Source organism: Pseudomonas cichorii (assembly GCF_018343775.1).
In the GTDB taxonomy this organism is placed as follows: Bacteria; Pseudomonadota; Gammaproteobacteria; order Pseudomonadales; family Pseudomonadaceae; genus Aquipseudomonas; species Aquipseudomonas cichorii.
Map to the genome: position 1 here is coordinate 1603660 of NZ_CP074349.1, position 57671 is coordinate 1661330.

Annotated in this window: 50 protein-coding genes and 2 pseudogenes (2 of these 52 only partly in view); 31 read left to right on the forward strand and 21 right to left on the reverse strand. The window is 56.3% G+C overall.

What is annotated here, in order from left to right:
- Window positions 1–306 carry the beginning of a XylR family transcriptional regulator gene (locus KGD89_RS07215; protein ID WP_025259125.1) on the reverse strand. It extends 873 nt beyond the left edge of the window, so only the first 306 of its 1179 coding nucleotides appear in the window; the start codon lies at window positions 304–306; the stop codon falls past the left edge of the window.
- Window positions 307–477: 171 nt separating this feature from the next.
- Here KGD89_RS07215 and xylA point away from each other — a divergent pair, with 171 nt between their 5' ends.
- From xylA to KGD89_RS07235, 4 genes are all read left to right on the forward strand, one after another.
- Complete coding sequence (gene xylA / locus KGD89_RS07220; protein ID WP_025259126.1) at window positions 478–1794, forward strand: xylose isomerase; 1317 nt, start codon at window positions 478–480, stop codon at window positions 1792–1794.
- A 149-nt stretch (window positions 1795–1943) separates the two neighbouring features.
- Window positions 1944–2945 carry a D-xylose ABC transporter substrate-binding protein gene (xylF, locus tag KGD89_RS07225; RefSeq protein ID WP_025259127.1) on the forward strand — a complete coding sequence of 334 codons (1002 nt, stop codon included), beginning with the start codon at window positions 1944–1946 and terminating at the stop codon, window positions 2943–2945.
- A gap of 65 nt (window positions 2946–3010) precedes the next feature.
- The gene (xylG, locus tag KGD89_RS07230; RefSeq protein WP_025259128.1) at window positions 3011–4567 is read left to right on the forward strand and encodes a D-xylose ABC transporter ATP-binding protein; all 1557 of its coding nucleotides are present in this window, start codon (window positions 3011–3013) and stop codon (window positions 4565–4567) included.
- The gene (locus KGD89_RS07235) at window positions 4568–5704 is read left to right on the forward strand and encodes a sugar ABC transporter permease (RefSeq protein ID WP_025259129.1); all 1137 of its coding nucleotides are present in this window, start codon (window positions 4568–4570) and stop codon (window positions 5702–5704) included.
- A 59-nt stretch (window positions 5705–5763) separates the two neighbouring features.
- On the opposite strand, the gene KGD89_RS07240 is transcribed toward KGD89_RS07235, so the two are convergent.
- Together KGD89_RS07240 and KGD89_RS07245 are read right to left on the reverse strand one after the other, a co-directional pair.
- Complete coding sequence (locus KGD89_RS07240; RefSeq protein ID WP_025259130.1) at window positions 5764–6867, reverse strand: hypothetical protein; 1104 nt, start codon at window positions 6865–6867, stop codon at window positions 5764–5766.
- Window positions 6864–7235 carry a hypothetical protein gene (locus tag KGD89_RS07245; RefSeq protein ID WP_025259131.1) on the reverse strand — a complete coding sequence of 124 codons (372 nt, stop codon included), beginning with the start codon at window positions 7233–7235 and terminating at the stop codon, window positions 6864–6866. The genes KGD89_RS07240 and KGD89_RS07245 overlap by 4 nt, the downstream gene beginning before the upstream one ends.
- Window positions 7236–7489: 254 nt before the next feature.
- Here KGD89_RS07245 and KGD89_RS07250 point away from each other — a divergent pair, with 254 nt between their 5' ends.
- Together KGD89_RS07250 and KGD89_RS07255 are read left to right on the forward strand one after the other, a co-directional pair.
- Window positions 7490–8194 (forward strand): tRNA (adenine(22)-N(1))-methyltransferase, encoded by a 705-nt coding sequence (locus tag KGD89_RS07250; RefSeq protein ID WP_025259132.1) that lies wholly within the window; start codon window positions 7490–7492, stop codon window positions 8192–8194.
- Window positions 8195–8736: 542 nt separating this feature from the next.
- Complete coding sequence (locus KGD89_RS07255; RefSeq protein ID WP_081741915.1) at window positions 8737–9231, forward strand: demethoxyubiquinone hydroxylase family protein; 495 nt, start codon at window positions 8737–8739, stop codon at window positions 9229–9231.
- 36 nt (window positions 9232–9267) lie between these two features.
- On the opposite strand, the gene KGD89_RS07260 is transcribed toward KGD89_RS07255, so the two are convergent.
- Window positions 9268–10173 (reverse strand): aromatic alcohol reductase, encoded by a 906-nt coding sequence (locus KGD89_RS07260; protein WP_025259134.1) that lies wholly within the window; start codon window positions 10171–10173, stop codon window positions 9268–9270.
- Between the two features lie 93 nt (window positions 10174–10266).
- On the opposite strand from KGD89_RS07260, the gene KGD89_RS07265 reads away from it, so the two are divergent.
- Window positions 10267–10680: a winged helix-turn-helix transcriptional regulator gene (locus KGD89_RS07265; RefSeq protein ID WP_025259135.1), complete on the forward strand. Its 414-nt coding sequence runs from the start codon at window positions 10267–10269 to the stop codon at window positions 10678–10680.
- A gap of 184 nt (window positions 10681–10864) precedes the next feature.
- Window positions 10865–11803, forward strand: a complete 939-nt coding sequence (locus KGD89_RS07270; protein WP_025259136.1) for a hypothetical protein — start codon at window positions 10865–10867, stop codon at window positions 11801–11803.
- A 128-nt stretch (window positions 11804–11931) separates the two neighbouring features.
- Here the strand turns inward: KGD89_RS07270 and KGD89_RS07275 are convergent, their stop codons facing one another.
- Both KGD89_RS07275 and KGD89_RS07280 read right to left on the reverse strand, forming a co-directional pair.
- Window positions 11932–12405 carry a hypothetical protein gene (locus KGD89_RS07275; protein ID WP_025259137.1) on the reverse strand — a complete coding sequence of 158 codons (474 nt, stop codon included), beginning with the start codon at window positions 12403–12405 and terminating at the stop codon, window positions 11932–11934.
- Window positions 12392–13777, reverse strand: coding sequence for a DUF3696 domain-containing protein (locus KGD89_RS07280; RefSeq protein WP_025259138.1), 1386 nt, complete (start codon window positions 13775–13777; stop codon window positions 12392–12394). The genes KGD89_RS07275 and KGD89_RS07280 overlap by 14 nt, the downstream gene beginning before the upstream one ends.
- Before the next feature lie 503 nt (window positions 13778–14280).
- On the opposite strand from KGD89_RS07280, the gene KGD89_RS07285 reads away from it, so the two are divergent.
- Window positions 14281–15252, forward strand: coding sequence for a hypothetical protein (locus KGD89_RS07285; RefSeq protein ID WP_025259139.1), 972 nt, complete (start codon window positions 14281–14283; stop codon window positions 15250–15252).
- A gap of 82 nt (window positions 15253–15334) precedes the next feature.
- Here the strand turns inward: KGD89_RS07285 and KGD89_RS07290 are convergent, their stop codons facing one another.
- Window positions 15335–16249: a LysR family transcriptional regulator gene (locus KGD89_RS07290; RefSeq protein ID WP_025259140.1), complete on the reverse strand. Its 915-nt coding sequence runs from the start codon at window positions 16247–16249 to the stop codon at window positions 15335–15337.
- A 162-nt stretch (window positions 16250–16411) separates the two neighbouring features.
- Between KGD89_RS07290 and KGD89_RS07295 the strand changes: the two genes are divergently transcribed.
- Window positions 16412–17422 carry a zinc-dependent alcohol dehydrogenase family protein gene (locus KGD89_RS07295; protein ID WP_025259141.1) on the forward strand — a complete coding sequence of 337 codons (1011 nt, stop codon included), beginning with the start codon at window positions 16412–16414 and terminating at the stop codon, window positions 17420–17422.
- Window positions 17423–17504: 82 nt separating this feature from the next.
- Here KGD89_RS07295 and KGD89_RS07300 read toward each other — a convergent pair whose 3' ends face one another.
- Both KGD89_RS07300 and KGD89_RS07305 read right to left on the reverse strand, forming a co-directional pair.
- Entirely contained in the window at window positions 17505–18092 is a 588-nt protein-coding gene (locus KGD89_RS07300) for a hypothetical protein (protein WP_025259142.1), read from the reverse strand.
- A gap of 24 nt (window positions 18093–18116) precedes the next feature.
- A complete protein-coding gene (locus tag KGD89_RS07305) occupies window positions 18117–18404 on the reverse strand; it encodes a hypothetical protein (RefSeq protein ID WP_025259143.1) in 288 nt (95 codons plus the stop codon).
- 413 nt (window positions 18405–18817) lie between these two features.
- Here KGD89_RS07305 and KGD89_RS07310 point away from each other — a divergent pair, with 413 nt between their 5' ends.
- Window positions 18818–20188 (forward strand): GntT/GntP/DsdX family permease, encoded by a 1371-nt coding sequence (locus KGD89_RS07310; protein ID WP_025259144.1) that lies wholly within the window; start codon window positions 18818–18820, stop codon window positions 20186–20188.
- Here the strand turns inward: KGD89_RS07310 and KGD89_RS07315 are convergent.
- Both KGD89_RS07315 and KGD89_RS07320 read right to left on the reverse strand, forming a co-directional pair.
- Window positions 20168–20683 (reverse strand): nuclear transport factor 2 family protein, encoded by a 516-nt coding sequence (locus tag KGD89_RS07315; protein ID WP_025259145.1) that lies wholly within the window; start codon window positions 20681–20683, stop codon window positions 20168–20170. The two genes, KGD89_RS07310 and KGD89_RS07315, sit on opposite strands and share 21 nt — an antisense overlap.
- A gap of 1 nt (window position 20684) precedes the next feature.
- The gene (locus tag KGD89_RS07320) at window positions 20685–21764 is read right to left on the reverse strand and encodes an aldo/keto reductase (RefSeq protein ID WP_025259146.1); all 1080 of its coding nucleotides are present in this window, start codon (window positions 21762–21764) and stop codon (window positions 20685–20687) included.
- A 145-nt stretch (window positions 21765–21909) separates the two neighbouring features.
- On the opposite strand from KGD89_RS07320, the gene KGD89_RS07325 reads away from it, so the two are divergent.
- The 3 genes from KGD89_RS07325 to KGD89_RS07335 all read left to right on the forward strand — a co-directional run bounded on the left by KGD89_RS07325 (window position 21910) and on the right by KGD89_RS07335 (window position 26303).
- A complete protein-coding gene (locus KGD89_RS07325) occupies window positions 21910–22830 on the forward strand; it encodes an AraC family transcriptional regulator (RefSeq protein ID WP_025259147.1) in 921 nt (306 codons plus the stop codon).
- A 78-nt stretch (window positions 22831–22908) separates the two neighbouring features.
- Window positions 22909–23958 carry a hypothetical protein gene (locus KGD89_RS07330; protein ID WP_025259148.1) on the forward strand — a complete coding sequence of 350 codons (1050 nt, stop codon included), beginning with the start codon at window positions 22909–22911 and terminating at the stop codon, window positions 23956–23958.
- A 152-nt stretch (window positions 23959–24110) separates the two neighbouring features.
- Window positions 24111–26303 (forward strand): OsmC domain/YcaO domain-containing protein, encoded by a 2193-nt coding sequence (locus KGD89_RS07335; protein ID WP_025259149.1) that lies wholly within the window; start codon window positions 24111–24113, stop codon window positions 26301–26303.
- Between the two features lie 80 nt (window positions 26304–26383).
- Here the strand turns inward: KGD89_RS07335 and KGD89_RS07340 are convergent, their stop codons facing one another.
- Window positions 26384–26710, reverse strand: a complete 327-nt coding sequence (locus KGD89_RS07340) for a winged helix-turn-helix transcriptional regulator (RefSeq protein ID WP_200985792.1) — start codon at window positions 26708–26710, stop codon at window positions 26384–26386.
- A 141-nt stretch (window positions 26711–26851) separates the two neighbouring features.
- Between KGD89_RS07340 and KGD89_RS07345 the strand changes: the two genes are divergently transcribed.
- On the forward strand, window positions 26852–27262 hold the full coding sequence (locus tag KGD89_RS07345; protein WP_025259151.1) for a DoxX family protein: 411 nt from the start codon (window positions 26852–26854) through the stop codon (window positions 27260–27262).
- A gap of 18 nt (window positions 27263–27280) precedes the next feature.
- Here the strand turns inward: KGD89_RS07345 and KGD89_RS07350 are convergent, their stop codons facing one another.
- On the reverse strand, window positions 27281–27562 hold the full coding sequence (locus tag KGD89_RS07350; RefSeq protein ID WP_038399770.1) for a hypothetical protein: 282 nt from the start codon (window positions 27560–27562) through the stop codon (window positions 27281–27283).
- Between the two features lie 120 nt (window positions 27563–27682).
- Here KGD89_RS07350 and KGD89_RS07355 point away from each other — a divergent pair, with 120 nt between their 5' ends.
- Window positions 27683–28381: an IclR family transcriptional regulator gene (locus KGD89_RS07355; RefSeq protein ID WP_025259153.1), complete on the forward strand. Its 699-nt coding sequence runs from the start codon at window positions 27683–27685 to the stop codon at window positions 28379–28381.
- Between the two features lie 251 nt (window positions 28382–28632).
- Here KGD89_RS07355 and KGD89_RS07360 read toward each other — a convergent pair whose 3' ends face one another.
- Both KGD89_RS07360 and KGD89_RS07365 read right to left on the reverse strand, forming a co-directional pair.
- Window positions 28633–29964: an MFS transporter gene (locus KGD89_RS07360; RefSeq protein WP_025259154.1), complete on the reverse strand. Its 1332-nt coding sequence runs from the start codon at window positions 29962–29964 to the stop codon at window positions 28633–28635.
- A gap of 78 nt (window positions 29965–30042) precedes the next feature.
- Window positions 30043–31020 carry a hydroxyacid dehydrogenase gene (locus tag KGD89_RS07365; RefSeq protein ID WP_025259155.1) on the reverse strand — a complete coding sequence of 326 codons (978 nt, stop codon included), beginning with the start codon at window positions 31018–31020 and terminating at the stop codon, window positions 30043–30045.
- Window positions 31021–31250: 230 nt separating this feature from the next.
- Between KGD89_RS07365 and KGD89_RS07370 the strand changes: the two genes are divergently transcribed.
- The gene (locus tag KGD89_RS07370; RefSeq protein ID WP_025259156.1) at window positions 31251–31928 is read left to right on the forward strand and encodes an RraA family protein; all 678 of its coding nucleotides are present in this window, start codon (window positions 31251–31253) and stop codon (window positions 31926–31928) included.
- A 152-nt stretch (window positions 31929–32080) separates the two neighbouring features.
- On the opposite strand, the gene KGD89_RS07375 is transcribed toward KGD89_RS07370, so the two are convergent.
- A complete protein-coding gene (locus KGD89_RS07375) occupies window positions 32081–33052 on the reverse strand; it encodes a carbon-nitrogen hydrolase family protein (RefSeq protein ID WP_025259157.1) in 972 nt (323 codons plus the stop codon).
- A 720-nt stretch (window positions 33053–33772) separates the two neighbouring features.
- On the opposite strand from KGD89_RS07375, the gene KGD89_RS07380 reads away from it, so the two are divergent.
- Window positions 33773–34312, forward strand: coding sequence for a BRO-N domain-containing protein (locus tag KGD89_RS07380; RefSeq protein WP_025259158.1), 540 nt, complete (start codon window positions 33773–33775; stop codon window positions 34310–34312).
- Between the two features lie 71 nt (window positions 34313–34383).
- Here KGD89_RS07380 and KGD89_RS07385 read toward each other — a convergent pair whose 3' ends face one another.
- The 3 genes from KGD89_RS07385 to KGD89_RS07395 all read right to left on the reverse strand — a co-directional run bounded on the left by KGD89_RS07385 (window position 34384) and on the right by KGD89_RS07395 (window position 37342).
- Window positions 34384–35226 carry a hypothetical protein gene (locus tag KGD89_RS07385; protein WP_025259159.1) on the reverse strand — a complete coding sequence of 281 codons (843 nt, stop codon included), beginning with the start codon at window positions 35224–35226 and terminating at the stop codon, window positions 34384–34386.
- Window positions 35227–35428: 202 nt separating this feature from the next.
- A complete protein-coding gene (locus tag KGD89_RS07390; RefSeq protein ID WP_025259160.1) occupies window positions 35429–36430 on the reverse strand; it encodes an alpha/beta hydrolase in 1002 nt (333 codons plus the stop codon).
- A gap of 33 nt (window positions 36431–36463) precedes the next feature.
- A complete protein-coding gene (locus KGD89_RS07395; protein ID WP_025259161.1) occupies window positions 36464–37342 on the reverse strand; it encodes an MBL fold metallo-hydrolase in 879 nt (292 codons plus the stop codon).
- A 68-nt stretch (window positions 37343–37410) separates the two neighbouring features.
- Between KGD89_RS07395 and KGD89_RS07400 the strand changes: the two genes are divergently transcribed.
- On the forward strand, window positions 37411–37980 hold the full coding sequence (locus KGD89_RS07400; protein ID WP_025259162.1) for a TetR/AcrR family transcriptional regulator: 570 nt from the start codon (window positions 37411–37413) through the stop codon (window positions 37978–37980).
- Window positions 37981–38007: 27 nt separating this feature from the next.
- Window positions 38008–38466, forward strand: coding sequence for an SRPBCC family protein (locus KGD89_RS07405; RefSeq protein WP_025259163.1), 459 nt, complete (start codon window positions 38008–38010; stop codon window positions 38464–38466).
- Between the two features lie 72 nt (window positions 38467–38538).
- On the opposite strand, the gene KGD89_RS07410 is transcribed toward KGD89_RS07405, so the two are convergent.
- On the reverse strand, window positions 38539–38907 hold the full coding sequence (locus tag KGD89_RS07410) for a PH domain-containing protein (RefSeq protein ID WP_025259164.1): 369 nt from the start codon (window positions 38905–38907) through the stop codon (window positions 38539–38541).
- 267 nt (window positions 38908–39174) lie between these two features.
- On the opposite strand from KGD89_RS07410, the pseudogene KGD89_RS26345 reads away from it, so the two are divergent.
- The 11 genes and pseudogenes from KGD89_RS26345 to KGD89_RS26220 all read left to right on the forward strand — a co-directional run.
- Window positions 39175–39822 (forward strand): annotated as a pseudogene (locus tag KGD89_RS26345) (methyl-accepting chemotaxis protein); the annotation flags it as partial.
- Window positions 39823–40131: 309 nt separating this feature from the next.
- A pseudogene (locus KGD89_RS26350) lies at window positions 40132–40728 on the forward strand (methyl-accepting chemotaxis protein); the annotation flags it as partial.
- 60 nt (window positions 40729–40788) lie between these two features.
- A complete protein-coding gene (locus tag KGD89_RS07420) occupies window positions 40789–42609 on the forward strand; it encodes an alpha/beta fold hydrolase (protein ID WP_143008696.1) in 1821 nt (606 codons plus the stop codon).
- 39 nt (window positions 42610–42648) lie between these two features.
- Window positions 42649–43188: a hypothetical protein gene (locus KGD89_RS07425; protein WP_236249347.1), complete on the forward strand. Its 540-nt coding sequence runs from the start codon at window positions 42649–42651 to the stop codon at window positions 43186–43188.
- A 432-nt stretch (window positions 43189–43620) separates the two neighbouring features.
- On the forward strand, window positions 43621–44145 hold the full coding sequence (locus tag KGD89_RS07430; RefSeq protein ID WP_025259168.1) for a hypothetical protein: 525 nt from the start codon (window positions 43621–43623) through the stop codon (window positions 44143–44145).
- A 154-nt stretch (window positions 44146–44299) separates the two neighbouring features.
- Window positions 44300–44584, forward strand: a complete 285-nt coding sequence (locus KGD89_RS07435) for a DUF5629 family protein (RefSeq protein ID WP_025259169.1) — start codon at window positions 44300–44302, stop codon at window positions 44582–44584.
- A 93-nt stretch (window positions 44585–44677) separates the two neighbouring features.
- A complete protein-coding gene (locus tag KGD89_RS07440) occupies window positions 44678–45850 on the forward strand; it encodes a lactonase family protein (protein ID WP_025259170.1) in 1173 nt (390 codons plus the stop codon).
- A gap of 184 nt (window positions 45851–46034) precedes the next feature.
- The gene (locus KGD89_RS07445; protein WP_025259171.1) at window positions 46035–46217 is read left to right on the forward strand and encodes a hypothetical protein; all 183 of its coding nucleotides are present in this window, start codon (window positions 46035–46037) and stop codon (window positions 46215–46217) included.
- A gap of 140 nt (window positions 46218–46357) precedes the next feature.
- Window positions 46358–46675 (forward strand): hypothetical protein, encoded by a 318-nt coding sequence (locus tag KGD89_RS07450; RefSeq protein WP_143008695.1) that lies wholly within the window; start codon window positions 46358–46360, stop codon window positions 46673–46675.
- A gap of 128 nt (window positions 46676–46803) precedes the next feature.
- A complete protein-coding gene (locus KGD89_RS07455) occupies window positions 46804–47502 on the forward strand; it encodes a hypothetical protein (RefSeq protein ID WP_025259173.1) in 699 nt (232 codons plus the stop codon).
- A 28-nt stretch (window positions 47503–47530) separates the two neighbouring features.
- The gene (locus KGD89_RS26220; protein ID WP_025259174.1) at window positions 47531–56782 is read left to right on the forward strand and encodes a calcium-binding protein; all 9252 of its coding nucleotides are present in this window, start codon (window positions 47531–47533) and stop codon (window positions 56780–56782) included.
- Window positions 56783–56872: 90 nt separating this feature from the next.
- On the opposite strand, the gene KGD89_RS07490 is transcribed toward KGD89_RS26220, so the two are convergent.
- A protein-coding gene (locus KGD89_RS07490; protein ID WP_025259175.1) for an AAA family ATPase crosses the window boundary here: on the reverse strand, window positions 56873–57671 show its 3' portion. 2846 nt of this gene lie beyond the right edge of the window; only the last 799 of its 3645 coding nucleotides appear in the window; its start codon lies off the right edge, out of view — the gene reads right to left on this strand; its stop codon occupies window positions 56873–56875.

Below are 57671 nucleotides of genomic sequence, written 5' to 3' on the forward strand. Positions count from 1 at the left end.
GACGTAGGGGATGTCTTGGGGATAGGCGCGTTCATCCTGATACGAACCGCCCACAGCCACCACTGGCAACTTGATCCCGGCCAGGGCTTCGCCAATCAGCGGGTCGTCGAAGTCGGCAATGATCCCGTCACCCTGCCAGCGCTCGATGCCTTTCAACCGGCACAGGAAGTCTTCCTCAAGAAACAGGTCCCAGGAGGCGCGGGTGCTGCTCAGGTAATTGCCGATGCCGCTGATGATGCCGCGGTCGTAGATCTTGCTGCCGTTGAACAACAGTGCAACGCGGTGAACGGGCGGTACGGTTTTCATTGTTATTGTCCCGGGTCTGCCAACACCAAGGTGGTCGTCACAGCCTAGGCGCGTCGAAGGTGAATCTCAATACTCAAAATCGCACCCTGCGTTGGTGACTTTCATAATTTTCAGACGCAGGGCCGTTGCTAGTATCGATACACCGACAAGAACAACAAAAGGACACGACCCATGCCGTTCTTCCCCGACATCGACAGGATTCGCTACGAAGGCCCGGCCAGCGATTCTCCTCTAGCCTTCCGCCACTACGACGCCAATAAAGTCATCCTCGGCAAACCCATGCGCGAGCACTTGCGCATGGCTGTCTGCTACTGGCACACCTTCGTCTGGCCGGGATCCGATGTGTTCGGTGCCGGTACGTTCAAGCGTCCGTGGCAGCGTGCGGGCGACCCTCTAGAAGTGGCCATTGGCAAGGCGGAGGCGGCTTTTGAGTTTTTCACCAAACTCGGGATCGACTATTACTGCTTTCACGATACGGATGTGGCGCCGGAAGGCCGTTCATTGAAAGAATATCGCAACCACTTTGCGCAGATGGTCGATCATCTGGAGCGGCATCAGGAGCAGAGCGGTATCAAGCTGTTGTGGGGCACCGCCAACTGTTTCAGCAACCCGCGCTTTGCCGCAGGCGCCGCCAGCAACCCGGACCCGGAAGTGTTCGCCTGTGCCGCCGCTCAGGTGTTCAGCGCCATGAACGCCACCCAGCGCCTCAAAGGCTCCAACTACGTGCTGTGGGGCGGGCGCGAGGGTTATGAAACCCTGCTCAACACCGACCTAAAGCGCGAACGTGAACAGATGGGCCGCTTCATGCAGATGGTGGTCGAGCACAAGCACAAGATCGGTTTCAAGGGCGATCTGTTGATCGAGCCCAAGCCCCAGGAGCCCACCAAGCACCAGTACGATTACGACAGCGCCACGGTCTTCGGCTTCTTGCAGCAGTTCGGTCTGGAGAACGAAATCAAGGTCAATATCGAAGCCAACCACGCGACCCTGGCGGGCCACAGCTTTCATCACGAGATAGCCACGGCCGCTTCGCTGGGGATCTTCGGCAGCATCGATGCCAACCGTGGCGACCCGCAGAATGGCTGGGACACCGACCAGTTTCCCAACAGCGTCGAAGAGATGACCCTGGCCACCTACGAAATTCTCAAGGCCGGCGGGTTCAAGAATGGCGGGTTCAACTTCGACTCCAAGGTGCGCCGCCAGAGCCTCGATGAAGTGGACCTGTTTCACGGTCATGTCGCCGCGATGGATGTTCTTGCTCTGTCACTGGAGCGCGCAGCGGTCATGCTGCAGAACGACCGGCTTCAGCAATTCAAGGATCAACGCTATGCAGGCTGGCAGCAGCCGTTGGGGCAGAAGGTGCTGGCAGGTGGCTTCAGCCTTGAGTCGCTGGCCGAACATGCCTTTGCCCAGGAGTTGAATCCGCAGGCCGTGAGCGGCAGACAGGAAATGCTCGAAAACGTCGTCAACCGGTTCATCTATAGCTGACGGTCTGGCCCGTTCGTCGGGCCAATGACGTTGTTACATTCACACGACAAATCTGTACTGGCCCGGCTTCACGACGCTCTACAGTTGTACCAGCACGATACTCATCGTCAGGCAGTGTCTTTCAAACAACAATAAAAGGACGCACCACCATGAATAAAGTCAAACGCACGCTACTGGCCAGTGCTCTGGCCCTGCTGTCCATCCCGGCCATGGCCGATTCTGCCAACCCGAAAATCGGTTTCTCCATCGATGACCTGCGCCTGGAACGTTGGTCACGGGACCGGGATTACTTCGTGGCGGCGGCAGAAAAGCTCAACGCCAAGGTTTTTGTCCAGTCGGCCGATGCCAACGAGCAGAAGCAGATTTCCCAGATTGAAAACCTGATCTCCCGTGGCGTCGATGTGATCGTCATCGTGCCGTTCAACGCCACCGTGCTGACCAACGCTGTGGCCGAAGCCAAGAAGGCCGGGATCAAGGTGGTGTCCTATGACCGCCTGATTCTCAACGCCGACATCGATGCCTATATTTCCTTCGATAACGAAAAGGTCGGCGAGATGCAGGCCAACGGTGTGCTGCAAGCCGCGCCCAAGGGCAATTACTTTCTGCTCGGTGGCGCGCCCACCGACAATAACGCCAAGATTCTGCGCGAAGGCCAGATGAAAGTGCTGCAACCGGCCATCGACAAGGGCGATATCAAGATCGTCGGCCAACAGTGGGTAAAGGAGTGGAACCCCACCGAAGCGCTGAGCATTGTCGAAAATGCCCTGACTCGTAACGACAACAAGATCGATGGCATCGTCGCTTCCAACGACGCCACCGCTGGCGGTGCGATTCAGGCTCTGGCTGCGCAAAAACTGGCCGGCAAGGTGCCGATTTCGGGGCAGGATGCAGACCTGGCAGCGGTCAAGCGAGTGATCAATGGCACTCAGACCATGACCGTTTACAAACCGCTGAAGCTGATCGCTTCCGAGGCCGCCAAGCTGTCGGTGCAACTGGCGCGCAACGAGAAACCCACCTACAGCTCGCAGTACGACAATGGCAGCAAGAAGGTCGACACCATCCTGCTCACGCCCACCCCGTTGACCAAGGACAACATCGACCTGCTGGAGAAGGACGGCTTCTACACCAAGGCACAGATTGCCGGGCAGTGATCTGACCGGTCTGAGTAAAACCCCCGGCCCTGCCGGGGAGTGGACCCTTTGCGTGAGCCCTCGCCATGTCCGACTACCTGCTGCAAATGAACGGCATCGTCAAAACCTTTGGCGGTGTCAAAGCCCTCAATGGCATCGACATCAGGATCAGGCCGGGGGAGTGCGTCGGATTGTGCGGCGAGAACGGCGCCGGTAAATCCACGCTGATGAAAGTGCTGTCGGCGGTTTACCCCCATGGCACCTGGGACGGTGAAATTCTCTGGGACGGCCAGCCGCTCAAGGCGCAGTCGATCAGCGAAACCGAAGCCGCCGGCATCGTCATCATTCATCAGGAACTGACCCTGGTTCCCGACCTGTCGGTGACCGAAAACATTTTCATGGGCCATGAGCTGACGTTGTTTGGCGGGCGCATGAATTACCCGGCCATGACCCACCGCGCTGAAGCCTTGATGCGTGAGCTGAAAGTGCCGGACATGAATGTCTCGCTACCGGTTTCCCAGTACGGCGGTGGCTACCAGCAACTGGTGGAAATCGCCAAGGCGCTGAACAAGCAGGCGCGCCTGCTGATCCTCGATGAGCCATCCTCGGCCCTGACCCGTTCGGAAATCGAGGTGCTGCTGGACATCATCCGCGACCTCAAGGCCAAGGGCGTTGCGTGTGTCTACATCTCCCACAAACTCGATGAAGTGGCTGCCGTCTGCGACACCATTTCGGTGATCCGGGACGGCAAACACATTGCCACGACCCACATGGCGGACATGGACATTCCCAGGATCATCACCCAGATGGTCGGGCGGGAAATGAGCAACCTGTACCCTACCGAGCCCCATAGCATTGGTGACGTGATTTTCGAGGCGCGCCACATCACTTGCTATGACGTCGATACCCCCAAGCGCAAGCGGGTCGACGACATTTCATTCGTTCTCAGGCGCGGTGAAATTCTCGGTATCGCCGGGCTGGTTGGTGCCGGTCGCACGGAGCTGGTTTCGGCGCTGTTCGGCGCGTATCCCGGTCGTCATGAAGGCGAAGTCTGGCTGGAAGGCCAGCGAGTCGACACCGGCACGCCGCTCAAGTCCATTCGTGCCGGTTTGTGCATGGTCCCCGAAGATCGCAAGCGCCAAGGCATCATTCCGGATCTGGGTGTCGGCCAGAACATCACCCTGGCGGTACTGGAGAACTACTCCAGGCTGACCCGTATCGATGCTGAAGCCGAGCTGCATGGCATCGATCAGGAAATCGCGCGCATGCACCTCAAGACCGCGAGCCCGTTCCTGCCGATCACCAGCCTCTCTGGCGGCAACCAGCAAAAAGCCGTGCTGGCAAAGATGCTGCTGACCAAACCCCGGGTCCTGATTCTTGATGAGCCTACCCGTGGCGTGGACGTTGGCGCCAAGTATGAAATCTACAAGTTGATGGGCGCACTGGCGGCCGAAGGCGTGTCGATCATCATGGTGTCCTCGGAGCTGGCCGAAGTGCTCGGCGTCTCGGACCGGGTGCTGGTGATCGGCGAAGGTCAGTTGCGCGGTGACTTCATCAATCACGAACTCACTCAGGAGCAAGTGCTTGCCGCCGCGCTCAGCCAGGCTGCTGGCCATAACAATAATGATCGGAAGTCCGCCTAGATGAACCAGGTCAAACAGCTTTTCACCCGCTACAAAATGCTCGCACTGGTCATCGCCGTGGCGATTATCTGGCTGTTCTTCAGTTGGCAGACCGAGGGCGGCTTCCTGACCCCGCGCAACCTCTCCAACCTGTTGCGCCAGATGTCCATCACCGGGATTCTGGCCTGCGGCATGGTGTTGGTCATCATCAGTGGCGAGATCGATCTGTCGGTTGGTTCATTGCTGGGCCTGCTCGGGGGCCTGGCGGCGATTCTCGATGTGATCTATCACGTACCGCTGCTGGCGAACCTGAGCATTGTCGTCCTGTGCGGGCTGATGATCGGCATCGCCAACGGTTACATGACCGCTTACCTGCGCATCCCGTCATTCATTGTCGGGCTGGGCGGCATGCTGGCGTTTCGCGGTATCTTGCTGGGGATTACCGGCGGCACCACCATCGCCCCGGTATCGTCTGAGCTTGTTTACGTGGGACAGGGCTATCTGCCGCATTCGGTCGGTACAGGCCTGGGCGTTGTGCTGTTTGCGCTGACGCTGTTCCTGACCTGGAAGCAGCGTCGCAATCGCGCTCTCCATGGGCTGGCGGCGCATTCGCTGGTGCGCGACATCCTGCGCGTGGTGTTGATCGGCGCGGTGCTGGCCGGTTTTGTCCATACCCTCAACAGCTACGACGGTATCCCCGTGCCGGTGCTGTTGTTGCTGATTCTGCTAGGTGTGTTCAGCTACGTGACCAGCCAGACTGTCTTCGGACGCCGTGTCTATTCAGTGGGCAGCAATATGGAGGCCACGCGGCTGTCGGGTATCAATGTGCAGGCCGTAAAGCTGTGGATCTTCGGCATCATGGGCGTGATGTGTGCGCTCGCCGGTATGGTCAACACCGCACGCCTGGCCGCAGGCTCGCCCTCGGCCGGCAGCATGGGCGAACTCGACGCCATTGCCGCCTGCTTCATCGGCGGCACCTCCATGCGCGGCGGCTCCGGCACGGTTTATGGCGCTTTGCTCGGAGCACTGGTCATCACCAGCCTGGACAACGGCATGTCCATGCTCGACGTGGACAGCTACTGGCAGATGATCGTCAAGGGCAGCATTCTGGTGCTGGCTGTGTGGGTCGATGTGAGCACCCGGAGCGGGCGACGCTGATCTGTGAAAACGAATGACAACGCCTTGCCCCACGCTGGCGGCAAGGCGATCACTCTTCCTCAGTTCGCCTTCACGCTATATGACGGTCCCCACACCGACTTGCCGCTGGTTTCACGCGCCTTGATAGTGATCGGTCGATAGGTCAGCCCTTTGAGGACTTCAGCCATTTTCGGCAAACCCCAGTCCGCCGGGTTCTGACTTTTCCTGACTTCCTCGACCTCGCCCAGCAGTTGCACCAGGGTCAGTTGCTTCAGCTCACAGCGCATCTGTTCCTGATCGGCCTGCTTGCAACTGTTTTCCCGCAGTTCGGCGGCAGGTGGTTCGGCAAAGAAGCCATCGATCAGGATCACTTCACCCGAGGCAATATCGAAGCTCGCGAACTCCTTGTTGATCTTGGCCGTCACGCTGCGGGCTTCAATGGTTCGCTGCTTTATGCTTTCCGTCCAGCCTGCTGGCGAGGTCTGTCGTTTGACGTCGTAGGAGTTTTTCCCCCAGCTTGTGCATTCGTTATTGACCACGCGTACGGAGGTGCAGTAATCCTCCTGCACGGTTTCGTTGCGGTAGCTGGCGTCTTCCCATTTCTTGCCCCGCTCGAACTCATCGAATGTTATCGACTTGAGCATGGCGTAACCCAGTGACGAGGGCTGAATGTTGCGTCCGCCAGGGGCCTCGAATGCGGCTGTGCGGGGGAGGTTGTAGCTCACGCCACTGATGCTGTAATGGCCGGGATCGACCAGGTAGATCTTGTAGAGTGTTCTGCCGAATACCAACTGGAAGTAGGAGTTTTCTCCATTGTTTTCATCGGGTTTGTTACTGGTGTCGTAACCGACCTTGATACTGGAGGACGGGCGAGAGGTGTTGGTCCATTCGGTGACTCCCGAGCGCAGTCGCAAGAACCTGGCGATGTCATCGTTGTTCCCGAAGTCTGTCTTGAGGCTGTCCAGACTGGCGCTCGGCACGACCAGAATGGCTTTGCCTGAGGTCTTGAACCGGGCAAACATCTCGTCATGAGCCTTTCGTGCTTCCAGCATCGAGGCTGGCTGCGAAACCGGCTGGGCCGACATGGCGTTTAACCCTTGAGCGGGCGGCGCTATCGGCACGCAACCGCTCAGTGCCAGGCTGCCCAGCGTCAGCGTGAACAGCGCGCTAACGGAGCCTTTCATGATCCGCAGCGCCCGGCTGCTTTCAGCAGCGCATTGCAGTTGGCTGGGGCTGCAGTGTCAGACGGTGTCTGTTTGCCGGAACCTTCCACCGGACCCGAGCAAAGCGTGTCGGAATCCAGAGCCACGAGGGTGGTGTAATAGCAGTTATAAACACCTTTGCTGCTTTGTGCCTTGAACTTCACCGAGTCCAGTTCGCCGCGCTTGTCGAAAATCCTGACTTTCTCTGGCGTGGTGTTGAGTGTCACGGCCGCTTTTTCCTGCAAACTCGTATCACTGACGGTTTTGGATGCCACGATCCCGCAACCCTGAAGCAACGATACCGTCGCGCCGGCCATGAGTAGTTGAATAACAGTTTTATTCAGGGTCATTTTTCGTATCCACGTGATGTACAGGTAGGTAGTGCAGGGCCTGATAAGCGGCAACACTGTTCAACAAGACATTCTCCACGCGGGCTCGATAAAGCCTATAGCTCAGGCAGTCTATTGAAACCTCTTCAGGGGTGTGCTAGTCCGGTCTGTCTTTGCGTTATTGGCCAAACATTTGAAATCCCCGTCATTACTCGACAGAATCGCGCCCCGATCGGCCAAAGGTGCCGAACGTTTGTGGTGAAAAGGGGCGGCAGTTGAACGAACAGACATTGTCCATGCGCCTGGAGCGTGTCGCCGCGCATGTACCTGCAGGTGCGCGTCTGGCCGATATCGGTTCGGATCACGCTTACCTGCCAGTGGCCTTGATGCGCCGTGGTGCCATTGTTGCGGCGGTGGCGGGCGAGGTGGCGTTGACGCCGTTTCATGCGGCGCAACGTACCGTGCGCGAGAACGACCTGGAGCAATCGATTACCGTGCGCCAGGCCAATGGGCTGGCGGCGATCAGGCCGGAAGACGGAATCACTGCGATCAGCCTGTGCGGCATGGGCGGCGAGACGATTCGCGACATCCTCGACAGCGGCAAGGCGTATCTGAGCGGTCAGGAACGTCTGATCCTGCAACCCAACGGTGGCGAGCAACCGCTGCGCCAATGGCTGATGGAAAATGGCTACCGTATCCTCTGCGAGGAAGTGCTGCGGGAAAACCGCTTCGACTACGAAATCATCGTCGCCGACCGCTCCGGGCCGGTGATGTACAGCGCTGAGGAACTGTTTTTCGGCCCGTTGCAGATGCAGGCCCGCAGCCCGGCTTTTCTGCTCAAATGGCAGCGTTTGTTGCTCAAGAAACAGAAGACCTTGACCAGTTTCGCCCAGGCGCGACAGGCCGTGCCTGAAGAGAAGATGCAGGAAATCACCCGCCAGATCCGCTGGATCACCGAGATGCTGGGTGCTCAGCGCTGATAACGCAACGCATCAACCACTACGCTAAAGGCCGATTACTGAGCCGCACGGGCAGCGAACGACTTTTCCACATCGGCACCTGGGCACTGGCCTTCTTCCCCCAACGGGCAGGCTCGGCATCCTCATTGGTGGGCGCGATGCACTACGGCAGCGGCATCTTCAGCGCGGCACTTGTCGGTTGGTTATCCGATGGGACACCGAAAGGCATGGCCTTGGTGATGAGCGTGGCGGGGGGGGCAGTCTGGTGACGGCTTTGGTTTCTGTGGGGCGAGGGCGAGAGGCGGGAATCTGAACGCTGCGCTTGTTTATCTGTCCGACGTGACAGCACGATGCCTGCCGAAGAGCAAGTACATGCTCTAATGCCGATCAGTCAAGGTGTACATATCACTTGTGGGAGGGGCCTTGGCCGCGACGACTTGCTTACAGGCAACACATTTTCAGCGTTTCAACGTACTGTCGCGGCCAAGGCCTCTTCCATGACAAGGCATCTCAGCGTGAACCCCCCAGACTACATGGCTAATGGAAGTGACCTCGGTAACCGCATGATGAAGGTTGACCATGCAGGCGAGCACGGTGCGATCTGTATCTACAGCGGCCAGCTGTTCATGGCCCGGCTTTTCGCGCCGGGCATGGTGGATGAGCTCAAGGAATTTCTCTCCCACGAACGCCGCCACCGGACGGTCTTTCAGGCTGAACTGCAACGCCGCAACTACCCCCGCTGCCGCAGTTACTGGCTGTGTGGCCTCGGTGGCCTGGCGTTGGGCCTGATCACCGGCCTCTGCGGTCGCAAAGCCATTCTCGCAACGACCGTCGCGGTTGAAAGTGTGGTGCTCAAACACCTGGCCCATCAACTGCATGAGCTACGCGATATCGACCCGCACGCAGTCGCGGCCATTGCCTCGATCGTGGAAGAAGAGCAACACCATCATGACCACTCAGCTGCGCAGATCGATGTTCGCGATCCCTGGTTCAGGGCTCTGACACCGGTTGTGACGGCATGGACTGAGGCGGTGATCTGGATGGGGATGCGGTCTTGATCAGTTAAAGAGTGGGTCGCAGTTCACGCCACCTGCTCAGAGCAAATGTTGTTCAATCCATTGCGCGACAGTGATGGTGTCGATCTGCCGTTCGGCGTTGTAACTGTGCGCCTTGGGCCAAGCGACGCCTTTGCCTTGCGCGAACACCGCCCGGTACTTGCGCAGCGAGTCGTCGGGTGCGGCAGCCAGATCTGCCATGAGTGCAGGCACTGTCCACTCCACACGTTCAACCGTACGGTCGAGTAACCGATCGACAGTGTCCGCCAATTGCCGGTAGGTGAGGGTGTCGCCCGTCGTGAAAACCACTTCATTGACCAGCGCCGGCTCAAAGAGGATGGAGGCGGTCAGGCGGCCGATGTCTTCGGGCGTGGTGACCGTCACGGCTGTTTCCCAGCTACCCAGAGCGCGCACGATGTTCTGGTTGAGGTCGACCACGCCGAATGCAGGTTCAAACAGGAAGCTGGTGAACATGCCCGTGGAAATGATCAGCCATTGCACACGCGACTGGCCGCGTAGCATCTGGCGCACGTCCAGTTGCTCGTCAAACAGAGTTTGAGGGCTGCCGTAGCCGATCACGTCGTAATCCACACCGAATTGCCACGGCACATAACGCTTCACATTGGACTGCAACACGGCGCGGGTCAGTTTGAGTTGCGTCCCGGCACCGCCTGCAAAACCCAGGCAACTGACCACCGTGTCGAAGCCGCTGAACAGCGCGGCGAGGCTTTCCTCGGAGTCGCTTGCGGCATCGGCAGACACCACCTCGATGCCCAGAGCGCTCAGCTCTTCAAGGGTTTGGCGTTTATCGAAAGCCGATGGCCGCAGCATGACCGTGACGCGAGCAGCCGGCCGCGCTGCCAGTTCGCGAAGCACCGCCATACCCAGTTCGCCCGCGCCCAGGACCAGAATAGTGTCGGTTGTTGCAGTGTCGTGTGAGTGCATCAGTAATTCCCGGTGAGTGATCAGCGATGTTTTATCCTGTCACCCTTGACGAATATTCAGAAGAAGGCACACGAGTGATACCGCATGAACGCAATGAGTGAAGATGAGGTCATCCGCCTGTCCCAAGCCACCTGCGACGCGCTCAGCGCCGAAGATGACGGACTCAAACGCGAAGTCCTGACCCACGCGGGCAATCGCTGGTCACTGGGGATCGTCCATACGCTGGGCGTGGAAGGCAAACTGCGCCACGCAGAAATCGGCCGCCGCCTGCAAGGCATCACCCAGCGCATGCTGACCCGCAGCTTGCGACAACTTGAACGAGACGGCTTGATCTCGCGTTGCGATTACGGCGAAGTGCCGCCGCGTGTTGATTATGAACTGACTCCGCTGGGGCGAAGTTTTCTGGTGCATATGGTGCCGTTGTGGACGTGGTTGCTGGAGAATGCGGAGGAGTTTCGGGCGGCTCGGGGGCGGTTTGATGGGGGGAGGGGCCAGGAATTACTTTAGGCCCAAGGCAGTCCTTCGTAGAGGACTGCTAACGGCCAGGAGTAGACTCTCAGCAAGCGCTGCTCCTGGCCAGAAGCGACTCATCCATCCACCTCTAATGCGACATACACTGTTGCTGCTGTCCTAGCCCAGATCGCCACCTTGTGGTTGTACGGCCTCACTAACATAAATGGACTTTCAGAGAATGAAAAAAATCGAGATCACACAGGATGATCTAGACCAGGGCACCGAAAAATTCCATTTATACATGCTTTATGTAAAACATCGGATAGCCGGACTAGCGGACCCCAGAATGGCGGTATTCACCGCTATAGATACCATCCAAAAAGATGGCTATAGAATAATTTTCGGCTCGCACCCAGATAATGCCGGTAAAAATGTTAGTAATTGGATTGACGAGCATTATGGAGACAGAAGTCATATTTCCTATTGCTTTCCTTCCATAGCTTGTGAGATTGACGGCAGCGCGTATTTACTGAGAATGCCCTTGCTGCGCGTAGATGAAATACCGTTGACCCAAGCAGTAATTGATATCACAGAAAGTAGTGCTTCTTCAATTTCTTCGAAAAGGCATTCGCTTCTGGAGCAAGAATATACTGACTTTTATAACGCTCTATACAATATTAGTGTTTTCAATCCTGCGAGCATTATTCACATGAACGCTGCGGCCAACTATATTCTTCACAGCAAGGCTACTTACGCCCTTGCTCGGTGGGAAAGTCTTTCATTTGTGGAAAAAACCATGAAAGAGGTCTTGCGTGCATTCGACATCAAAATGAGCGGGGCAGATGGCCACGACATTCAAGGTGCATTACACACTGAATGGAAAAATGCCGGCCTACCCGCATTGCCGGAAGCACTACTATCGGATGTTATGTGCACGACTGCGATGAGGTATCAAGAAACACCTCAACCGTTCGCGGCCACATTAAAAGCGCATCATTCCTCAGTACGGCTAGGAGCAATAATCTCAAAGCAAAAGCAAGCCATGCCACACATAGAAAACGAATTTAAATTTAAAATAAAAGATATGTCTTTAGATCCCTGCTTACATATTGCTCGTTTGGTCAAAGCCATTGACCCATTGGCTGGAAACTCTCCAAAGGTTCGCCTTATACGTTGAACTGTCCTCTTCGGCCAGAAGCGGACTTTTGTTACCGGCTGAAATCGCCCCTAAGCTGCCGGTCTTCGGGCGACTTGGCTCCAGACTGTGTAAAAGAACGAATTGATTCTGGTGATTTCATGCTAAAGCTAAATTCTGCACCCATGTGCAGGACAAAGTTGTTCTACAGCAACCCCCATTGCCTCGATATCTTTTATGTTTTCGTGCCAGTCAGTGTCAAGTGCGTTAAAAACTTTGGCCCCGGATTTTCTAGCCACAGCTAAAAACTTCCTATCGGACGGATCCATTGAATTTGGTGGTAATTCATCGAAGCCTGATCTTTCCATGCCATTCGGTGTAATAGAAACTCTCAAAACTCTATCTGGATAATATTGATGATCATGTAAGTATTTAAAAAATTCGTCTCCAACGTCCGGTTGCCCCTTGTAGCTCAGATGCTTAGCATATTCGTCAAGCATCAGCCCTATATCGTCGATTGCAACAATACTTTGTTTAGATACCACGTCGCTCAAAAAAACTACGCAGGCAAGCTGGCACTCGAGGCTGGCGTGGGTGCCTCTGCCGTTCGCCGCAATAGCCACATTGGTTTCAACGACTTTCATTGCTCACCATCGCGATTTTTCTTTTTAAAGCAGCTTTTCTGGTTGCCGAAATTTCTGCCATTTCATCACCAAAGAAACTGTCAGGCCAGTTTTTAATGTCGCCAAATTCAGTTAATTCCAACTCGGAAAGTACTGATTCGCCCTTTGCCTGGTCACAAAAGAATAATTTTATATCTTCAGTGCGTGCACTTTCCTCCGCAATTCGCCGTTGCAAACGTCTTAGAAGGTGCTCGCTGTGGCTCTCGATGATAACTTGTACATCGCGAGTTTTAGAAACGGTGAGTATCAGATCTGCCAGCCCACTCTGCACTGAGGGGTGGAGATGAATTTCAGGTTGTTCCATAAAGACTGTGCTTCCTTCTGGCACATAATATAGGAGTACCAGTGCGGGAAGAACTTGAGATACCCCAAAGCCTACATCGGTGAGCAATGCAGGCGTACTATCCTTATCTTTTTTTACATAGGCTCTGTAGAGATTAGAGCCCTCGCCAATTTCTGAAATCTCAAAGCTATCAATTAATCCAAGTTCTTTTAGCCAATATGCAATCATCTCCTGGAAGCTTTTATATCTGGTTTTTCCTCCTAGGTTTCTCTTTTCATTACGCAAGGTAGCCGACAGTACAGCAGCCACTGTCAGTTCGCCTTTTTTTCCTACATCAACCGGGCTCGTCCCAGCCCATGAGTAATCACGCTTTGGCGGCTCACGCAAAGGCCCCAAATAAAACATTTTATCCATTTGAGCTTCGTATTCAGATTCGAATAGGCTCAAAAAATCGGAGTTTTGAAAGTATGTTTTTGCTTGGTCAGGGAAGAGGTGGGTTTTAATCGGGCCTGGAAGAGCCCATGCTCTTGCCTTCACCCTCTTGAATTTGAAGCTTTCCTGATCACTATCATCTTCTGCCAAGAGGACGAATTCAGTTGATCCAGCTTTTTTGGGAGCTGTTAAAAAACTATATTTACCAAAACGATACTCTAGATGCTCGCAAGTCATCTGCTTGTTTTTATACTTGACCTCACTCCATATTCCCAAGGTGTCATCAAATGCGAGTATGTCCGTTCTTTTGCCTAAAGGGTCATTTATGACCCTTTTCCTTGGAAGATCCCATTCAACGTACCAATCTATTACTGCGTTAGTTTCATGCTGGTAAACAACATCTTGAAAGCCACCCAGGTTCACATACTGATCTGGACCGCCGAAGTCGAGAACTACCCCTCTGTCAGTAGCGTTTTTTGTTTGCTTCAACAAAAGCATAAATTGAATCAAGCTGCTCTTGCCGGAACTGTTAGTTCCAAATAACCCGGTCACCTTTCCAAACTTTAGGTCAATTTTCTTCCAAGATTTAAAGTTGTGTAGCCTTAAGTGTCTCAGCATGTGTTCTTCTCCGATCGCTCGACTGCTAATGCAAACCCTATCGCAGCAGCGTCATTGCAGGATGCGACTAGTAGTCCTGAGATAATGCCTGAAGCACAGCGAGGTGAGGAAGCAGAAAACAGGAATAGCTGAATTTTCACGCAGTGCCGCGCACGCACTGTGGATTAGCAATCGAGTAGTGGACCAAAGAAAGCCGGAAATCCCTCCGTACTGCAACAACCACCCATACCGAGATCCTAGACTCCGGTCTGCCGGCGCTCATCCATCGTTGAGACGGTTTACGGCGACTGAGGCGGATATCCCCTCCCTAGGCAAATAAACAAAGCTGCTCTTAACTGGGCGGCTGAGCGGCTGCAATTGGCCGAGAACTGCCGGTCTCGAACAACTGCTCCTGGCCGGAAGCAATATCTCAAAACAAACCCACCCCACCCTATACCTAACCAAGTATATTTCCCCGGCAGCTAAGCCTCTGTGTCCGTCGCCACCACCCTCAAGGAACGAATATGAAACTAAGGATCGCAGCAGCACTGTTTGCCGTTGCAACCTCTTCCTCCGCAGAAGATTTGAAGGAATTCAAATTCTCTACGCCGCTACCCGTTGTGCAAAACGACACCCCGGCTACCTGCGCCTTCAAGGATTTCAAGGCTCCTGACGCCATGGTGGTGTATGCGGCGGGAGCTTATTCGGGGCGTGAGTTGCCGTTTCAGATTGATCAAAGCGGCCATCAGGCCACTCAGTTCGATATTGCGGTCAACAGCCCTGAGCAACCGGTCGCGTTGATACTCGGGGCGTATGAACCGACGGTGTGGAACATTGGCTGGAGCCAGGGCACAAAGATCGTGGCGGTGTATGTCTCGGGGTATCACCGCCAAGGCGTGGCTGGTCTGGATGCCAAGGTGCCTGTGCTCAACAGCAGTTACGAAAACAAAGGCCCTTGCGGTTACCTCTATGTGGGCAAAGAGCAAAATACGGCGCTTAACCCATTGTCGCGTCAGTTGTTCGGCCAGCCGGTGAAGCTCGTTTATCCCGCCGATAAGTCGGGCAATATTCTGATCGGCCAGCCACTCAGCTCGGACGCCAGGCTCGTCACCTCGACGACAGTAACCCCCGAAAGCTTTCAAGAAAAGGGCGCGCCTCTTGCCGGTCAGCCGGGCCTTGAAGAGGCGGTTGCCAATGGCTTGCTCCGCGCAGCCACGAATGAGGACGCCTTGGCATGGGTGAATGCCAAAGTTGCCAGCACGCCTGAGCGCGATGTGCCGCCAGTGGCGGGTGTCGGAAAGCCTCGCCCGAGCGCGCCAGCCTTGTTCAACGCTTATGTTGTCCTTAAACCCTTTACCTACCCGGCCGGCTTGTACGGCGCACATGCCGCAACATTTTTCATTCCCAAAGGCGTGCCGGTGCCGAAAGGGCAGTCTGGCCATTCAGCCGTATATGACTTCAATTCAATGCGTTGTATCGGAGCCGTGTGCCAGTAGAGCTGCGCTGTGAATACCTACACATTCGCTGCTGCGTACCAGCCTCGTCAGCCAGGCATTTAATACGTATTTCAAGCAACTGCTAATTTTCCAGCCAGCGGCCATAGACGATCGGGAATTGCTCGCGGACCCAATCGACAAAGACATGGATCTGCGGTGCCAAGTGAGATCGGCTCGGGTACAGCACTGACACGGGCCGAGGATGCGGGCGATAAGGGCGTAGCACCTCGACCAATGAGCCGTTGGCAAGAAAGCGGTCGAGGGTAATGCCGGGTGCTTGAAGAATCCCAAAGCCAGCAACCCCGCACTCTACATAGGCGTTGGATTCGTTGACGGTAATACCGTGGCGGCTTACATAGGTTTGCTCGCTACCGGCATGCAAAAATTGCCAGGGCAGCGGGCGCTGATTATGACCAGAGAGAAAGGTAACTCCCCGATGTGCATCCAGATCATCAAGGGTCTTGGGCTCGCCATGCTGCTCAAGGTATCTGGGGGCCGCGCAGGTAATCATCGTCGCCAGGCCAATCCGTCGCGCCACCAGGCTTGAGCTGGGTAACTCGCCAATGCGCAATACACAGTCCACTCCCTCTGCAACCAAATCCACGGTTCTGTCTGTGACACCGAGTGCCAGTTCGATTGCTGGATAAAGGGTTGTGAAATTCAGCAGGCTCTCTATTAGCCCAGGCTGGGAAAAGGCTGTGGGGATATCGACCCGTAGTCGGCCACGCAAGATTGAGCCAGGCAGTGCAAACATCGCTGTGGCTTCTGCAACATCGCCGAGAATGTCTTTCACCCGCTCGTAGAACCGCTCCCCTTCGGAAGTGAGCCGCACTGTTCGCGTGGTGCGCTGAAAAAGCCGGACACCTAGTGAGGTTTCCAGCTCCTGGATCGCTCGGGTCACCTGTGGGCGGCCTATCTGCATTGCATCCGCCGCACGGGTAAAACTTCCAAGCTCGGCCAGTCGGGCGAACACCTGCATTGACTGAAGCAGCTCCATCGCACCTCCCTCACTCATTAATTTTGTTGTCTATCAGGAAGCTATAAAAATCATATTATTGCTTTTTATAGTAACAATCATGTGCCGGGTTGCGCATTTATTGCTTGTCTTTCTTGCGGAAAAATACCGCCAACAGATTCACACCCACTTGGAGAAAGACAGATGAAAGCGTGGCTCTTGAAAGACTTCGGTCTCGACAATCTGGTACTTGGCGAAGTCACTACCCCTGAGCCTAAAACAGGCGAACTTCTGGTAAAAATCGGTGCCGTCTCGCTTAACTTCCGTGACAAGGCCATCGTTGATGGTATCTACGAACCCCATCTGGTTCCAAAGCCACTGATACCGGTTAGTGATGCCTCGGGCACCGTCGTTGCGGTTGGCAAAGGCGTAAGCCGTTATAAGGTAGGTGACCGTGTCAACTCGCATCTGTATTCGCGGTGGATCGATGGCGAGCCAGGCCCGGACGAGCCTGCATACTGCTTCGGTATGCCGCTACCAGGCGGTCTGGCCGAATACATGATCATCCATGAAGACAGCGCTGTTCGTGCTCCTGACAATATGTCGGACGAAGAAGCTTCAACCCTGCCGATTGCGGCACTGACCGCGTGGTATTCGTTGGTGGATTACGGCCAGATCCAACCGGGTCAAACCGTTCTGGTGCAAGGCACCGGTGGTGTATCGATCTTCGCTGTGCAGTTGGCAACAGCGCTAGGTGCCAAGGTGATCGTGACCAGCAGCAATGATGAAAATCTTGATGCAGTGAAAAAACTCGGTGCCGTTGCTGGAGTGAACTATCGGACCTTCCCACGCTGGGAAGAAGAAGTACTGAAGCTTACGGATGGAAAAGGCGTAGACCTGTTGCTCGATGTTGCCGGTGGTGAGGGCTTGAATCAGTCCATCGCAGCCACCAAAGCCGCTGGCAAGATTGCGCAAATCGGGTTCTTGACCGGGCAGACCACCACGCTGAGCCTGATGCCATTGATCTTCCGCCAAACCACCATTCGTGGCATCGCGGTCGCCCCTCGTTCATCGTTTGATCGGATGAACGAATTCTTGAATAAACATGCGATCCGCCCGGTGATCGACAAAACCTATTCGTTCAAAGACGCTCATCAGGCCTTCCAACATTTGGCCCGTGGCGCATTCGGCAAAGTGGTCATCACGGTTTCTTAAACTGCCAGTCGGAGGCGACGTGCCGTTGAGTAAGCACGGCGCCTCATAAAGTGACTCAGAATTTAAAAGTATGAAGGCCGTCTCACCGAATCTCATACGGAACAGCAGGCGGCATCAGCGAGTCTGGCATCTTCTGCCAGTTCTCATCTTCATGACCATACTTCCCGCCCCAGATCACATCCTTCAGACGCTGTAGCTTCCATTGCCCCTGCTCATGTTTGATCAGTTCATACGGTAAACCGCGACACTGGCGCAGTCGCAGGTCGACCTGCAGGCCGAACTGGTAATAGTGACCCTTCTGCGGCACAAAGGTCATGGTGCTGCTGCACGGGTTATTAGCGCCGTGATAGGCCAGGCCGATGCTTGTTTTCCGGCCTGCAATCACCGGTGTTTCGTAATAATCGCTCCAGGTCGATTTATCTTGCTCGCTGTCCACAGGCATCCCGAGATCCTGGGTTCGTGTGAGTATGAATTCACTGCTGCGCACCAGGCCGCCAGTGCGTTGGCCATTGAACTCCTGCTCAATAGAGGCCCGTTCGGTGCCGCCCACAATACGCACCCATGCCGTATCCGGGGCAGCGGCGGGCGGGGTGAAAAACCTGTTGTGGGGAAACTGGCTACAGCCACTGCATAACATCAGCAGCAGGGCGACGGCGGTTTTGCGGTACATGCACTCTTCTCCGTGAGGCGACGATCAGGCAGTCAACGTCAGCAGTTCAGCCGCCAGTTCGCGTGCGTCTTGCTGATAGGTTTCACGCCAGGCTGATGACCAGTCGGCAGGCCGCCCTTGTTCTTCCCACTCGGCCAGTGCCAGGCCATTCAGGATCTCCAGCTCAAACCACTGTCTTTGCCAGGCTTCGGCATCCGTCACCCGTGTGTTGTCCTGCCACAGAAACTCGGTGTATGCGACAAAACTGGCCCAGGTCAACAGGTTCTCGGATGCCTGTTTTGCCTGCTCGATCAACTGCGCCTTATCTGCCATGTTTTACCGCCATCACTTTTCCAGAACGGTCATTGGCCGTCGCGTGACCCTGGTGTCGGGTTCGGTACCTTGGGTCTGCGTTGAGACTTTAAGTTCCGCTGCACAAACCTTTGAGTGTGGTCATGAACTGCCGACAAACTTCGCCAGTGCACAAGCAGCGAGACGCTATTCCAGACGACCAGTATTTGTCGGGTGTAGCGACCTTCCGCGAATAAATTCGCTCACAGAGGGAGAAGATTCATCCGCTCCCTCTTAGCAATTACTAGCCCCTGTTTGCTGCGCGACAGCGCGGCGGGCGGCCTTCTGTAAAAATTTAACTGCGGCGCAATGCCGCATTCCGGTATGGTTTGGAAAAATTGAGACAAATTGTTTCAGTTGTTTCGTGAGAAAACCGTACCAAGAAGGGGTTTACGTTGGATCTGTCGTCTGCTGCCTGGGTGTTGCATGACACCCGCCTGATCATCTGCTGCCTGATTGCGATTGCCACGATCATCGTGTTGATCAGCGCCACCAAACTCCCGCCGTTTCTGTCGATTCTGGTGGGGACTTTCATCGCAGGGATAGGCGCAGGGTTGCCGCCTGAAGCCGTTGCAAAAGCGTTCAGCAAGGGCGCGGGCGGTATTCTTGGGGAGGCGGGGATTATCATTGCCCTGGGCGCGATGCTCGGTGCCTTGATGGCCGAGTCGGGCGCGGCGGACCGGATTGCTTCCACCTTGCTCGGGCTGGGCAAGGGCAAGACGCTGCCTTGGGTCATGGCGCTGGTGGCAATGGTCATCGGCCTGCCGCTGTTCTTTGAGGTCGGGCTGGTGATGATGGTGCCGATCATTTTTGTCATGGCGCGTCAGTCCAATCAGCCGCTGCTGAAAATCGCCATTCCGGCATTGGCGGGTATGACCACGTTGCATGCCTTGATGCCTCCACATCCCGGGCCGCTGATCGCGGTCAGTGCCCTGCATGCTGATCTGGGGCTGACCATGTTGCTGGGGCTCTGCATTGCGGTTCCGGCTGTGATTCTTGCGGGCCCTCTTTACGGCAACTGGTTGTCGAAGCGCATGCACATCGAAGAGCCTGCGGAGCTTGGCGAACTGTTCAGTGCCAAGCCCGATGTCAGCCGCCAGCCGAGTTTTTGCATTTCGTTGCTGATCATTCTTTTACCGGTGATTCTCATGCTCGGCAGCACTTTGGCCAAGGTGCTCATGGCACCTGAAAGCAGCCTCGCGCTGGCCTTGAAGTTTCTTGGCGAGCCGCTGGTTGCCTTGGGCATTGCCGTGCTGGCCGCAACGGTGTGCCTGGGCTGGGCCAACGGTCTTTCCCGTGAGCATGTGGGCGGGACCTTGCGCAAAAGCCTGGCGCCGATAGCCGTGCTGTTGCTGACCATCGGTGCCGGTGGCGGCCTGAAGCAGACCCTGCTGGATGCCGGTGTCAGCCAGACCATCAGCAAAGTGGCGGAGGGCGCACACATGCCGTATCTGCTGCTGGCCTGGCTGATTGCCGTGGCGTTGCGGCAGGCAACCGGTTCGGCCACCGTGGCGACGACCACGACGGCGGGCATCCTGGCACCGATGATGGCCAGCCTTGCACCGGTCGAGGCCTCGCTGGTGGCTTTGGTGATCGGTGCGGGCTCGGTGTTCTTCTGCCACGTCAACGATGCCGGTTTCTGGATGGTTCGCGAATACTTCGGGCTGCAACTGAAGCAGACGATTTGGGTCTGGTCAGTGCTGCAGACCATCGTTTCGGTGGTCGGGCTGATCGGTACGCTGCTGTTATGGCACTGGTTGACTTGACGCCGTAGCCTCTGGAATACGCCGCAAGACATCGTCATAAGGCGCAAGGTCGAGAAAGGCCGTGACTTCCACTGCCTTGCCGTTGCGCATGTGAAAGATCCAGGCATAGCTGTTGTTATAGGCCTGCCCGTCACGGGCCACGCCGGCACCGTCCCATTGAATGATGACGTGATCGCCATCCGCCCATATCTGCCTGCTGACGGGCCGAACCGGCCTGGACAGCCGCGATACAAATGGGCGGATGGCTTGCTCGATGAACGGGTCGATGCCTCGGTACACCCCGGCACTCGGTCCCGAGCCCTTGATCGTCCAGATGATGTCCGGCGTCAGCATTTCACTGAAGAAGCTGTTCCCGCCTGCGGCCCAGCGATCGAATGCCTCGCTGACGATTTGCTTGTTGTTTGCAGCAACGTCTGGCTCCGAAGCTGCAGTAACCATGCTCGATATGATCAGCACAACGAACGCCAGGGTTTTACCAACGTTTGATAGTGCCATGTCAAAGGCTCCTTTGCAGGCCAGGCCTGCGAGCCCCGCCAAAGATCAGTTGCTGCACCATCGGCCGGGAGACGAAACGAGCCGGAAAGATCGGCTCGGGCACACTGGCCTGATCCAGGCGCGCCACGTGCTCGTCATCCAGTTGAAGGCTGAGTGCGCCCAGGTTGTCCTGCGCCTGAGCCAGGGTTCTGGCACCCATGACAGGTGCGACGACGGCAGGATTCAACAGCGTCCAGGCCAGGGCCACCTGGGAAGGCGTCGCACCGATTTCTCTGGCGATATCGCCCACGACGGCAGCGATTTGCAAGGCGCGTTCATTCATATGCCCGGATGAGCTGATCACGCCTTTGCGAGTCGGCGAAACATTGGCTTCGCTGGCCTGGCTCAAATCGTCGCGGCTGTATTTGCCTGTCAGGATGCCGCCACCCAGCGGCGACCATGGCAGGACGCCAAGGCCCATCGCCTGCGCCATCGGGATCAACTCGTGCTCGACGCTGCGTTCGACGAGGCTGTACTCGATCTGCAAGGCCACAAGGGGGGACCAGCCACGCAGGTCGGCAAGCGTTTGCAGTTCCGCGACTTTCCACGCCGGGGTGTTGCAGATCCCGAGGTAGAGCACCTTGCCACTGCGCACCAGGTCGTCCAGTGCCCGCATCACTTCGTCGGCAGAGGTGGTGAAATCCCAGGCGTGCAGGTAAAGCAGTTCGATACGATCCGTGTCGAGCTGCTTGAGGCTGGTCTCCACTGAACGCACCAGATTCATGCGATGGTTGCCGCCTGAATTGGGGTCGCTGGGGTCGCGGGCCATGGTGTATTTGGTCGCAACCACGAGCCGGTCACGCTTCTCCTTGAGCAACTGACCCAGGATGCGCTCCGAAGCCCCGTTGGTGTAATTGACGGCGGTATCGATGAAGTTGCCGCCGTTATCGACGTACGTATCGAAAATCTGTCGCGCCTGGGCTTCATCCGCGCCCCAGCCCCAGTCAGAGCCAAAAGTCATGGTGCCAAGGGCGAGCGGTGAGACCCGCATGCCCGATCGTCCGAGCAGGCGGTAATGGTCGAGTGCTGAAAGAGTGGACATACTGAACGCCTCACAGAAAGTGGAACCTGAAATCTGTAGGGGAGTGATTCTGCATTCAGTGGCGCGCCTGCCTGTAGCCGGATTGTCCTGAGTCCTTGCATGATTATCCGGGCACGCAATAATCCTGACTTTCAAAGGAGCAAGCATGGGCTCTCTGGAAAAGCTGGTCGATCTCATCAGTCGTCATTCCCCGACTGACGGCATACATCCAACGCCGATTGCTGGCGTCAGTCTGGTTCGTTCGGGTGCACCGACCATTCCGATGCCTGTGGTCTATGAACCGACCCTCTGCCTGATCGCCCAGGGCCGCAAGCAAGTGGTGGTTGGAACCACTTCGTATGTCTACGATGCGGCCAAATACCTTGTTGCCTCCGTGGACATTCCCGTGACGGGCTCGGTGATCGAGGCAAGCGAGACGACGCCTTATCTGTGCCTTGTTCTCGACCTGGACATGGCTGTGTTGAGCGACCTCGTCCTGCGATACCCGTCCCCTGAAGGAACGAGCGGCCTGCCTGCCGCAGGCATCGAACTCAACGACACAACCCCCGAATTGCTGGACGCCGCCGCAAGGCTGGCCGCTTTGCTGGATACCCCGGACGATATCGAAGCACTGGCTCCGCTGACGATTCGCGAGATTCTTTACCGGCTGCTGACCAGCAGCGGCAATGGTGTGGTTCGACAACTGGCCAAAGCCGACAGCCGTCTGAGCCAGATTGCCAAAGCCATTGCCTGGCTGCGCAGCCATTACAGCGAAACCTGCCGCATCGATGACATCGCCGATATCGCAGGCATGAGCCGTTCTACCTTCCACGCGCACTTCAAGGCCGTCACCTCCATGAGCCCACTGGAGTTTCGCAGCCAGTTGCGGCTACAGGAAGCCCGTCGCTTGATGGTGGCCGAAGCACTGGATGCGGCAGGTGCCGGTTATCGGGTGGGCTATGAAAGCCCTTCGCAGTTCAGTAGGGATTATGTCCGTATGTTCGGGTTGTCACCGGCCAGGGATGCCAGCCGGTTGCGTGGAGCCGTTCAGGAGGGGGCTGCGACCTTGCTTCTTTTCCCTGCTTAGCTCGGCTTATTCGATGAGGGCTTCTTATCCTTTATAGTGAACTCTTAGTGAGTGGTTATCAGGTATCAAGGAGGAACGATGTCGGTAAATGCTTTGGATTTGATGCGTCCCAACGAGCTTTGTTACATCTCAACCATAATAAAAGCCGCTGCGGCGACAAGGGACTGGAATGCGGCGCTGGGTACCAGGACTGCAGGTAAGGTACAGGAAGTACAGTGCATGCGAATCAAGGATAAATTATTTATCGCCGGTAACTTTGACCGGATTGATGAGGGCGAGTTGATAAAGTCTTATCTGGCCTCCTTCGGCGTCAGTAGCCGCACAGAGTTTGAGTTGTGTATGCGTTATAGCCATGAGTTGCTGTCCATGGACAGCACGCGCTGGATAGCGGTTGATAAAAGCAAGGAAACTAACGACGCCGGATACCCGTCTCGTAAAGTCGCGGTAGATTCACACCGTATGCCAAAGTACAGCCCTCAAGATAACTCGGTTATTCAGGGGTTTGCTGAGGTAAAGCCGATATATCTCGGGAATACACCCACTCATGATCAAATAGATGCAATCTTGGATTTGATCGCAAAACCAAAATCGACAGACTTGACGAGAGATAAAAAGCTTTCATGGTTTTTGCGCCATTTTCTGGGCGTTTCAGAGGCCACGGGAGCAACAAAGGCATCAGGTCAACCAAGTGGTTTTGTAAAAAGTTACGCGGATAGTGGCGAAGTCAATATTGTTAAAAGCATCAAAGATGTTCATGCAGAATTGGTTTTGCTTTCTTTTTTGACCAAAGAGGTTTTGGCAAATCCTGTTAAGTTTAATGGACACACTGTTTACCTGGGCGGTTCTAAGAATGCGTGCCTTTGGTGCAAGGCATGGATAGACAATTACCGGAAGTGGATCAAGGAATGGTTCAATATAAAGATCCTGCTCCCCAGTGAATATACCAGTGGAATAGAGGCGTTCAAGCGCCCGAATGGCAGTGGTGCCGGGAAACGGCCTATATTGGAGGGAATGCCTTACTCGGGCGAGTTTGCGAAGGCATTATTCAATGGAGCGGGTGGCGGTCATTGTGCCGACCTGACGGCATTGGGTGATACGCCAAACAATCTCTTGGCGTGGGAGGAGTAATTAGCCAGAGGACGTCCCACCTACAGCTCAGTGACCCAGTGGCAGGTATGAGTTGCCCGGGGACGTCGGCACAGCCGTGAAAGCGCAAGACTTCCAGCTGAAAAACCGGATAATGGCCGCCAATCGTTTGCTCGCTATTCTGGTAATCCCGCATGGAAATCAAGGTCAACTTTCTCGACAACCTCCGACTCGAAGCCAAGTTCGACGACTTCACGGTGGTTGCCGATCAACCTATCCGCTACAAGGGCGATGGTTCGGCACCGGGTCCGTTCGACTATTTCCTGGCTTCATCGGCCTTGTGTGCGGCTTACTTTGTGAAGTTGTACTGCGAAACCCGCAATATCCCCACCGACAACATTCGCCTGTCGCAGAACAACATTGTCGATCCGGAAAACCGCTATAACCAGATCTTCAAGATCCAGGTCGAGCTGCCTGCGGACATATCCGCCAAGGACCGTCAGGGCATCCTGCGTTCCATCGACCGCTGTACAGTCAAAAAGGTGGTGCAGGCCGGGCCTGAGTTCGTGATCGAAGAAGTCGAGAACCTGGACGCCGACGCCCAGGCCTTGCTGATGCCGAGTCTGTCCACCGGAGCAGGCACCTGCATTGCCGGCAAGGACCTGCCGCTGGAACAGACCATCGCCAATATGTCGGGCATCCTGGCGGGCCTTGGCATGAAGATCGAAATCGCCTCGTGGCGCAATATCGTCCCCAATGTCTGGTCACTGCATATCCGCGATGCGCAATCGCCGATGTGCTTTACCAATGGCAAGGGGGCGACCAAGGAGGGCGCACTGGCGTCGGCGTTGGGCGAGTTCATCGAACGGCTCAACTGCAACTTCTTCTACAACGATCAGTTCTGGGGCGAAGACATCGCCAATGCCGAGTTCGTGCATTACCCGGACGAGCGCTGGTTCAAGCCAGGGCGTAAAGATGCGCTGCCGGAAGAAATCCTCGACGAATACTGCCTGGAAATCTACAACCCAGACGGCGAACTGCGCGGCTCGCATCTGTACGACACCAACTCCGGCAACGTCGAGCGCGGCATCTGTTCGCTGCCGTATGTGCGCCAGTCAGATGGCGAAGTGGTGTACTTCCCCTCCAACCTGATCGAAAACCTGTTCCTCAGTAACGGCATGAGTGCCGGTAACACGCTGGTCGAAGCGCAGGTTCAATGCCTGTCGGAAATCTTCGAGCGGGCAGTAAAGCGCGAAATTCTGGAAGGTGAAATTGCCTTGCCGGATGTGCCGCAGGACGTGCTGGCGAAATACCCTGGCATTCTGGCTGGCATCCAGGGCCTGGAAGAGCAGGGCTTTCCGGTGCTGGTTAAGGATGCGTCGCTGGGCGGCGAATTCCCGGTGATGTGCGTCACCTTGATGAACCCGCGCACCGGTGGCGTATTCGCCTCGTTCGGCGCGCACCCAAGCTTTGAAGTGGCGCTGGAGCGCAGCCTGACGGAATTGCTTCAGGGCCGCAGTTTTGAAGGCCTCAACGACCTGCCGCAGCCTACCTTTGAAAGCCATGCGGTGACCGAGCCCAATAACTTCGTCGAGCACTTTATCGACTCCAGCGGCGTGGTGTCGTGGCGCTTCTTCAGTGCGAAATCCGACTTTGAATTTGTCGAATGGGATTTCTCCGGCCAGGGCGAAAACTCCAATGCCGAGGAAGCCGCGACGCTGTTCGGCATTCTCGAAGACATGGGCAAAGAAGTGTACATGGCGGTGTACGAGCATCTGGGTGCATCGGCCTGCCGCATTCTGGTGCCGGGTTACTCCGAGATCTATCCGCTGGAAGACCTCATCTGGGACAACACCAACAAGGCACTGCTGTTCCGTGCCGACATCCTGAACCTGCACAGCCTGAACGCTGCCAGCCTGAAAAAGCTGGCCAAGCGCCTGGAAGACAGCGAACTGGATGATTACACCGACATCACCACCCTTATCGGCATCGAGTTCGATGACAACACGGCCTGGGGCCAGTTGACGATCCTTGAGCTGAAACTGCTCATCTACCTCGCCTTGCAGAAGTTTGAAGAGGCGAAAGAGCTGGTAGAAGCCTTCCTGCAATTCAACGACAACACCGTCGAGCGCGGCTTGTTCTATCAAGCCCTGAACGTGGTACTGGAAGTGGAACTGGACGAAGAGCTGGCGCTTGAGGATTACGAAGTCAACTTCCGTCGCATGTTCGGCAACGAGCGAATGGACGCGGTGCTGGGCTCCATGGACGGCAGCGTCCGCTTCTACGGCCTGACGCCCACCAGTATGAAGCTGGAAGGGCTCGACAGGCACCAGCGTTTGATCGACAGCTACAAGAAACTGCATGCGGCACGGGCGAAGGCGGTATAGCGATACGTCGTTTGAAATGAAGCTGTCGCGACCCTCTCACAGGATGAACACCTCGTGGGAGGGGGCTTGCCCGCGACATGTCAGTTGGCCTTGCGCCCGCGTGCGGCGGGCTTGACCGGCACGCTTCCCCCATACTCGTTCCACCAGGCAACGAGCGCCTCCATTGTTGGCCCCAGGCCCCGAGCCTTTTGGGTGATTTCATATTCGACGCGCGGTGGTACTTCCGCAAAGATGGTGCGTGACACCAGACCGTCGGCCTCCAGTTCTCGCAGTTGTGCTGTCAGCATGTGCTGAGTAATACCGGGAATGGCTTTGCGCAGTTCGCCAAAGCGATAGATCCGCTGATTGAGCAGCCACATGATTTCCAGTTTCCATTTACCTGAAAGCAGAGCAAATGCACGACGCATTTCCTCATGCATATTGACTGTAGTTTCCTCAATAGTCTGGTTTTCCATACTAGCCACCATTCATTCATCCTACTTGTTGAAGTTCATGTTAGGCGACATCCTCGCCACTTATTGAACTTACTTTCAAGTCAGAGAGAAAAAATGACCACTTATTACCTCTACTGGATCAGCACCGTTTTGTTGTCGCTGCTGTATTTCGTTTCTGCAAGCCTGTATATCGCCAAGGGCGACTTTGTGCGAAAGGCACAAGCGGATCTGGGATATTCGGCCCCGACTCTTGTGCCGTTCATGATCGTCATCAAGGTGCTTGGCCCCATCGCCATTCTCTGGCACTTCAATGTAGCGCTGAGCGATCTCGCCTATGCCGGTATCTTCTATCACCTGGTGCTGTCCGGCATGGCTCATCTGGGCGTCCGCAACCCCAAAGGCGCACTGCCTGCGGCGTTGGGTATCATTTTTCTGATCGCTTCCTTCTCAACGCAAAACGCTGCTCGCGAACTGCAATCGCCTTATGCACCTGCGGCTGCAGTTCTTGAAGCAACGTTTGGTTGATGGAAGTCTGGAGGACCTTTATCGCGAGCCGCTGTCGTAAGCTGCCTGCCCGGTTTCAGCGTCCTTGCGGCGTGCCGGATCGCCGAGCCAGAGCATCAGGCAGGTGCCAAGCATCAGGATCGATGCGACCACGTAGAACGGAACGGCGAATGACTGGGTGGCGACATAGAGCAGGCGTTGCTGGCTGCGGTTGGCCAGGCGTGCCCAGATCGTCATGGAGATCGCGGCCAGCGTACGTGATGAGCGATCCTGGGCCTGCTTGCGAAAGTTGCAGGTTCTGGGAGCGGATTTGGTCTGCATGGGCGATCAGCCGGGCTTTGGGGGCAGGGGGCATGCCTGCGACGATGGCGAGGATGACCTCGTTGTCGGATAATGCCCGGTCAAGCCTGCTGATGGGCTCCACGAGTCGAGGTGTCTGTAATGGTAAAAGCGCGGCCGCGCCCTGCGGTGAACGGTGTGGCTTCGGCCGATAGGGTCTTGACGGTGCTCACGGCATTTCAGGTCGGTGATAAGGCGCTGACTCTGGTGGAGCTTGTCGAACGTACGGGGCTTATTAAAAGCACGATCATGCGCTTGATGGTTTCACTGGAAAATCATGGTTTCATCACGCGAATGGCCGACGGACGCTATCAGTTGGCCAGTGAAGTCATGAGGCTCAATGCCGTTTACCAGGAGTCGCTCGATCTGGAAGGCCATGTAATGCCCAAACTGCATTACTTGTCTGAGCGGACGGGGGAAACCGTATCCTTCTACGTTCGGCATGGCGCCTATCGTATGTGCCAATACCGGGTGAACTCCATTCATCGACTGCGACTCAACATGCAGCCCGGTGACATGCGTCCCATGGATGAGGCTGCCGGAGCCCAGGCGTTGCGTGCCTCTTTCCAGACCGCAATGGCGCTGGAAAAACCGTTTTACTCTTGTGGCGCGACCGACCCTCATGCAGCCTCTGTTGCACTTCCGATTTACGGAGCCCAGGAGGAATTGATGGGCGCTCTGGTCATTTCAGGGCCGGCAAGCCGATTGACGGAAGAGGCTGCCGAGAGCTTCAAAGGTATCTTTTTTGAGGCCGCGCGCGATCTGATGCGCAGCCTGGGTTGCAAGGCGGCGGGCCAGTAACCCAGACTCTGTCGAGTCTTCATAGCGCGGCGCTCCCGAGATCGAGCGAAGTCCAGCAGCCGGATCAGTGAGGCGAATGCACCGGACTTCACGCCTTCGGGCTGGGGGACGTGCCCCCTATGATCGATCACCCGTTTTGTCGACAGCCTGGCCAGGCGTGGCTCCAGTTCAACCAGATGAGGTCCGGGGGCGACGAGATAAAGCCATTTGAAACCTCTTTGTTGTATTGAGGCGTTGCCAGGGTGGGTGTTTCAGTTCTTGGCGACGGCAGCCCCGGTCTGTTCTGCCTGTTCGCGTTCGCGCTTGCGACCGATGATCAGAACCATGACACCTGCAAGGGTACACAGTGCCGTCAGTGGCATCAGTGCCAGTGCATAGCTGCCTGTTGCGTCATGGATCGCACCATAGGCATTCACCATGATGCCGCCGCCGATCAGGTTGGCAAGGGCACCCACAGCTGCGAGCCCCGCCGCAGCGGTAGACGACGAAAGCCAGCCGGAAACCAGTGCCCAGAATGGCCCCTTCATCGAGTAGGCCCCAATCAGCACCAGGCTCAGCATGATCACTGTGGCCACCAATGATGAGGTGAACAGCGTCAGCAGCAGGCCGCCAGCGATCATCAGCATGGTCATTGCCGTATGCCAGCGACGTTCGCCGGTGCGATCGGAGCTGCGCCCCCAGACAATCATCAACACCGAGGCGAGGCCGTAGGGAATGGCGTTGATCAGTCCGATTTCCATAGCGCTCAAGCCAAAGGTCTTGAGCAGTTGTGGTGCCCAGACGCTCATGGTGCTGCCGGCGGCAGAGGCACCCGAATAGATCAATGCCAGCACCCAGATATCTTTATGGCGAAGCAGCTTCCACAACGAAATGTGCCCGATTGTCGTTTTCTTCGAGGCCTCTTCTGCCAGGCGCTGTATCAACCAGCTACGTTGCTCGTTGCTGAGCCACTTGGCTTGCTCGGGGCGGTCGGTCAGGACGAACAGGCAGGCGATCCCCAGCAATACGGCTGGAACACCTTCGATGATGAACAGCCAGTGCCAGCCGCGCATACCCATCCAGCCATCCAGACTCAGCAACAGCCCCGACAGAGGAGAACCAATGAAGTTAGCGGCAGGAATGGCAACCATGAAGATGGCAACCATGCGTGCACGATAAGCGGAAGGCAGCCAATAGGTGAGATACAGCAGCACGCCAGGGAAAAAGCCGGCTTCGGCTGCGCCGAGCAGAAAACGCATCACATAGAGCGAGTTGGCGCCCTGCACGAAGGCGGTCCCTGCGGAAATCAATCCCCAGGTAATCATGATCCTGGCGATCCAGATACGCGCGCCATACTTTTGCATGGCCAGATTGCTGGGGACTTCCAGAAGAAAGTAGGAAAAGAAAAACAGGCTGCTGGCAAAGCCGAATACTTTTGCGGTCAGGCCCAGGTCTTCATTCATCTGTAGCGAAGCCATGCCGATGTTGCCGCGGTCAATGATCGCAATCAGGTAACAGATGATGAGGAAGGGCAATATGCGCCAGGCGACCCGATGCATGGTGCTGCGTTCAAGTTCGCTGACGCTGGAGGCTGTTGATGTCATGTGACTCTCCGGTTCTTGTTTTTCTGGAGTGTTTTAATGAGCTGAGCTCCCCCTTGAGGTGGGCTCACGATCACGGGATCAACGGTCAAGCAGGTGACGGTTGACCACGCACCGAGGGTCCAGAGGTGTGCCCTCCCATACATCAAGGATCTGGCGAAGTGCGACGAGCCCCACGCGCGCTCGCGCCTCGGAGGTGTTGGCACCGACATGCGGGGTGGCGACCAGGGTTGGCAGCCCCCAGAGCGGGCTGTCGGCAGGTGGCGGCTCAGGGTTGAAGGTGTCCAGGCCGGCACCCGCTATCTTCCGTTCGCTCAGCGCGTCAATCAGGGCCTGGGTATCAATCAACTCGCCGCGGGCTGTATTGATAAGAATGCAGCCAGGGCGCATGCGCTGGAATTGCTCAGCACCGATCAGGTTGTAATTGGCGTCTGTCAGGGGGCAATGCAGGCTGATGATGTCGCTCTCGGCCAGAAGGCGATCGAAATCCTCCTCCCGCGTTACATGAGCCCGCTCGGGCAACTGCTGCAGATAGGGGTCATAAACCTTCACGTTCATCTGCAGCGGTGCCACCAGATCCATCAGGATGCTGCCAATCGAGCCCAGGCCTACCAGGCCAAGGGTCTTGCCAAACAATTCAATGCCGTTCGCTGAAGACTTGTCCCAGTGGCCATCGCGCATGCGTGCGTCCAGAAGAGCGGTCTGGCGGGCCACGCTGAACATGAGTGCAAAGGCATGTTCAGCAACGGACTGCGCGTTGGCACCTACTGCAACGCTGACCGACACGCCTTGAGCGGCGGCGGCCTGAATATCGATGGTGTTGTAACCCACGCCATGCTTGGCGATTGCTTTGAGTCTGGTGGATGCCTCGATCATGGCGCGTGTCAGTTGGCCCTGGCGAACGATGATCGCATCGGGTTGCTCGGCGCGAATGATCGCTTCCAGTTCCTCGGCAGGGAGATAAGGCGTTGTGGGGATCACCCTGATGCCTTGGCTTGCGGCCAGATTCATGGCGTCCGATGCGAGTTCGGGGCCGGTGAGCAGGATGGTTCGGGTCATGTCAGACACCTTCTTGTTATGGTCGCTTCAGATGTGATGAGCAGGTTTTGCTTGTGCTCAACACTACCATATTGAAATGGCGTTGCAATATTAAGATTTGAATCTTGTTTTTTGAGTGCTGGTTGGGGTTCAATGGAGATGTGTTTTTATATAATGAAATGCAATTCTGTTTTTGTCGGTATCTGCACAGCCGACGACATCGAACAACATCAATAACAGAGGGGCGTCACATGAGCATTGGGTTCAGGGTTCTGGAGCGCGCACGCAAGGTCGATGCAGACTGGGTTTCGCGCTATCGGGAGGTTCCGGTCGCTAACGTCAGCGACTCGATGCACCGCATGACCGCAGGCGGGGCCAGATTGCGTCCGATGCATCGCGCTGGCGTGCTTGCCGGCCCGGCGATCACGGTCAAGGCCCGTCCGGGGGATAACCTCATGCTTCATTACGCACTGGATATTGCCCAGCCAGGCGATGTGATTGTCGTGGATGCCGGCGGTGACCTGTCCAATGCGTTGATCGGTGAAATGATGGTTGCCTACGCGGTCAAGCGTGGCGTGGCGGGCATCGTGATCAATGGTGCGATCCGGGATGCTGGCGCCATCGGCCAAGGTGATTTCCCGATGTTTGCAGCGGGGATTTCACACCGGGGGCCTTACAAGGATGGCCCGGGCGAGATCAATGTGCCGATCGCCATCGACGGCATGGTGATTGAACCGGGCGACCTGGTGATCGGCGATGACGATGGCCTGCTGTGTGTACCTTATGATCAGGTCGCCGAGGTGTATGAGCATGCAGTTGCCAAACACACCGCAGAGAGCAAGCAAATGGAACATATCGCTCAAGGAACCAATGATCGTACCTGGGTGCTGGAGTCGCTGAAGAAAAAAGGCTGCCAACTGCCACAGTGACTTATTGCTACTCGGGTGGAGGGTAAGAACTGCCACCTGCGCCGGTGCAGATTCTTGCCCTCCATGAGCTTGCTACGCAGTCCAAATTACGTAGAGAGGTCTTAAAAGAATGTCCCGTTAACCAGGCCTCCCGCCTGCTCGTTTAGCTCATATCAATTTTCAAACGTCACAACATTTTGACGGCGCCGGTCAACGACAAGTCGCGTAACGTCTGGCCGCGAATAATGCCCAGCCTGGTCAAGGTTCTGCCGCTCACGGCGCACTTCATTGCGGTCGAGCGTCGCGACCAACAGGCACTCTTCACCGACGGCTGGCGGAATGACCCAGTCGCCATTTGGCGCAGCAATACATGAGCCGCCGTTTGCCAGGATCTCTGGGCAATTTGCTAGTATCAAGTCCAGGTGCGGCGTATCGGATGGAAAATCTTCACGCCGCATCAGCGCTGATACCGAGATAGTGAAGCAACGTCCCTCTTTGGCGATGAAGCGAGTGATGTCGTCGGTGTTGCGCAGATTGCCGGGCCATAGAGCGACATGCAGATCTTCGCCTTGGGCATACAGTGCGGCACGCGACAAGGGCATCCAGTTTTCAAAGCAGTTGAGACCGCCGACAGTAAATGATCCGACGGGGTGGACTTGCAAACCATGCCCGTCACCCGGCGACCATGTCAGGCGTTCTTCGTAGGTCGGCATCAACTTACGATGTACCGAACCAATCACACCATCCGCCCCGATATGAACCCGTGAACAATACACGCTGTAGCCACCACGATCCGCTGCCCGTTCGATACAACCGAGCATGACAGCGATGTTGTGTTTGGCAGCGGCAGCACAAACGGCATCCAGATGCCCTGCCTCAATCTCTACTGCCTGCTTCAGGTAGTAAGCGTGGATATCTTTTTGTATTGAGCAGTTGAAGCGCGCTCCATCGGTCAGTTCCAGCCAGAAAGGGTAGCCGGGCAACAGGGCTTCACCGAACGTAACGAAGTGGCACTGTTGTTCTGCTGCGCGTCCGATGTAATCGACTATTTTCTCAAGAGTCGCTTCGCGGTTAAGCCAGATTGGTGCAATCTGTGCCAGCCCAACAGTTAATAGATCCAGATGTTGAGTGTGACTGGATGACATCGCTTTATTTCCTGAATGGATTGAAGTGACTCGCACTCCGGAGAGATTAGCGTGATAAATAATCCGCCCGGATTGGGTAGTTATTAGATCCAAGGCAATACCATGGCGCTCAGGGGAGTTATCTTCGCCTGTTCGGTGAACTCGCTCTTAAAGCAGATATAGATTGCTCAAAATGCCGAGTGGGCATCGATTAGATATGAATAAACTGTTTGATACCTGAAAGCACAATAGTTGCTACGGAGTTCCTCTTTACGAGTCACATCCTACCCGGTGAAGCGTTAGCTGCCAGCCCCTTGCAAATCAAATGCGCAAGATTATGCAAGTGACCGGTATGCGTCCCGCCAAGGCCTCTCTCACTTCATGATGTGTACGTTTTGACTGATCGGTATAGCTCAGCCGCCTGGTTTATTCCCTTTCCCTTGAGTGAAATTTCCTAGAAAATCCCAACCGCTTGTATGTGTCGATTCGGGGATTTAAGGTGCGGCGTCGCTGCAAAATCAGCGGCCGGGTTTGACGACCTGATCCTGCACTCGCAATCGCGCTCCATGCTGCCTCATGCCATTTCATGCATGAGGTTGTTTCATGGCGGCTGTGCGTCGGAGACCTTAGGGTCTGCCGGTGTGCGCGAGTGAAGGCCGGTTCGTCAACCTTCGCACAGCTGCCACCCAATTCGTTTGACGACGTCCGGCAGCTCTTTTTCTCACAAGGAGCTTTGACACAATGGACCTTCCATACCCCTCACCACCCTGCACCGATCACTTCGAGCCCACCATCTTCATCCGCCACCACCGCATGCTGCGCGCCGTGATGCTGGATGCCCAGGTCTGGTTTCCCTTGCAGGATCTTGCCCGGCTGATGGGCAAGCAACTGGACGAACGCGCCACCCTCAAACTCGATATCGATCAACGCCGCACCGTCTGGCTGCTGACCCACGGGAGCTGGGAAAAATGCCTGATGATCAGTGAATCGGGTGCCTTCGCGATGCTGGTGCATCACTACGTCCCGGAAAACCGCGCACTGCGCCGCTGGCTGGCGCAGGAAGTCTTGCCTGCTCTGGATGCCCGCCAGACGGATGCAGCCGACCAACCTCTGCTGTACCAGATGCGCTGGCAAGGCAATGTCCTGGGTTCGCTGCAATGGCATGGAGAGCTTTGGGTCAAGTTACGGGATTTGCCGGAGCTGGTTCAGGTGCAGCCCGAGGTCGTGACCGGGTCCTGGTGGCGGCGGTTGCTGGGGCGGCGTTGGTCGCTTTTTGCTTGATGGGATGGTGCTGATCGGGAGCTTCCAAGCGGGTTCAGGTATCAGCCCCGGTCAGTTGATCTTAGGGGGCATTAGCGGTGTGGCCCCGAAGCAATAAGCACAATGAGACGCACAAGAGGGGACAAAATTGCATAGGTCAGCAGGACGCCAGCGATCCACGCCATGACGTTGCGAAACCGCCTGTAAACATGGGCGTTGGGTCGTTCGTCCCGGTGACCGGCCACGACGGATATACAGATCAATACAAGGCAAATATAAAGGCTGGCAAACGGTATGATTTCGGTCCCGCTGACATGGAATGAGCCTCGCTTGCTCACGACCACCAGGTCATTGGTTGCGATCCCGTGAATAACGACTGCGGTAGCAACCAAGCCAATGGCTGAGGTATACACCAGAGCAAATACCGTCTGCCGGTCATTGGGTTGAGGCAAGGGCAGTTTTGCGAGAGTCACCACTGCCAGGGCGCGTGCTGGCAGTGATCGCCACTGCCATTTGCGTCGAGGGGATGGAGCCGGGCGGGGCGGTTGCCATATTTGCGATTGACGCACCAGCATCCACATATAGCCGCAAGCCAGGATCGGCCCACCCAATAGAAACGTGCTGAAGGTCACAGGTGCTGAGGACGCGAATACGCCAATCATCACGAGTGCGCCGTGGGCGATGGCCGGTATTGTGAGTGCTCTGAGCCAGGCTTTGCGATTGCCGGGATTTATCCGATAAGACCGAATGCCAAACGCGGATGCCCAGATAATCCCTTGCGCCAGTAGCAAAGCTGCCATTGTGAGCATCATGCCGTTACCAAGGCCAAGTCGCTGCCAGAACAATCCCCACGTCACGATGCTGGCGGGAAAAAGTGTTACCAGCACAATCAGCCACAAGCAGACAGGGTGGTAAAACAAGCGTTGGTACGACATCCCGGTCATCCATGTTGGGGAAACGGCACTTGACTGGTTAGCCTAGCAGCCTTGGTGCCAGACAGGATTCAGGATTTGCGGGATTCATTCTTGTGATGGAAATAGGGTTTTTGTACCTCTTCAGAGCCGGAACGTATTCAACTGGGAAGTAAGGCGAGAGGCCGGTATCTCCAAAGAAAATGCATCGCCTTCAAGTCCGCCCCTACTGTCCAATGCTCTGCTCGGCCCCTCTATGAAACGCGGCATCCAGCGCCCCGGCGATCTGTGCCAGCAGTTCGGTGGTTTGCGGGATCAGGCGGCCCATGGTGATAAACCCGTGGATCTGCCCTGCAAAGTGGCTGTCGGTCACGGTGACACCTGCTTCATGCAGGCGTTTGCTGTAGGCGCGGCCTTCGTCTTCGAGAGGGTCGCAGCCACAGGTGACTATAAAGGCCGGAGCCAGGCCGCTGAGGTCTTCGGCCAATAACGGGGACGCTCGCCAGTCCAGGCGGTCGGCATCGTTGCGCAGGTATTGAGCCTTGGTCCAGTTCAGTGTGGCGGCTGTCAGCGGCGGTTCCATGGCCAATTGTTGTTGGGAGCGATGAACGCCATGGAAGTCGGTTACCGGGTAGATCAGTGCCTGCAATGCCAGCGGCGGGTAGCCTGCATCCCGCGCCATCAAGGCGAGGACAGCGGCGATGTTGCCACCGGCGCTGTCGCCGCCGATGGCAATGCGTTCGGCATCGACGCCCAGTTGCGCGGCCTGTGCCCGGACGTAATCCAGAGCAGCGAAGGCATCTTCTATTGCCGCAGGGAATTTGTGCTCTGGTGCCAGGCGGTAATCCACTGCGATCACGATGCAGCGAGCCAGCAGGGCCAGTTGCCGACAAACGCCGTCATGGGTATCCAGATCACCGACGACCCAGCCACCCGAGTGAAAGAACAGCAAGGCTGGCAGGGTTTCGCCCTCAATGGTTTCGATCCCGCGATAGAGACGTAAAGGTATCTCACCGCCCGGGCCAGATGCACTCATGCTTTCAACTTCGGCTATTTCCACAGGCGCTGTCGCAAGGGCCTGGCGGCTGGTACGAAAGGCGGCCCGAGCCTGTTCGGGAGTCGGTTCGCCCGTGGCAGCAGGGGCTTGGCGCATCAGCGCAATCACGCGCGCGGCACCAGGGTCCAGCTTTCTGGCACGCAGGGTATGCGCGAGGTGAGGTGCAGTCATGGCAGTGTCCTTGTGCGATGAGTGAAGGGCGGATTATTCAAAGTGCCAGCTGTAACCGTCGCCCTGGCGTTTGACACGCCCGGCCGAGGTGCCAGCGAAATGGGAGCTGAAATACAGGGCGTCGTGCTCAACCAGAAACGCCAGCAACCATTGCCGTGAGCGATTGGCGGCCTCTGGCAGGCCGCAGAAGCAGGAAGCCCAGAGCGGTTGTGAAACCTGTATGGGGTGATGCATGACGTCGCCGCCAAACATGGCCGTCTTGCCATCGTGCTGATAACTGATGGACATGTGGCCCACGCTATGGCCTTGGGTCGGATGGAAGTGGAAGTCCTCCAGAAACGGCCCGCCCTCGGCACCGATCATCAGTGCCTGACCGGATTCGATCACCGGCAGCACGCTGTCGACAAAGGCCTGATAACCCATGGCCTGACGTCCGGAGCCATTGACGAAATACTCATACTCAACCTCTGGAAACACATACCTGGCATTGGGAAAGGTCGGCACCCACTGGCCATCCACCAGATGAGTGTTCCAGCCGATATGGTCGGTGTGCAAATGGGTGAGCAGCACATAGTCGACCTCTTCGGGCGTTACCCCGGCAGCCGCCAGGCGTTCCAGCCAGGGCTCGTTCAACTGGTGAAAAATGGGCAGGCCCGGACGGTGCTTGGCATTGCCGACGCCGGTATCGACCAGCACCGTATACTGCGGCGTCTTGATGACCCAGGTATGCACGCTGATGATCACCTTCTGGCCTGTGGCGGTGAGGCTATCGGGCACCAGCCATGAGCGCTGCGGGTCAATGGCGCTGTTGTCCCAGTCCGGCAACAGCGCATTGGGCGCAAAGGCGTCGAACAGTTTTTCGCTGACGCGGGTGATGTGGGTCGAGCCAAATGTGTAGTGCTTGGCGTTCATGTTAATATCTCGCTGATACCGATCAGTATCATGTTGATACCGGTCGGTATCATCGTCAAGGGTGACGTATGAAAAGAGACAATCCGACATTGCCGCTACGGGAGAGAATTCTGCTCGCCGCCGATGAGCTTTTTTATCGGGACGGGATTCGTGGCGTCGGCGTGGAGGCCATCGCTGCCCATGCGGGTACTACCAAAATGGGGATCTACCGGCACTTTGCGAACAAGGACGCGCTGGTTGCCGAATGGTTGCGACTTGAGTCCCTGGCCTATGCCGATGTGCTGGACCAGCTCAAGGTGCAACACCCCGATGACCCCAAGGCCCAGTTGCTGGGTTGGGCGCGGTTCATTGCCAGTCGTTTGGCCGCCGATGCTGATAGAGGCTGCTGTTTCGCCAACTCGGTCGCCGAGTTGCCGGACAAGGAGCATCCGGCGCGAGCAGTGATCGAGGCCCACTCCCGCGACCTCAGCGAGCGTCTGATTGCGCTGTGTACCGAGGCAGGTCTGACGGACCCGGAAGGCACCGCCAGCGAAATCCTGTTTGTGCTCGACGGCGCGCAGTTGGCGGCGCAAAGCCGGGGCGATGCCCAGAAGGTTGGCGAGCGATTGGTGAGCATCGTCCAGCGTCTGGTCGGGTAAGCAAAGCGTAATCAGCAGGGGCAGAAAATGCGGCAAAACCGAATCAGGATGATCATGCCAGCCAGCGCCGCCGACGCTTTTGAGGCCTTCCACGACCATGACGTGCGAATGCGCTGGGACAGCTTGCTATCGCGGGCTGAAGTGGAGGGCGGCGGCAGCCATCCCTATGTGGGTGCGATCACCTTCAATCAGGGGCGCGGCTGGAAGCGCTTTTTCGCCATGCGCACTCGATTTGTGAATTATCAGCCGGGCAACGTCGCGGCTGCCGTACTGGTGGAGCCGGCGGGCTGGTTCGAGGGTTGGGCCGCATCAATGCAGCACCGCGACCTTGATGACGACCGCTCGGAGCTGATTTACACCTTCAGAATCCAGATGCGCCCACGTTGGCTGGGCCGAGTCCTCGACCCTTTGGTCAATCGGCTGTTCGAGTACGAAACCCGGCGGCGCTTTGCTGCGATGGCGGAGTATTTGCGGAGCAGGGATTGAAAACCGGTGGATGTTGATCGTGCCTGTCTGCTGGAGATGGAACGATCAACTGGCGCTGGGCAGGTCGCGAGTTTAGAAGATGTGCCTGGAGATGATTTTTGAAATCTCGACAATCTCGGTCTTGCCGGTGAATTCGAATTTCACTTTACCCAGCGCCGAAAAGTAGACCTCAAGTTCGGAGTCCAGATCGAAGGTCCCGGAGGTTTCCACGGAATAGGCGACGATGTTCTTGTAGGGCAGGGACGTGAAGTCCTTCTTGCTGCCGGTGATGCCCTGCACGTTGACCGCAATGATTCGCTTGCTGGTGAACACCACGCCATCGCGCAACGATTTATAGGAATCGATGATCTGTTCGCCTTCCAGCAGAAGTTCAGTCACACGCTCGGCGTATTCGCTGTTCTGCTTCAGCTTGAAGAAACCTTTGTTACTGAAGTCAATCATCCCTTTATCCCTGTCTTCAACGTATTTTGCCTGCCGGCTTTGCGTGGCGCGTCGAGAATAGCACTTGGCTGCATTCAGTGTCGGACGTTTCACTGCTGGCCATGAAACGAAAGCCTGGAAATAGGCTTAACTAACCCGGCGAGGGTGCCGATAACCAGTCTGGAACTAGGTTTTGCTCTATCTGAAGGACCACAAGAGGGCGGCAGGGTGTCTATAAAACTACGTTTGCTTCTGCTTATCGGGACCGGTGTGCTAGCCATCCTGATCATGAGTCTGGTCAGTTACGTGGGCAATGTCCGGATGGCCCATGCGATGGAGGACAACGAAGTCAGCATGACCGCGCTGCGCAACCATCTTGAAGCCGACATGATGCACGACGCTTTGCGCGCCGATGTGCTCTCCGCCATGCTGGTTGGCCTGGGCAAGAGCGACAGCACCAAAGACGAGGTGCGAAACTCCATTGCCGAACATGCCGCGCTCTTTCGCAAAGTGCTCGACGAAAACCTCAAGCTGCCGGTCGATGAAACCATCAAGGCGGGCCTGAACAAGGTCAAACCCAGCCTCGCAACCTACATTGCCGCTGGCGAAAGAATTGTCGGGCTGGCCCTCGACAACCCCGAGAGCGCACAAAAGGAACTGGGCGTCTTCAACAAGGCGTTCGGTGAGCTTGAAGACGAAATGGCCAGCCTGAGCGAGGTCATCGAAAGCAGCACGCAGCAGACCAGCGAAGAAACCCAACAAGCCAGCAGTAACGCCAACCTCACCCTTGGTGTCGTACTCGTTGCCAGCCTGATATTGCTGGTCGTTCAGGGGCTCTGGGTTATCCGCAGCATCATGGGGCCGTTGCAGTCCGCCAGCCGGATCGCTGAAAGCATTGCCCATGGCAACCTGAGCGAATCCATTGCCGAGCCCCGCCAGCGTGACGAAGCGGGTATGCTGATTCGCAGCCTGGCAATCATGCAGCGCGACTTGCGAGGCATGATCGAAGTGGTGCGCCGCAATGCCCACGGCGTCACCGACATGAGCCAGCAACTGAGCAGCGGCTGCCATGAAGTGGCGGGTAGCAGCCAACAGCAAAGCACCGCAGCCAGCACCATGTCCGCAGCGGCCAGTGAAATGACGGCCAGCATCGAAGAAATCACCCGGCACGCCGAACGCGCTCTGGACATGGCCAACCAGGCCGAAGCACTGGCCAGAAATGGCGGTCGAGTGATTCATCAGGTGGTCAGCGATATGGAAAGCATTGCCCGTTCTTCGCAGCAATCGGCCCAAGTGATCCGCAATCTGGATGAAGAATCCGAGGGCATTTTCAATATCATCCAGGTGATCAAAGGCATCGCCGACCAGACCAACCTGCTCGCCCTCAATGCCGCCATCGAAGCTGCCCGCGCCGGAGAGCAGGGGCGTGGCTTTGCGGTGGTTGCCGACGAAGTCAGAAGCCTGGCCGGGCGCACCAGCGCCTCGACCCAGGAAATTGCCAGCATGGTTTCGCGCATCCAGCAAAACACCCGCGAAGCCGTCACCAGCATGGAAGCGGGCGTTGCCCAGGTCGACAAGGGCATGGCCGTCACCGCTGAAGTCGAAACCGCCATCAAGGAAATTCTCGAAGCCACCCTGAGCACGACCCAACTGGTCAACGACATCAGCCGCACCATCAGCGAACAAAGCCTGGCCAGCAACGAAATCGCCCATCAAGTGGAAATGATCGCCAACATGTCCGAAGGCAACAGCAGAGTCATTGGCCAGACGGCCGGGACGACTGATGAATTGTCGGCGCTGGCGGGGCAGTTATCGCAGTCGGTGGATCGGTTCAGGCTTTGAGTCAGGGAAGCTCTTTGGCCTCAATTTATCTGGATGGATTGTAAGGATAGGGATATCGACATGATCGTTAAAGAAGAGTACGCCTCTACGAGTGAGTTGAACATGACTCTGTCTGACAACTGTTCGGGGGAGGGTTGCTTGGTCGTACTGCTTCATGCCTATCTACGACAGGCCTCGAGTCTTAAGGCTGTTTCCGATTCAATTCAAGAGCTTTGGCCCAAAGCAAGAATCTGGTGTCCAGAACTTCCTACAGGCCTTTTCTCACGGGTCGATCCCGATGAAATTGTTTGCAGCCTGCTTGTTGGTGTCGATGAGCTGGTCGACTTGGCTAGTCATGAAGGCAGCCCTTTCACATCAATAGTGATTGTTGGGCACAGTGTAGGCGGTGTCATTGGCCGTAAGCTTTATGTTGCTGCCTGTGGTGAAACCTCCAAAGCACCTTTTGAGCCGATTTATCACCAGCAAGGCTTCAAGAGTGAAAAGGGACTGCTATCGGCGCGAACCTGGGCACCGTTAGTAACGCGCATTGTGCTGCTTGCAGGTATGAATCGAGGCTGGCAGATCTCCCATCACTTGAGCCCTCTACATGCAATTGGCTGGCGTCTTGGTTTGGTGATGGCCTATATCATCAGATTTTTCACCCGGCGCTGGCTTCTGATTTTCAAGCTCAGACGAGGGGCAGAGTTCATTACTCAACTGAGAGTTCAGTGGCTGAAGCGTCCAACGTTTCCCGGTGAGACTCTGATCGTACAATTGCTGGGCTCGCGGGATGATGTTGTATCGCCGCAAGATAATCTGGATCTTGTTTCCGGGCATGATTTCATTTATCTGGATGTGCCATTTTCAGGCCATGCCGATGTGGTGGATTTGCAGGATCTACAGTATGGATTCGATCGTAAAGCAGCCCTAAAGCAGGCATTGAGTTCGTCTAAGGAGTCTTTACGCGGATTAGAAGTTATTCCGGCGGATGAGAAGTTTTTTGTGGAGAATCCTGCCATAGAGAACGTTGTGTTTGTCATTCACGGTATTCGGGATCAAGGGTTCTGGACGCAGAAAATCGCCAGAAGGGTAAGGACTCTGGCTGCCAAAGAAGCCACGGCACCTAACGCCGTCCTGCCATCATGTGAGTGGGCTACGGAAACCTCCAGCTATGGCTACTTTCCAATGCTTCCGTTCCTGTTGCCATGGTATCGCCGCAATAAAGTGGAATGGTTGATGGATCAGTACACAGAAGCCTTGGCGCGCTACCCCAATGCCGAGTTTTCTTACGTCGGACATAGCAACGGCACTTACCTGATTGCCAAAGCTCTGGAGTTGTATCCATGCTGTAAATTCAAAAATGTGGTTTTTGCAGGCAGCGTTGTCCGGGTCGGGTACGATTGGGAGAAGCTTCTTGATGCCAATCAGCCCAGAGTGAAAAATGTGCTCAACCTTGTTGCCACTTCCGATTGGGTCGTCGCCTTTTTTCCTAAACTTTTTCAGGTTTTCGGTTGGCAGGATCTCGGTAGTGCTGGTCACGATGGGTTCAAAGCCTTCAAGAACTCGAATGGTTTATTTCAGGTTCAATATTTGAAGGGGCAGCACGACGCTGGTATCAAAGAGGAGGAGTGGGATTTTATTGCCAGGTTTGTTCTGAAGGGCACGCTCGATACAGAAAAAATCATCAACTCAGTATCTGGACGTAATGCCATTGTCGAGTTTCTGGGACGAATGCCTTACCTGGTCTGGGGGCTGATACTCTTATTTATTTACTTTGGCTGGACGTTGATCGTGGGGTTGATCCCCGTGAGCATCAGTGACCCCGAAACCCGAGGGTTGCTCAAGGGGCTGGGGCTCAGTTCTTACGTGGTTTTGATCTGGCTGGCAGTTACCAGATTGTAGAAACCCTTCAGTGATGTACCAAAGCCTCAAGTTTGCGCATTGGCTGCCGAAATCAATGCTCTTGACCGCTTTGGTACGACGAAGGAATGTTTGATGTTTTATCCGCGCGAAGCTGAAAAAGATAATCTGTTCAATCGAGTCATTCTGCTTACCTTTGCCTGTTGCGCGATTCTGTTTCTGGCTTCACTGGCTCGGCATCAAGGATCGACTTATGCAGTCATGCAGCTTGGAGCCGTCCAGGTCTCGGGGAGTGTAAAAGCGCTGGAAAATATTCCCCGAAACAGTATGGGCAAAATAATCCATTATCGGTATGTGGATGAGGAAGGCGAGGCTCACGACGATCAATACTTCGATCCGCGCTATGACGAAAATACTCACTATGAGGTGGGAGACGCCATCTCTCTAGTTTATTCGAGCTGGTTTACCGGGAAAAACGCGATTGCTTCCGAGTTGCACACTTACCGTCCGGATTTTTACATCCTGTCCGGTGGGCTATCACTGACACTGATCCTGCTACTGATCTCTCTCTGGACGATAAGGCGTATCTATGTCCTGAAGCAGGAGGATCGTGTTTATTGAGCTTCAACTGTCACTATAGAAATGCAAGTTCGGCAAGCAGTGGCGCAATATTGAGCCGCCACTGTCTCTCTCTTTTTTGGACGTTGATCGAGCGGTTGATCCCCGTGAGCATCAGTGATCCCGAAATCCGGGGGGACAAGGGGCTGGGGCTCAGTTCTTATGTGGTTTTGATCTGACCCGATTATAGCCATGCATCAATCGAGATATTGAATATCGATGCTGAAAATTAGAGTGTAAGGTGATAAGCAGGCGAGGGGGCGGTGTTTTTGAATCGTGAAGGAAGAGACTCGTCAACTGTTTGGATATAACACGGGTAGTTTAAACCTGAAAGTATTCTAGCGGCTCTGTCTGGTGCCATTGAGTGACGAGAAAATACTGCTACCGTAAAGAGTGAGTAGGGGTGTCATAGGAGATGGCACAATGGAAAGTTTAATGGATACGTTTGTCAAGGCTGCGCCGGGTTCTATATTCAGGGTGGAGGAAAAATCGGGGAGTGTGAGCTTTGTGTACGAGGGGGAGCTGAAGTCGGTTGATGTTGCCAAAAAGACGATCGGCATATTGGATAAGGCTTATAAAGGAAAAGTTTATACTGTTTCTGTGGATAAAATCGTACGCGTCAATGGAGATGAAATATGGGATGCATATTCTATTGGGCCGGCATTGATGGAACGTCAGAGTGTTGTTTCATGGACGGGTACAGAGTGGTATAACGAGTATTCGCATAGTCTAGGACTTGATATGGATACTGCATTCTCTCGAATTCCTGAGGGCGCTGAGCTTATAATTCCTGGTTATTTCTGTGGAACTCAACAGCCTCAGCATGCTGCACTTAAGTTGGTTGATTATGAAGCGGATCTGGCTGTTTTGGACAGTATCACTTCGCCAGGGCAGAGAATAAAAGTGCCTATGAATAAGGTGGCTTCGATTGATAATGGAGTCATCAAACCTGTGGCATAGAAGACCTGAATATTAATCTTGAAGAAAAAGTGCCAGAAGGCAGACGTCGGAGATACGGAACCGGAAGTGTGTCTCCGTGCCTCACGGCATGTTCATAGCCGTCCCATCGGTATTGCCCTATCATTCGCCCTTTTACAAAGGCCGATGATCCCTCATGACAACCACACCCACCACCCTGCTGGCCGCCCTGCAAGCTTCTACGATGCTGGAAATCGACGGGCTTCACGCCTGGGAGTTCTCTCTGGGCGATGATTTGAATATCGAATGCATGGATGGCCGCGAGCGCAAGGTATGGCGTTTCAGCCTGGCGCAGATTCAGGCGGCGTCCTTCGATGAAAGCCTGCAAAGCTGGGTCGTCAACGATGGCAATGCCGATCACCGCATCATCTGCCTCGATGCGTTCACCCCCAATGATGAGGATGAAAGCGAGCTGGATTGATTCTCCCGCAAAACTACATGAGCGATAGCCTGTCATAGCCCTGACTGTCGCTAAGCCGGCACCCATAATTTGAACAAGAAAAGGAATGCCCCCATGACTCCTGCGTTTCTGCCGTGGCTGGCGCTTGCCAGTGCAATCAGTGTTTTCCCCGTACAGGCCCAAACCATGTCCGATACCGATTTGCTGGTGGGTTCCTACACCCAGGGCAAGAGCGAAGGCATCTACCGTTTCGGCTTCGATAGCCAGACGGGCAAGATCGATCCCGCACCGCGTCAGGTGATCCGTGCCGAAAATCCCTCCTGGCTGACCCTCTCCAAGGACGGGCGTTACTTGTACGCGGTCAACGAGAACGGGCCAGGGCAGAGTGATGTGGAAGGCAAGGTCAGCAGTTTTGCCATCGCACCCAAGACCCATCAGGTGACGCCTCTCAATCAGGTCAAGAGCAAGGGCGACGAGCCTACGCATTCGAGCCTGAGCCCTGATGGGCGTTATCTGTTTGTCTCCAACTATGCGGTACAGCCCGATCCTGGCGGGTCTTTGGCTGTATTGCCGATCGGCAAGGATGGCAAGCTTCAGGACGTTGTGCAGTCTGCCGGGCCGAATGCTGCCAGCCAGGTCAACCCGGAGCGGCAGATGTCTTCCCATGTGCATGCGGCGGTTCCTACGCCCGATGGCAAGTATGTGGTTGCTGCCGATCTTGGCGCCGACAAACTGTTCGTGTACCGCTATGACGCCAGTCAGGCCAGGCCTTTGCAGCCGGCCAGTACTGCTTCGGTGCAGTTGCCGGGCGGTAGCGGACCGCGGCATATCCTGTTCAGTCGTGAAGGCAAGCATGCCTGGCTGGTTCTGGAAATGTCGGCTCAGGTCGCGGTGCTTGATTATCTGGATGGCGAGTTCAAGCAGACCCAACTGGTCGATCTGAAAAATCAGGGCGTGCAACAACGCAATGGTGCCGGTGGTTTGCATGCATCGCCCGATGGCCGTTTTCTGTATGTCGCCAATCGGGGTGAAGCCAATCAATTGCTGGTTTTCCGGATCGATCCGACCACGGGCAAGCTTGAAGAGCTACAGCGTCGCTCGGTGGAAGGTACGGAGCCACGGGAATTCAGCTTCGACCCCAGTGGCAAATTCATGCTGATCGCCAACCAGAAGAGCAACCAGATCGTGACGGTTCGCCGCGACCCGCAAAGCGGAATGCTGGGTGATACGGTGCAGAAAATCGATTTCGACTCGCCTTCGGATTTGCATTTCCTGTCTCGCGATTGACTGCCTCCAAGGCTCAAGCCCGTGGTTTACGTGGGCTTGAGCAACTATTAATCCAGATGATATGAGTTAGTGGCATAAAAGATTTTTGAATGAGCAGCCTCGGGCGTAAGTTTGAGTCACGGCCAGAACGGCCACCACTTGAATCCAAGCGTGCATATATAAAAGACCACCGAGGGTTAACGACATGAACTTCAATATCTTTTCCATCATTGCAGCATCGGCTATTTCGGCATCTGTTGTTCTCCCTGCCAGCGCCAGCGTTGAAGTCAGCGACAAGAAAGCCCACGCCACCCAGACTTACACTCCAAAATACCTGCAACAAAGTGCCAACTTCTATGCCGCGCTGGACCACAAGACCGCGCAGTAAGCACTGAACGACCACGGTTTTCACTGGCTCACACAGGTTTTTGCGACCACTGCCCATTGCGTGGCAGACCATGCATCTACTGTGGACTGGGCTTACACCGAATCCCCCGTTACTTCATGAGTGACGGGGGATTTTTATGCGTGGGTGTTTATCCTGGGTTGAGCTTTTATGTTCCACTCATCAAGAAAACTGATAGTGGCTATGCATACCTATGGTTTTTCAATGTTGTGGATATCGACGATCCTGTTGGCCATGCAAAACATTATGGAGCAGTAAACATGGCCACTGCCATTCTGGGTTCAATCAAACAAGGCGCGTATATCGCAATTTCGCTTTATGTGGTTTTCATTGCTGTAGTGACCATCACCAGCATGAACCCCCAGCTTAAAACCCGCACCTACGAATCGGCTGCGCCTTCTGTGGTCGTGGCTGCGGACTCACAGGAACGCGCTTCGTGATTCGGGTTGTTCGCGAATAAATTCGCTCCCACACGGTTTGGGTAGGAGAGAATTCATTCGCGAAGAATTTTGCACATTAGCCTGCTTTCAATACAGAATCACTTAGCTATCACGCCGAAGGGATTCCTGTGACTCACGACGCCTATGCAAGGCTCTGCCGCTGCCTCGTTCTCTTGCCTTTGTTCTTCTTTCTTGCCGCCTGCAACAAGGAAGCTCCCAAGATCAATACCCCCGAGTACCTTGCTGCCCACGGTATTACCAAGGGTGAACCGAACACGATCCAGGTCGCAAGCTCGACTTTCCGCGTGCCTGCGGATGTTGTGTTCGATGTGTATACGGCTGGCACCATTCAAGCCGCAAAGGCTGACATGCTGACCTTGCACCTCAACATGGGCTTCCTCTTTACCCCACCCAGAACGGGGCCTGCAGGCAAAGGGGAAAAGCACATGATCAGGACAGAGATTTCCGCGGGAGGAAACCCTGCCAGGATGGAAAGCATGTTGTCTTTTGAAAAGACAGACACGCCAGTCGAGCGCACAGACCTGGACTTGATCGAATACCCTGTAAACGCCCCGTCTTCTACAGACTTCTCCCGCAATTATATTTACCAATCCCGGGAATCAGACAACACCACGCCCCCGACAGAGTTCTTCTGCTGGGTTGTCTGGTTAAACGACCCTTCCAGAAAAAACGGCACGTGCAGGACGTCTTTCTACAGTCACTCAGGGCTGCTCATTCAATCTTTTTTCTCCTATGACCTCCTGAAGGATTGGAAGTCCATCACGAAAGAAGTGCGTAACAAGATTGATGTATATGAAGTGAAGTAAATAACAATCAAAGCCATGGAGGTTCACGATGAGCAATAGCTACCTGACGGACGAACAGATATCAATTATTCGCGACCTTCAAGGCCGCGCTCCGAATGCTGATGGCAACTATGCCGATGTGTACAACGCCATTGCCAGCATGCTTCCGGATGGCGCTGTAAAGTTATGGTTGCAGGGGGCGGCACTTGCCAACGCGGGGCAAGGGGTCTTTGCGGAAATTATCAGGTCTTACAGTCAGCGGCAGATGGAACTGCGTGGTGTCGCCTATTCAGACGCCCTCATGCAGAAGGCTTCAAATCAGGTGGCAATCAATGCCCTGAATGACATTCTCGATCCGAGTCGCCGATCCAGCACTGGACAATGGCTGGTCCCCACTATTTCAGATATTGCAAATAATGATGCGACTGGCGTAGGGCAGGTTTTATTTGCCTCTTTGGGGAACGACAGCGCCGGTGGAGAAATAAATGCCGCTTGGTCGGGGACCATTCTTTTCTCGGCGCTCGGGCAGAATGAAACCAATCGGTTCACAAGACAGGGCGGGGACGATCTCAATCGCGTAGATGACGTCAAGAACCTGCTCTTTGCCTATGACGCTTATGCCTATGCCTTTGAAAAAACCAGAAGTGCTGGACTGACTGATCTTCTTACTCTGGACAAGACCCTTCTGGATGACCTGGGCGTCGGATGGGAGACTTTTGATACTGCCGGCTTTGGTGAGTTGCGGGCACTCGCAACCAATAACATCACGTCCCTCTTGTCTGGCGAAGCACGAAAACTCGGAGAACTCATTTCCGAAGCCGGTACGCATGTGGTCCTGGACTGGCTTCGGGCGACCTATCTAGGCAAACGCTCAGACTCGGCGACCACGCCCGAGAATTTTGCAGGTGCGGCACAAAGCTTTTTCTCCGGCCTTGATTCATCGATTGCGCTCAACGCGAATACGATCCTTCTGCCCGGCGAGAAGGGGGCACTTGTTTCGTTGGCCAAGAGCAATATTTCGGTCAGGAATGCGCTGTACGCCTTGTCTCCGATCGCCATCGAGCTTCCAGGCTACTCCAGCGATTTGAGCCTGGCGGACGTGAAAACCGGAAAAGGTGCTCTGTCCGATGAGTGGATCGACAAGCGTGCATCGTTCCTCATCTTCGAGAAATTCTATCGAGAGTCCGGTGACACGGATGGCTCCTATGAAATGCCATTCGGCCTCCCTGTTCCCATTCCCGGTGACATCGAGTTCCGGGATTACAGCAGTGGCTCAGAGTACAAGCTGACGATCGATGGCGTTGATCTTGGTGTCATGGACAAGCGCTACATCGTTTTCGGCGGCAGCGGCAGCGATAGCATTCAGGGTGGAGAGGGCAAGGATTACCTTTTCGGCATGGATGGCGCCGATACGCTCAATGGCGGGGAGGACGACGATTACATCGAAGGCGGTGCTGGCGATGACAATATCGACGCAGGAGAGGGGGTCGATACTCTCTATGGCGGGCAGGGCAACGACACCCTGCTGGGTGGGGAAGGCAAGGACACCCTGTATGGCGGCCAGGGAGATGACAGTCTCGAGGGTGGTCTCGGGGACGATTACCTTGAAGGGGGCGACGGCCAGGATAACCTCAAGGGCGACGATGGATTCGACATCTACAAGGCCGATAGCCAGGACATCATTTCCGATACTGACGGCAAAGGAAAAGTTTACCTGGGCAATCAGCAACTCACCGGTGGCTCCCGCAAGGAAACCGACCCCGAGAACACGTACTACGGCGGCGGTAATACCTATTTCCTGGATGGCACCACTCTGGTCGTCAATGGCTCTCTCGTCATCAATGACTACAACAAGGACAGCAGCGACTTGCAGATTGTCCTCAGTGAGGAAGAAGAGGAAGAAGACGAAACGCCTGAGACCGATGATGCCGAGAGTCGCACATCCCCCATCGTCCTTGACCTGGATGGCGACGGTATCGAAACACTGGAAGTCGGTGCCAGCTACTTTGACCTGGATGGTGATGGCCTGAGTGAAATGTCCGGCTGGGTCAGCCCGGACGACGGGCTGCTGGTACACGACCGCAACGGTGACGGCCGTATCAGCAACGGCACCGAACTGTTCGGCAACCACAGCATCCTGAGTAATGGCCAGACTGCCGAGAACGGTTTTCAGGCCTTGGCCGAGTATGACGACAACGGCGATGGCGTGATTGATGCGCAAGACAGCTCTTACGCTGAGCTGCAAGTCTGGCGCGATCTCAATGGCAACGGCATCAGCGATGTGAGCGAGTTGCAGAGCCTGGCCGATGCCGGTGTGGTGTCGATCAGTACGGGCTACACCGACTCCAGCCATGTGGACACTCACGGTCACGAGCATCGTCAGGTCGGCACCATCATGCTGAGCAATGGCACCGCCTCCACCGCTGCGGACGTGTGGTTCAAGGTAGACACCACACGCCGGGTGAACAGTGGCGACATCGAGCTTGCCCCGGACATCCTGTCCCTCGCCAATGCCAAGGGGTTCGGCAAGGTGCATGACCTGCACCAGGCCATGGCAATGGACCCCGAACTGAAGTCCCTGCTTGAACAGTATGTGTCGTCCAGCGATGCCGCCAGCCGCGACGCGCTGCTCGACGATCTGATCTACCGCTGGGCGGGTGCCGAGGGTGTGGACCCGTACAGCCGGGACCCGATGAAGGTTTATGGCCATGTGATGGACGCGCGCCAGCTGGTGACGCTGGAGAACCTTGTGGGGCGTTCCTACATGGGGATCTGGTGCTGGGGTGAGTACGATCCGAACCCCCATGGCCAGGCCGCGCCGATTCTGGTGGCCGAGTATCTGGAATTCAAACGTTTTACCGCTGCCCAGATTCTGGCGCAGACCGAGTATGCGCAGGAGATGAGCATCATCCAGTCCGCATTCGGCTCTGACGCCAACGGCATCACAGTGGACTGGGGCAGCCTGCAAGGTACATTGGAAAACCTTTACGCCAATGACCGGGTCGACCGGATCGCCAGTGTCATTGCGATCCTGACCGACCTTGGGACTTATTCGCCTGGCTACCGCGACAAGCGCGATGCTGCCTTTCAGGCCATTGCTGCCGCTAACACCGATCTGGCCTCGTTCTTCGACTTCTCGACCAGGATCGGCACGACGGTCAGCGATACGTTGTCCGGGATAGAAGCTGACTCCATATTCTATGGCCTGGGCGGCGACGACAGGCTCTACGGTCAGACGGGCAATGACAGTTATCACTTCTCCTGGGGGCATGGCAACGACACCATCCTTGATCGCGGCGGTCTGGATCAGGTGGTGTTCGGCGAGGGTATTGGCCAGGACGATCTTGTGTTCTCGCGTAACGCCACTACGGTCACTATCAGCGTCAAGAACCCCGATGGCAGTGATTCCGGTTCGTTGCGTATCGACAACTTCTTCGACTTCGATGGCACGCTCGATTTCGGTGCGATAGAGCGGCTGGCCTTTGCCGACGGTAGCAGTCTGAACATCGAGCAGATCCTGGATATCCTGACCGCGTCCTCGATCACCGAGGGCAACGACCTGATATTCGGCAGCACGGTGGGCGATACCATCGATGCTCTGGCAGGCAACGACAACATCCATGGCCTGGCGGGTGACGACCAGCTATCCGGTGGTGCCGGTGATGATGTACTGATGGGCGATGACGGCGATGACACACTGATCGGCGGCACAGGCAACGATTCGTTGATCGGCGGCCGTGGCAGTGACACCTATCTGTTCGAGGTCGGGTATGGCAACGATGTCATAGACAACGCCGCACAAGTGACGGGCGCCAGGGTGGATCGCGTGGTGTTCGGCCAAGGCATCGACCCGGATGCGGTCAGCATCGAGCGCAGCAACAGCCACCTGTTCATTCGTACTTCTGCCAGCGACAGCATTCGCCTGAACAACTACTTTTCCAGCGAAGCTGCCAACAGCATGGCCGTTGACGAGATTGTCTTTCACGACGGCACCATCTGGACCATCGCAGATGTCATGGGGATGGTGCTGCAAGCCAGCGATGGTGATGACCTGATCGAAGGGTATGCTTCCGACGACGTGCTGTCTGGCCTGGCAGGCCACGACTTTCTGTATGGCAACGGCGGCAACGACACTCTGCTCGGCGGGGAAGGGAACGACACACTTGACGCTGGTGCCGGCAAGGACACTCTGTTCGGGGATGCCGGAAACGACTTGTTGCTCGGTGGTGAAGGTGACGACTCACTGGACGGCGGCGACGGCAACGACCTGCTCATTGGTGGTGCTGGCGACGACATCCTGAGCGGCGGTGCAGGCAATGACGACCTCCAGGGGGGCGCGGGTCGTGACACCTTGCAGGGAGGCGACGGCGACGATGTGCTGTCTGGCGGAGCCGGTGATGATCTGCTGGCTGGCGGTAAGGGCTACGACCAGCTCTATGGTGGCTCGGGCACAAACAGCTACCTGTTCGCTCGTGGAGATGGCCGGGACGTGGTCGTGGATACTTACGAAAATGTCGTGACGATCTACCTCTCCGACCTGCCGCTGGAAAGTCTGGTATTCCGTCGCAACGGCACTAGTCTGGATATTGCCTTCCCCGACAGCGTCGGCGACCAGCTATCGCTGTCCTCCTTCTTTAGTGGCGAGATCCCGCTTGGCGGGATGCGCCTGCGCTACGGAGACGGGCTGGAGACTGTGATTGACCCGGAGCAATTGCGCCTGCTCACCCTTGAAGGCACTGAGGCTGCCGACCTGATCAACGCCTATTCCAGCGATGATCTGATCGAGGCCCTTGGGGGCGATGATGTGGTGAGTGCCGGAGATGGCAACGACAGCCTCTACGGTGGCGATGGCAATGACCTTCTGGACGCCGGCAATGGTGATGACCTGATCATCGCAGGCGCTGGCGCTGATTATGTCTATGCAGGTCATGGCAATGACATTCTGCAGGGCGATACCGGTAACGATCACCTTGAAGGCGGAGCGGGCAACGACCAATACCGGTTCGCTGCCGGTTGGGGGCAGGACCTCATCATCGACAGCGCTGGCAGCGACAGCGTTCAGTTCACCGGCGTAGAGCCTGCTGACCTGCTGCTGCGCCGTGAAGGTTCGGATCTGGTGGTGCTCAACCAGGTCACCGGAGATCAGTTGCGTATCAGTGGCCAGTTCTCCTATCTGGCTGGTGTGGCCGGGGTGACGGCCATCGAACAGTTCGTGTTCGACGGCGGCGTTACCTGGGGCTATGAGGCCATCAAACTCAAGGCGCTGGAAGGAACGGCACAGGACGATACTATCTACGACCATGCCGACGATGACACGATCGACGCCGGTGCTGGCAACGACTACGTCCAGGCTGGAGATGGCAACGATACCGTGCTTGGTGGCGAAGGGACCGACACACTCTATGGCGGTATTGGAAACGATCTGCTGTCCGGTGGTGCCGGAGTCGACTTGCTCGATGGTGGCATTGGCGACGACAGTTTGCATGGCGGTGCCGACAACGACACCCTGCAGGCTGGCAATGGCGATGACCTGCTCGAAGGCGGTACTGGAGACGACCACCTGGAGGGTGGTGCGGGAAGCGATCGGTACCAGTTCACTGCTGGATGGGGCAACGATCTCATCATCGACAGTGCCGGCACCGATAGCGTGCAGTTTCAGGGTGTGGCGCCAGCCGACCTGCTGTTACGCCGTGATGGCACCGATCTGGTGGTGCTCAATCAGGTCACCAATGACCGGTTACGTATCCTCGGCCAGTTCTCTTACCAGGCGGGCGTTGCGGGAGCGACTGCGATCGAGCAGTTCGTGTTCGACGGCACCACCTGGGACTACGAAGCGATCAAGCGCAAGGCTCTGGAAGGAACCGCTCTGGATGACATTATCTTCGGCCATGCCGACGACGATGTGGTCAGTGCGGCGACAGGCAGCGACCTCGTTTACGGTCAGGATGGCAATGACCAGATCAGCGGTGGCGATGGTATCGACACCCTTTATGGCGGCAACGGTGATGATCTGCTGAGCGGCGATATCGGCGACGACCTGCTCGACGGCGGCAGTGGCAACGATACTCTGCACGGCGGTGACGGGAGCGACGTTCTGATCGGTGGCGGTGGCTTCGACGCCCTGTATGGCGAGACAGGCGACGACACTCTCCAGGGGAATGGCGTGCTTGACGGCGGTGACGGTGACGATCTGCTTGAAGGCAGCGGCGATCTGTACGGCGGCGCGGGTAACGATATTCTGCGCGGTCAGGGCTTCGATACCTTGCGAGGCGGTGCGGGTGACGACGTGCTGGAGGCTTACAGCAACCCCTGGAATCAGGGCAACAATACGCTTGAGGGCGGAGCCGGCAGCGATACGCTTTACGGTTCGTTCGGCGATGACACTTACCTCTTCAGTCTGGGCGATGGCCAAGACCTGTTGATCGAGCGGCGGCCGGGTGAGTCTTACAGCAACATCGAGCCGAGTACCGACACCTTGAGCTTCGGTGCCGGTATCGCAGCTTCCGACTTGAGTTTCGTGCGCCGTGGCGACGACCTGATCATCGAGCATGCTAACGGCAGCGATTCGATCACGGTACAGAACTGGTTCCAGGAGCCGACCGACCACTTCAAGCTGGAGCACTTCCTGTTCGCCGACGGCAGCTCGCTGAGCCAGGCCGATGTGGAGAACCGTGTGGTCTGGCAGGGTACTTCCAGTGGCGACAGCTTCATTGGCTACCGTGAACTCGACGATCACATCCGCCTGGGTGACGGTGATGATCAGGCATGGGGCCGTGCTGGCGACGATGTGATTCATGGCGAAGACGGCAACGACTACCTCGAAGGCGAGGCCGGCAACGACAGCCTCTACGGAGGCAGCGGCAATGACCAGCTCAACGGAGGTGCCGGAGACGACTTCCTGGCAGCCGGAACGGGTGACGACAAGTATGTTTATAACCCGGGAGGCGGGGCCGACATCATTGACAATAGTGGCGGCTATTCAGGGGTGTTTTTCACGGATGATATCGGTCAGGACCGCCTGAGCTTCAGTCGTGTTGGCGACGACCTGCTGATTCTGATCGATGGCGATAGCGCGCAGTCGGTGCGGGTGCTCGGTCACTTCCTCGGGGGCGACAAGGCTATCAGCTACGTGCAACCCTCCGGTGGTTATCTGCTGAGCGCCGAGCGCATAGGCCATATCGTCGCTGCGCAGGGCGTGGCTGGCGGCTTTGACGCCCTGATCGAAGGCACGGTAAGCGGTGAGCAACTGGCTGGTTACGACGGTCGAGACCTTCTGCGTGGCCTGGCAGGTAACGACACCGTGTTCGGCATGGGCGGCGACGATCAGGTCGAGGGTGGCGACGGTAACGACTACTTGTCAGGCGGCAATGGCCAGCACAATGGCTCAGGTAACGACTGGCTCATCGGTGGCGCTGGCAACGACGTATTGATCGGCGAGGATGGCGACGATGCCTTGGCCGGTGGAACGGGTGACGATGCCTACTATTACCGCGCGGGCGACGGCGTGGATGTCATCGACAACAGTGGGGGCGGCTTCGACGGAGTGTTCTTTCTGGACGTGGCGTTGTCCCGCCTGAGTTACCACCGTGATGGTGATGATCTGATCATCCTGGTCGATGGCGATCTTGGCCAGCAGGTCCGGGTCACCAATCATTTTCTCGGCAGTGATTACGCCATCGATTATGTGCAGCCCGATGGCGGCAATTACCTGACCACCGCCCAGATCGCCGGGCGGCTCACGGCGCTGCCCGACGGGAGCGGTGGCGAAGAGCCGGTTGAGCCGGGCGAACCGGAGGAACCGACCGAACCCGGCAATCCAGGCGGGACGGGAGAGCCGCCGGTGGCGGGTGTGGGCGGTTCAGATGTACTGACCGGCACGACTGGCAACGACATCCTTCTGGGCGGGGCCGGCAACGATACGCTCAATGGTGTTGCGGGCAACGACACCCTGATTGGCGGTATTGGCGATGACACGTATGTCTATACCGCGGGCCAGGATGTCATCGAGGAAATCGCTGGCGCAGATACGCTGCTGTTCGCCAATGGCATCACTTTCAATCAGGTGGCCAGTGGTTTGATGAAGTCGGGCAATGACCTGATTCTTCGGGTCAACGGCAGTTCGGCCAACCAGATAACGCTCAAGGAATTCTTCCTGGGCGGCGACCGTCTGGTGGAGAATTTTACCTTTGAAACCGGCGGCCAGCTCACGGCAGCGCAGATCTACGGTGCCTTCGGACTGTCCATGCCGGCTCCAGCGGCAGGCTTCGACAATACGGCCCAGGGATCGACCGGCGATGATGTGCTCGACGGCACTGCGCAGAGCGACCTGTTGCAGGGTTTCAATGGCAATGACGCCTTGTTCGGCGACGCCGGGAACGATCGTCTGGAGGGTGGCAACGGCAGCGACACCCTGGACGGCGGTGCAGGCAACGATACGCTGATCGGTGGTCGTGGTGACGACACCTATGTCTTTTCCGCCGGAGGCGGTCAGGAGACGATCGACAACAGCGGCGGCGGTACCGACACGCTGCATTTTGAGGGCGTCAGCTTCAATCAGGTTGCCAGCGGCCTGATGAAAAGTGGCAATGACCTGGTGCTCAATGTCAGCGGCGGCAGCGACAAGGTGACGATCAGGAACTGGTTCCTGGGCGGCGACTACGTGGTGGACAGCATCACATTCGCTTCGGGCGGGCAGATCACGGCCAGTCAGCTGTTCGGTGCCTTCGGTCTGACCAACCCTGATCCAGCCGGTTCACCGGCTTACCTGAACCTGCCCGACGAGCGCGCCTTCGGCACGGTTTTCGCGGGTCAGGCGGGCAACCAGATCATTCTCGGCTCGTCCGATGCTGACCTGATCGACGGCGGTGCGGGTAACGACTTCCTGCGTGGTAATGCGGGTAACGATTACCTGATCGGTGGTGGTGGAAATGACACCTATGCGTTTGCCAGCGGTGATGGCCAGGACGTGCTCAACAACCTGTCGAACACACCTGAGGCTGATAACGATGTGCTGAGCATTGAAGGTGTCAGCCGTGACAACCTCTGGTTATCGCGCCAGGGGAATAGTCTGGTGATTGATCTTCGGGGAGCGCAAGACAGCGTTACCGTACAGGATTGGTATGTCGGTTCGTCCCAGCGCCTGGATGCCATTCAGGCGGGCGGTTCGACCTTGTATGCCAATCAGGTCGAGAACCTCGTCAGTGCCATGGCGGCTTTTGGTGCGCCAGAGGGAGGGGAAATCAACCTGAGCCAGGCGCAGCATGATCAGCTCAATGCCGTGATCGCAGCAAACTGGCAGTAGTCTTCAGAAGTAAACGAACAGCCCGCCTTGATGGCGGGCTGTTCGTTCAAGCAGGTTCTCCAGCTCATGCAAGAGCGAGCAACCTCGTCCTCAATCCCCAACCTCTATCGTGCTCAACCCGTTCCCCTGTCGACGGACCTTGATCTGTACCGGAATCCGCTCATGCATTTCCTGTACGTGAGAGATCACGCCAACCTTGCGTCCCTGTGCCTGCAGGCCGTCCAGGGCGTCCATGGCCAGTTGCAGGGATTCGGGGTCCAGGCTGCCGAAGCCTTCGTCGATGAACAACGATTCGATACGCAAGGTGCTCGACGCCATCGAGGCCAGCCCCAATGCCAGCGCCAGCGAGACGAGGAAGGTTTCCCCGCCCGACAGCGAATGCACCGAGCGCAGTTCATCGCCCATTTCCGTGTCCAGCACCAGCAGGCCAAGCATGCTGCCGCCGCGCTTGAGGCGATAACGGCGCACCAGTTGCCTGAGTTGGGCGTTGGCATGATGGACCAGCAGGTCGAGGTTATAGGCCTGGGCGATCTTGCGGAACTTGTCGCCTTCCGCTGAACCGATCAGCGCCGCCAGACGCGCCCAGCGTTGATACTCGCCGTTGGCCTGCACGATGCGCGCTTGCAGCTCGCTGTTGGCGTTACGCCGCTGTTCGTCTTCGCTCAGCCTGGCGCGCAGGTCGGCGCAGTGCTGTTCGCTGATTTCACATTCGGTCTGAACCTGAAGCAGGGCAGCGGCCAGTTGCTCGTTATCGGTGATGTCGCTGTGTTGCGCCTGATGCTGTTGCAGGCGCTGCTCGCGCTCATGCAGCAGTACTTTGGCTTGTTCCAGAGCCTTTTCACTGCGGTTCAGTTGCTGGCGCAGTTGATCGATGCGTGCGTCGTCGTAA

Bases quoted from the DNA above. Each gene is read 5' to 3' on its own strand.
- xylA (WP_025259126.1), top strand. From the start codon at position 478: ATGCCGTTCTTCCCCGACATCGACAGGATTCGCTACGAAGGCCCGGCC.
- xylF (WP_025259127.1), top strand. From the start codon at position 1,944: ATGAATAAAGTCAAACGCACGCTACTGGCCAGTGCTCTGGCCCTGCTG.
- xylG (WP_025259128.1), top strand. From the start codon at position 3,011: ATGTCCGACTACCTGCTGCAAATGAACGGCATCGTCAAAACCTTTGGC.
- KGD89_RS07235 (WP_025259129.1), top strand. From the start codon at position 4,568: ATGAACCAGGTCAAACAGCTTTTCACCCGCTACAAAATGCTCGCACTG.
- KGD89_RS07240 (WP_025259130.1), bottom strand. From the start codon at position 6,867: ATGAAAGGCTCCGTTAGCGCGCTGTTCACGCTGACGCTGGGCAGCCTG.
- KGD89_RS07245 (WP_025259131.1), bottom strand. From the start codon at position 7,235: ATGACCCTGAATAAAACTGTTATTCAACTACTCATGGCCGGCGCGACG.
- KGD89_RS07255 (WP_081741915.1), top strand. From the start codon at position 8,737: ATGATGAAGGTTGACCATGCAGGCGAGCACGGTGCGATCTGTATCTAC.
- KGD89_RS07260 (WP_025259134.1), bottom strand. From the start codon at position 10,173: ATGCACTCACACGACACTGCAACAACCGACACTATTCTGGTCCTGGGC.
- KGD89_RS07265 (WP_025259135.1), top strand. From the start codon at position 10,267: ATGAGTGAAGATGAGGTCATCCGCCTGTCCCAAGCCACCTGCGACGCG.
- KGD89_RS07270 (WP_025259136.1), top strand. From the start codon at position 10,865: ATGAAAAAAATCGAGATCACACAGGATGATCTAGACCAGGGCACCGAA.
- KGD89_RS07275 (WP_025259137.1), bottom strand. From the start codon at position 12,405: ATGAAAGTCGTTGAAACCAATGTGGCTATTGCGGCGAACGGCAGAGGC.
- KGD89_RS07280 (WP_025259138.1), bottom strand. From the start codon at position 13,777: ATGCTGAGACACTTAAGGCTACACAACTTTAAATCTTGGAAGAAAATT.
- KGD89_RS07285 (WP_025259139.1), top strand. From the start codon at position 14,281: ATGAAACTAAGGATCGCAGCAGCACTGTTTGCCGTTGCAACCTCTTCC.
- KGD89_RS07290 (WP_025259140.1), bottom strand. From the start codon at position 16,249: ATGGAGCTGCTTCAGTCAATGCAGGTGTTCGCCCGACTGGCCGAGCTT.
- KGD89_RS07295 (WP_025259141.1), top strand. From the start codon at position 16,412: ATGAAAGCGTGGCTCTTGAAAGACTTCGGTCTCGACAATCTGGTACTT.
- KGD89_RS07300 (WP_025259142.1), bottom strand. From the start codon at position 18,092: ATGTACCGCAAAACCGCCGTCGCCCTGCTGCTGATGTTATGCAGTGGC.
- KGD89_RS07305 (WP_025259143.1), bottom strand. From the start codon at position 18,404: ATGGCAGATAAGGCGCAGTTGATCGAGCAGGCAAAACAGGCATCCGAG.
- KGD89_RS07315 (WP_025259145.1), bottom strand. From the start codon at position 20,683: ATGGCACTATCAAACGTTGGTAAAACCCTGGCGTTCGTTGTGCTGATC.
- KGD89_RS07320 (WP_025259146.1), bottom strand. From the start codon at position 21,764: ATGTCCACTCTTTCAGCACTCGACCATTACCGCCTGCTCGGACGATCG.
- KGD89_RS07325 (WP_025259147.1), top strand. From the start codon at position 21,910: ATGGGCTCTCTGGAAAAGCTGGTCGATCTCATCAGTCGTCATTCCCCG.
- KGD89_RS07330 (WP_025259148.1), top strand. From the start codon at position 22,909: ATGTCGGTAAATGCTTTGGATTTGATGCGTCCCAACGAGCTTTGTTAC.
- KGD89_RS07335 (WP_025259149.1), top strand. From the start codon at position 24,111: ATGGAAATCAAGGTCAACTTTCTCGACAACCTCCGACTCGAAGCCAAG.
- KGD89_RS07340 (WP_200985792.1), bottom strand. From the start codon at position 26,710: ATGCGTCGTGCATTTGCTCTGCTTTCAGGTAAATGGAAACTGGAAATC.
- KGD89_RS07345 (WP_025259151.1), top strand. From the start codon at position 26,852: ATGACCACTTATTACCTCTACTGGATCAGCACCGTTTTGTTGTCGCTG.
- KGD89_RS07350 (WP_038399770.1), bottom strand. From the start codon at position 27,562: ATGCAGACCAAATCCGCTCCCAGAACCTGCAACTTTCGCAAGCAGGCC.
- KGD89_RS07355 (WP_025259153.1), top strand. From the start codon at position 27,683: ATGGTAAAAGCGCGGCCGCGCCCTGCGGTGAACGGTGTGGCTTCGGCC.
- KGD89_RS07360 (WP_025259154.1), bottom strand. From the start codon at position 29,964: ATGACATCAACAGCCTCCAGCGTCAGCGAACTTGAACGCAGCACCATG.
- KGD89_RS07365 (WP_025259155.1), bottom strand. From the start codon at position 31,020: ATGACCCGAACCATCCTGCTCACCGGCCCCGAACTCGCATCGGACGCC.
- KGD89_RS07370 (WP_025259156.1), top strand. From the start codon at position 31,251: ATGAGCATTGGGTTCAGGGTTCTGGAGCGCGCACGCAAGGTCGATGCA.
- KGD89_RS07375 (WP_025259157.1), bottom strand. From the start codon at position 33,052: ATGTCATCCAGTCACACTCAACATCTGGATCTATTAACTGTTGGGCTG.
- KGD89_RS07380 (WP_025259158.1), top strand. From the start codon at position 33,773: ATGGACCTTCCATACCCCTCACCACCCTGCACCGATCACTTCGAGCCC.
- KGD89_RS07385 (WP_025259159.1), bottom strand. From the start codon at position 35,226: ATGTCGTACCAACGCTTGTTTTACCACCCTGTCTGCTTGTGGCTGATT.
- KGD89_RS07390 (WP_025259160.1), bottom strand. From the start codon at position 36,430: ATGACTGCACCTCACCTCGCGCATACCCTGCGTGCCAGAAAGCTGGAC.
- KGD89_RS07395 (WP_025259161.1), bottom strand. From the start codon at position 37,342: ATGAACGCCAAGCACTACACATTTGGCTCGACCCACATCACCCGCGTC.
- KGD89_RS07400 (WP_025259162.1), top strand. From the start codon at position 37,411: ATGAAAAGAGACAATCCGACATTGCCGCTACGGGAGAGAATTCTGCTC.
- KGD89_RS07405 (WP_025259163.1), top strand. From the start codon at position 38,008: ATGCGGCAAAACCGAATCAGGATGATCATGCCAGCCAGCGCCGCCGAC.
- KGD89_RS07410 (WP_025259164.1), bottom strand. From the start codon at position 38,907: ATGATTGACTTCAGTAACAAAGGTTTCTTCAAGCTGAAGCAGAACAGC.
- KGD89_RS07420 (WP_143008696.1), top strand. From the start codon at position 40,789: ATGATCGTTAAAGAAGAGTACGCCTCTACGAGTGAGTTGAACATGACT.
- KGD89_RS07430 (WP_025259168.1), top strand. From the start codon at position 43,621: ATGGATACGTTTGTCAAGGCTGCGCCGGGTTCTATATTCAGGGTGGAG.
- KGD89_RS07435 (WP_025259169.1), top strand. From the start codon at position 44,300: ATGACAACCACACCCACCACCCTGCTGGCCGCCCTGCAAGCTTCTACG.
- KGD89_RS07440 (WP_025259170.1), top strand. From the start codon at position 44,678: ATGACTCCTGCGTTTCTGCCGTGGCTGGCGCTTGCCAGTGCAATCAGT.
- KGD89_RS07445 (WP_025259171.1), top strand. From the start codon at position 46,035: ATGAACTTCAATATCTTTTCCATCATTGCAGCATCGGCTATTTCGGCA.
- KGD89_RS26220 (WP_025259174.1), top strand. From the start codon at position 47,531: ATGAGCAATAGCTACCTGACGGACGAACAGATATCAATTATTCGCGAC.